Annotated in this window: 53 protein-coding genes; 12 read left to right on the top strand and 41 right to left on the bottom strand. The window is 54.2% G+C overall.

From position 1 onward, the window contains the following. On the bottom strand, positions 1-162 hold a 162-nt coding region (locus ABWP27_RS02040; RefSeq protein ID WP_353152905.1), incomplete at its 3' end, for an SDR family NAD(P)-dependent oxidoreductase. 31 nt (positions 163-193) lie between these two features. Then, positions 194-640, bottom strand: coding sequence for a PaaI family thioesterase (locus ABWP27_RS02035; RefSeq protein WP_353152891.1), 447 nt, complete (start codon positions 638-640; stop codon positions 194-196). Positions 641-913: 273 nt separating this feature from the next. On the opposite strand from ABWP27_RS02035, the gene ABWP27_RS02030 reads away from it, so the two are divergent. The 3 genes from ABWP27_RS02030 to ABWP27_RS02020 all read left to right on the top strand — a co-directional run bounded on the left by ABWP27_RS02030 (position 914) and on the right by ABWP27_RS02020 (position 6,665). Continuing rightward, positions 914-2,578: an MFS transporter gene (locus ABWP27_RS02030; protein WP_353152889.1), complete on the top strand. Its 1,665-nt coding sequence runs from the start codon at positions 914-916 to the stop codon at positions 2,576-2,578. Between the two features lie 221 nt (positions 2,579-2,799). Next, complete coding sequence (purT, locus tag ABWP27_RS02025; RefSeq protein ID WP_353152887.1) at positions 2,800-4,026, top strand: formate-dependent phosphoribosylglycinamide formyltransferase; 1,227 nt, start codon at positions 2,800-2,802, stop codon at positions 4,024-4,026. After that, the gene (locus ABWP27_RS02020; RefSeq protein WP_353152885.1) at positions 4,023-6,665 is read left to right on the top strand and encodes a sensor domain-containing protein; all 2,643 of its coding nucleotides are present in this window, start codon (positions 4,023-4,025) and stop codon (positions 6,663-6,665) included. Before purT ends, ABWP27_RS02020 begins: the two co-directional genes overlap by 4 nt. A 68-nt stretch (positions 6,666-6,733) precedes the next feature. Here the strand turns inward: ABWP27_RS02020 and ABWP27_RS02015 are convergent, their stop codons facing one another. After that, positions 6,734-8,053 carry a dicarboxylate/amino acid:cation symporter gene (locus ABWP27_RS02015; protein ID WP_353152883.1) on the bottom strand — a complete coding sequence of 440 codons (1,320 nt, stop codon included), beginning with the start codon at positions 8,051-8,053 and terminating at the stop codon, positions 6,734-6,736. A 289-nt stretch (positions 8,054-8,342) separates the two neighbouring features. Between ABWP27_RS02015 and nadB the strand changes: the two genes are divergently transcribed. After that, positions 8,343-9,947, top strand: coding sequence for an L-aspartate oxidase (gene nadB, locus ABWP27_RS02010; protein WP_353152881.1), 1,605 nt, complete (start codon positions 8,343-8,345; stop codon positions 9,945-9,947). Between the two features lie 108 nt (positions 9,948-10,055). On the opposite strand, the gene nadC is transcribed toward nadB, so the two are convergent. The 16 genes from nadC to cydD all read right to left on the bottom strand — a co-directional run bounded on the left by nadC (position 10,056) and on the right by cydD (position 28,607). Continuing rightward, the gene (nadC, locus tag ABWP27_RS02005) at positions 10,056-10,928 is read right to left on the bottom strand and encodes a carboxylating nicotinate-nucleotide diphosphorylase (protein ID WP_353152879.1); all 873 of its coding nucleotides are present in this window, start codon (positions 10,926-10,928) and stop codon (positions 10,056-10,058) included. Next, positions 10,925-12,064 carry a quinolinate synthase NadA gene (nadA, locus tag ABWP27_RS02000; RefSeq protein WP_353152877.1) on the bottom strand — a complete coding sequence of 380 codons (1,140 nt, stop codon included), beginning with the start codon at positions 12,062-12,064 and terminating at the stop codon, positions 10,925-10,927. Before nadA ends, nadC begins: the two co-directional genes overlap by 4 nt. Before the next feature lie 197 nt (positions 12,065-12,261). After that, a complete protein-coding gene (locus tag ABWP27_RS01995) occupies positions 12,262-13,863 on the bottom strand; it encodes an ABC-F family ATPase (RefSeq protein ID WP_353152875.1) in 1,602 nt (533 codons plus the stop codon). A 260-nt stretch (positions 13,864-14,123) separates the two neighbouring features. Beyond that, positions 14,124-15,458, bottom strand: coding sequence for a sensor domain-containing protein (locus ABWP27_RS01990; RefSeq protein WP_353152873.1), 1,335 nt, complete (start codon positions 15,456-15,458; stop codon positions 14,124-14,126). Between the two features lie 161 nt (positions 15,459-15,619). Next, the gene (gene ldcA / locus ABWP27_RS01985) at positions 15,620-16,597 is read right to left on the bottom strand and encodes a muramoyltetrapeptide carboxypeptidase (RefSeq protein ID WP_353152871.1); all 978 of its coding nucleotides are present in this window, start codon (positions 16,595-16,597) and stop codon (positions 15,620-15,622) included. A 13-nt stretch (positions 16,598-16,610) separates the two neighbouring features. Beyond that, positions 16,611-17,525, bottom strand: coding sequence for an alpha/beta fold hydrolase (locus ABWP27_RS01980; RefSeq protein WP_353152869.1), 915 nt, complete (start codon positions 17,523-17,525; stop codon positions 16,611-16,613). 28 nt (positions 17,526-17,553) lie between these two features. Continuing rightward, entirely contained in the window at positions 17,554-18,354 is an 801-nt protein-coding gene (locus tag ABWP27_RS01975) for an esterase/lipase family protein (protein WP_353152867.1), read from the bottom strand. Positions 18,355-18,510: 156 nt separating this feature from the next. Further along, a complete protein-coding gene (gene tadA, locus ABWP27_RS01970; protein ID WP_353152865.1) occupies positions 18,511-19,023 on the bottom strand; it encodes a tRNA adenosine(34) deaminase TadA in 513 nt (170 codons plus the stop codon). 8 nt (positions 19,024-19,031) lie between these two features. After that, on the bottom strand, positions 19,032-19,481 hold the full coding sequence (gene queD, locus ABWP27_RS01965) for a 6-carboxytetrahydropterin synthase QueD (protein WP_353152863.1): 450 nt from the start codon (positions 19,479-19,481) through the stop codon (positions 19,032-19,034). A gap of 30 nt (positions 19,482-19,511) precedes the next feature. Then, entirely contained in the window at positions 19,512-20,147 is a 636-nt protein-coding gene (gene queE / locus ABWP27_RS01960) for a 7-carboxy-7-deazaguanine synthase (RefSeq protein WP_353152861.1), read from the bottom strand. A 283-nt stretch (positions 20,148-20,430) separates the two neighbouring features. Next, entirely contained in the window at positions 20,431-22,077 is a 1,647-nt protein-coding gene (locus tag ABWP27_RS01955; RefSeq protein ID WP_353152859.1) for a Na+/H+ antiporter, read from the bottom strand. Positions 22,078-22,201: 124 nt separating this feature from the next. Continuing rightward, positions 22,202-22,324 carry a cytochrome bd-I oxidase subunit CydX gene (gene cydX, locus ABWP27_RS01950; RefSeq protein ID WP_011870882.1) on the bottom strand — a complete coding sequence of 41 codons (123 nt, stop codon included), beginning with the start codon at positions 22,322-22,324 and terminating at the stop codon, positions 22,202-22,204. 64 nt (positions 22,325-22,388) lie between these two features. Continuing rightward, the gene (gene cydB / locus ABWP27_RS01945; protein ID WP_353152857.1) at positions 22,389-23,543 is read right to left on the bottom strand and encodes a cytochrome d ubiquinol oxidase subunit II; all 1,155 of its coding nucleotides are present in this window, start codon (positions 23,541-23,543) and stop codon (positions 22,389-22,391) included. Then, a complete protein-coding gene (locus ABWP27_RS01940; protein ID WP_353152855.1) occupies positions 23,540-25,141 on the bottom strand; it encodes a cytochrome ubiquinol oxidase subunit I in 1,602 nt (533 codons plus the stop codon). The genes cydB and ABWP27_RS01940 overlap by 4 nt, the downstream gene beginning before the upstream one ends. Before the next feature lie 47 nt (positions 25,142-25,188). Continuing rightward, a complete protein-coding gene (locus ABWP27_RS01935; RefSeq protein WP_353152853.1) occupies positions 25,189-26,892 on the bottom strand; it encodes an amino acid ABC transporter ATP-binding/permease protein in 1,704 nt (567 codons plus the stop codon). Then, positions 26,889-28,607 (bottom strand): thiol reductant ABC exporter subunit CydD, encoded by a 1,719-nt coding sequence (gene cydD / locus ABWP27_RS01930; protein WP_353152851.1) that lies wholly within the window; start codon positions 28,605-28,607, stop codon positions 26,889-26,891. The genes ABWP27_RS01935 and cydD overlap by 4 nt, the downstream gene beginning before the upstream one ends. 283 nt (positions 28,608-28,890) lie before the next feature. Here cydD and ABWP27_RS01925 point away from each other — a divergent pair, with 283 nt between their 5' ends. Together ABWP27_RS01925 and ABWP27_RS01920 are read left to right on the top strand one after the other, a co-directional pair. Next, positions 28,891-29,454: a hypothetical protein gene (locus ABWP27_RS01925; RefSeq protein ID WP_353152849.1), complete on the top strand. Its 564-nt coding sequence runs from the start codon at positions 28,891-28,893 to the stop codon at positions 29,452-29,454. Positions 29,455-29,588: 134 nt separating this feature from the next. After that, positions 29,589-30,086 carry a cytochrome C gene (locus ABWP27_RS01920; protein WP_353152847.1) on the top strand — a complete coding sequence of 166 codons (498 nt, stop codon included), beginning with the start codon at positions 29,589-29,591 and terminating at the stop codon, positions 30,084-30,086. Between the two features lie 59 nt (positions 30,087-30,145). Here ABWP27_RS01920 and ABWP27_RS01915 read toward each other — a convergent pair whose 3' ends face one another. Continuing rightward, positions 30,146-30,886: an SDR family oxidoreductase gene (locus tag ABWP27_RS01915; protein WP_353152845.1), complete on the bottom strand. Its 741-nt coding sequence runs from the start codon at positions 30,884-30,886 to the stop codon at positions 30,146-30,148. Between the two features lie 121 nt (positions 30,887-31,007). Here ABWP27_RS01915 and ABWP27_RS01910 point away from each other — a divergent pair, with 121 nt between their 5' ends. Continuing rightward, entirely contained in the window at positions 31,008-31,892 is an 885-nt protein-coding gene (locus tag ABWP27_RS01910; protein WP_353152843.1) for a LysR family transcriptional regulator, read from the top strand. A 158-nt stretch (positions 31,893-32,050) separates the two neighbouring features. Beyond that, on the top strand, positions 32,051-32,455 hold the full coding sequence (locus ABWP27_RS01905) for a group III truncated hemoglobin (protein WP_353152841.1): 405 nt from the start codon (positions 32,051-32,053) through the stop codon (positions 32,453-32,455). Between the two features lie 25 nt (positions 32,456-32,480). Here ABWP27_RS01905 and ABWP27_RS01900 read toward each other — a convergent pair whose 3' ends face one another. The 5 genes from ABWP27_RS01900 to ytfE form a co-directional block, all read right to left on the bottom strand. Beyond that, a complete protein-coding gene (locus ABWP27_RS01900; RefSeq protein ID WP_353152839.1) occupies positions 32,481-33,803 on the bottom strand; it encodes a PepSY-associated TM helix domain-containing protein in 1,323 nt (440 codons plus the stop codon). 104 nt (positions 33,804-33,907) lie between these two features. Next, positions 33,908-36,067 carry a TonB-dependent siderophore receptor gene (locus ABWP27_RS01895; RefSeq protein WP_353152903.1) on the bottom strand — a complete coding sequence of 720 codons (2,160 nt, stop codon included), beginning with the start codon at positions 36,065-36,067 and terminating at the stop codon, positions 33,908-33,910. A 393-nt stretch (positions 36,068-36,460) separates the two neighbouring features. Continuing rightward, complete coding sequence (gene azu, locus ABWP27_RS01890; RefSeq protein WP_353152901.1) at positions 36,461-36,883, bottom strand: azurin; 423 nt, start codon at positions 36,881-36,883, stop codon at positions 36,461-36,463. A gap of 70 nt (positions 36,884-36,953) precedes the next feature. Further along, positions 36,954-37,364, bottom strand: coding sequence for a hemerythrin domain-containing protein (locus ABWP27_RS01885; protein WP_353152837.1), 411 nt, complete (start codon positions 37,362-37,364; stop codon positions 36,954-36,956). 26 nt (positions 37,365-37,390) lie between these two features. Then, positions 37,391-38,065 carry an iron-sulfur cluster repair protein YtfE gene (gene ytfE / locus ABWP27_RS01880; protein WP_353152835.1) on the bottom strand — a complete coding sequence of 225 codons (675 nt, stop codon included), beginning with the start codon at positions 38,063-38,065 and terminating at the stop codon, positions 37,391-37,393. Between the two features lie 153 nt (positions 38,066-38,218). Between ytfE and norR the strand changes: the two genes are divergently transcribed. Next, complete coding sequence (norR, locus tag ABWP27_RS01875) at positions 38,219-39,742, top strand: nitric oxide reductase transcriptional regulator NorR (protein ID WP_353152899.1); 1,524 nt, start codon at positions 38,219-38,221, stop codon at positions 39,740-39,742. Positions 39,743-39,858: 116 nt separating this feature from the next. Here norR and guaA read toward each other — a convergent pair whose 3' ends face one another. Genes guaA through guaB form a run of 3 tightly spaced genes read right to left on the bottom strand, consistent with a single transcriptional unit; the run spans position 39,859 to position 43,463 of the window. Then, positions 39,859-41,478, bottom strand: coding sequence for a glutamine-hydrolyzing GMP synthase (gene guaA, locus ABWP27_RS01870; RefSeq protein ID WP_353152833.1), 1,620 nt, complete (start codon positions 41,476-41,478; stop codon positions 39,859-39,861). Between the two features lie 46 nt (positions 41,479-41,524). Further along, positions 41,525-41,977, bottom strand: coding sequence for a GAF domain-containing protein (locus ABWP27_RS01865; protein WP_353152831.1), 453 nt, complete (start codon positions 41,975-41,977; stop codon positions 41,525-41,527). Between the two features lie 25 nt (positions 41,978-42,002). Next, positions 42,003-43,463, bottom strand: coding sequence for an IMP dehydrogenase (gene guaB / locus ABWP27_RS01860; RefSeq protein WP_353152829.1), 1,461 nt, complete (start codon positions 43,461-43,463; stop codon positions 42,003-42,005). Between the two features lie 164 nt (positions 43,464-43,627). On the opposite strand from guaB, the gene ABWP27_RS01855 reads away from it, so the two are divergent. Continuing rightward, positions 43,628-44,134 (top strand): DUF4124 domain-containing protein, encoded by a 507-nt coding sequence (locus ABWP27_RS01855; RefSeq protein WP_353152827.1) that lies wholly within the window; start codon positions 43,628-43,630, stop codon positions 44,132-44,134. A gap of 45 nt (positions 44,135-44,179) precedes the next feature. On the opposite strand, the gene ABWP27_RS01850 is transcribed toward ABWP27_RS01855, so the two are convergent. Together ABWP27_RS01850 and ABWP27_RS01845 are read right to left on the bottom strand one after the other, a co-directional pair. After that, positions 44,180-44,503 (bottom strand): RnfH family protein, encoded by a 324-nt coding sequence (locus tag ABWP27_RS01850; RefSeq protein WP_502905307.1) that lies wholly within the window; start codon positions 44,501-44,503, stop codon positions 44,180-44,182. After that, positions 44,487-44,918 (bottom strand): type II toxin-antitoxin system RatA family toxin, encoded by a 432-nt coding sequence (locus tag ABWP27_RS01845; RefSeq protein WP_353152823.1) that lies wholly within the window; start codon positions 44,916-44,918, stop codon positions 44,487-44,489. Before ABWP27_RS01845 ends, ABWP27_RS01850 begins: the two co-directional genes overlap by 17 nt. 63 nt (positions 44,919-44,981) lie before the next feature. Between ABWP27_RS01845 and smpB the strand changes: the two genes are divergently transcribed. Further along, positions 44,982-45,431: an SsrA-binding protein SmpB gene (gene smpB, locus ABWP27_RS01840; RefSeq protein ID WP_353152821.1), complete on the top strand. Its 450-nt coding sequence runs from the start codon at positions 44,982-44,984 to the stop codon at positions 45,429-45,431. A gap of 64 nt (positions 45,432-45,495) precedes the next feature. Here the strand turns inward: smpB and ABWP27_RS01835 are convergent, their stop codons facing one another. The 3 genes from ABWP27_RS01835 to ppsA all read right to left on the bottom strand — a co-directional run bounded on the left by ABWP27_RS01835 (position 45,496) and on the right by ppsA (position 49,575). Further along, complete coding sequence (locus tag ABWP27_RS01835) at positions 45,496-46,431, bottom strand: SPFH domain-containing protein (protein ID WP_353152819.1); 936 nt, start codon at positions 46,429-46,431, stop codon at positions 45,496-45,498. A gap of 60 nt (positions 46,432-46,491) precedes the next feature. Further along, entirely contained in the window at positions 46,492-46,944 is a 453-nt protein-coding gene (locus tag ABWP27_RS01830) for an NfeD family protein (protein ID WP_353152817.1), read from the bottom strand. Positions 46,945-47,136: 192 nt separating this feature from the next. Beyond that, positions 47,137-49,575, bottom strand: coding sequence for a phosphoenolpyruvate synthase (gene ppsA / locus ABWP27_RS01825; RefSeq protein ID WP_353152815.1), 2,439 nt, complete (start codon positions 49,573-49,575; stop codon positions 47,137-47,139). Positions 49,576-49,757: 182 nt separating this feature from the next. Between ppsA and ppsR the strand changes: the two genes are divergently transcribed. Continuing rightward, on the top strand, positions 49,758-50,603 hold the full coding sequence (gene ppsR, locus ABWP27_RS01820; protein ID WP_353152813.1) for a posphoenolpyruvate synthetase regulatory kinase/phosphorylase PpsR: 846 nt from the start codon (positions 49,758-49,760) through the stop codon (positions 50,601-50,603). A 5-nt stretch (positions 50,604-50,608) separates the two neighbouring features. On the opposite strand, the gene ABWP27_RS01815 is transcribed toward ppsR, so the two are convergent. From ABWP27_RS01815 to bamA, 8 genes are all read right to left on the bottom strand, one after another. After that, positions 50,609-51,406, bottom strand: a complete 798-nt coding sequence (locus ABWP27_RS01815; RefSeq protein ID WP_353152811.1) for a TrmH family RNA methyltransferase — start codon at positions 51,404-51,406, stop codon at positions 50,609-50,611. 6 nt (positions 51,407-51,412) lie between these two features. Next, positions 51,413-52,048 (bottom strand): ribonuclease HII, encoded by a 636-nt coding sequence (gene rnhB, locus ABWP27_RS01810; RefSeq protein ID WP_353152809.1) that lies wholly within the window; start codon positions 52,046-52,048, stop codon positions 51,413-51,415. Between the two features lie 39 nt (positions 52,049-52,087). Beyond that, positions 52,088-53,227: a lipid-A-disaccharide synthase gene (lpxB, locus tag ABWP27_RS01805; protein ID WP_353152897.1), complete on the bottom strand. Its 1,140-nt coding sequence runs from the start codon at positions 53,225-53,227 to the stop codon at positions 52,088-52,090. Positions 53,228-53,252: 25 nt separating this feature from the next. Beyond that, entirely contained in the window at positions 53,253-54,041 is a 789-nt protein-coding gene (gene lpxA, locus ABWP27_RS01800) for an acyl-ACP--UDP-N-acetylglucosamine O-acyltransferase (RefSeq protein WP_353152807.1), read from the bottom strand. A gap of 2 nt (positions 54,042-54,043) precedes the next feature. Then, positions 54,044-54,514 (bottom strand): 3-hydroxyacyl-ACP dehydratase FabZ, encoded by a 471-nt coding sequence (gene fabZ / locus ABWP27_RS01795; protein WP_353152895.1) that lies wholly within the window; start codon positions 54,512-54,514, stop codon positions 54,044-54,046. Positions 54,515-54,565: 51 nt separating this feature from the next. Further along, complete coding sequence (lpxD, locus tag ABWP27_RS01790; protein ID WP_353152805.1) at positions 54,566-55,618, bottom strand: UDP-3-O-(3-hydroxymyristoyl)glucosamine N-acyltransferase; 1,053 nt, start codon at positions 55,616-55,618, stop codon at positions 54,566-54,568. A 15-nt stretch (positions 55,619-55,633) separates the two neighbouring features. After that, positions 55,634-56,059, bottom strand: a complete 426-nt coding sequence (locus ABWP27_RS01785) for an OmpH/Skp family outer membrane protein (protein WP_353152893.1) — start codon at positions 56,057-56,059, stop codon at positions 55,634-55,636. Positions 56,060-56,207: 148 nt separating this feature from the next. Next, a partial coding sequence (gene bamA / locus ABWP27_RS01780; protein WP_353152803.1) for an outer membrane protein assembly factor BamA occupies positions 56,208-57,421 on the bottom strand: 1,214 nt, incomplete at its 5' end.

Genomic DNA, 57,421 nt, shown 5'->3' with positions numbered 1-57,421 from the left:
ACCTTGTGCCGTCAATTCGGCCGCGACTATCTCCAGTGCATCCTGCTGCACATCGGCCAGCACCAGTTTCATGCCCAGTCGCGCGCCGACATGCGCAAATTCACGGCCGAAGCCGCTGGCGGCACCCGTAATGACAGCGACTTTTCCGTGAAAATCCTTCATGCCTGCCTTTGCCTGAAATACGAATGGGTAATCACGCTGGCGTCATTTTTTTCGCAACGTCGGTACGACGAATGAATTTGAAGGTGCCACTGGCCTTGGCCACCAGCTTGTCGCCATTCCACAATTCGCCTTCGCAAAAATAAATGCTGGTCGAGGCATGCACGACCTTGCCTTTTGCCAGCAGGCGGCAACCTTCTGTTCCACCCGGTTGCATGAAGCTGGTCTTCATTTCTATCGTTACACCGCCGCGGATATTCGGTTCCATCGAACGTCCGGCCAGCGACATCACGTTATCCAGCATGGTCATGATCACTCCGCCATGCGCAACCTGCCAGCCATTCAGATGACGCGCCTGCAGGATCAGCTCTACTTGCGCCTGGCCGCCACCGGATTCGACCACATGGATGCCGAGCTCCTGCAAAAAGGGAATCGAGGATGAGGCTGCGTTGGCAGCAGGACTATGGGATGGCTTCGTCATTGGTATTTTTCAGTTGCAAAATGGCGTCATTTTAGAGCCATCCGTGTCGCGTACCAAACTTAGGCAGAAATTTTGCGCCCGCTCACCCTATGAAAACGCTGCCAGAACAGGAGTTTCAGCCTGGATGAATAGCGTTTTTACTCATTTGCATATGTAAGCATTACGTAAGTTTAATGCAAGTATCCCGTAAGGTTTTAGTCGCACACTCGACTCGCTTACCCAATACAAGGAATGTGCACACGCATTCCATTAATAATTATTAAGGAGACGAGCATGGTCACAGTAGCGACAGCCGGACGCAACGGCATCACCCCGGAGGAACGCAAAGTTATTTTTGCCTCCTCCCTGGGTACTGTATTTGAATGGTATGACTTTTATCTATATGGTTCACTGGCCGGCATTATTGCCAAGCAGTTTTTTGCCGGCACCGATCCCAACACGGCGTTCATCTTTGCGCTACTGGCATTCGCGGCCGGTTTTATCGTGCGACCGTTCGGCGCTATTGTATTCGGCCGCCTGGGCGACATGATCGGCCGCAAATACACCTTCCTCGTCACGATCGTGATCATGGGTGGCTCAACCTTCATCGTCGGCTTGCTGCCTAACTATGCATCGATTGGTATCGCCGCTCCTATCATTCTGATCATTCTGCGTATCTTGCAAGGCCTGGCTCTGGGCGGAGAGTACGGCGGCGCAGCTACTTATGTGGCTGAGCATGCACCGCATGACAAGCGCGGCGCATTCACGTCGTGGATCCAAACCACTGCGACCATGGGCTTGTTCATGTCGCTGCTGGTGATTCTGGGAACACGTACTGCAATCGGCGAAGCAGCGTTTGCCGATTGGGGCTGGCGCATTCCGTTCCTGGTTTCGGTTTTCCTGCTGGGGATCTCGGTCTGGATCCGTCTGTCGATGGCTGAATCGCCAGCGTTTGCAAAAATGAAAGCGGAAGGCAAAACGTCCAAGGCACCATTGACCGAAGCCTTCGCAAAATGGGGCAACCTGAAAATCGTTATCCTGGCACTGATCGGTCTGACCGCAGGTCAAGCCGTGGTCTGGTATACCGGCCAGTTTTACGCCCTGTTCTTCCTGACGCAAACGCTCAAGGTCGACCTGTCCACCGCCAACATCCTGATCGCGGCCTCGCTGCTGCTGGCAACGCCGTTCTTCATCATTTTCGGTACGCTGTCCGATAAAATCGGCCGCAAACCGATCATCATGGCCGGTTGCCTGATTGCTGCGCTGACCTACTTCCCTATCTTCAGCGGCTTGACACACTATGCCAATCCCGCGCTGGAAGCTGCATTGAAAGATGCACCAGTGGTGGTTACTGCCGATCCGGCAACCTGCCAATTCCAGTTCAACCCGACCGGCACCAAGAAATTCACGTCGTCATGCGACATCGTGAAAGGGAAACTCGCTGCTGCTTCGGTTGCCTACTCGAATGAGGACGCAGCACCAGGTACAGTGGCAACGGTCAAGGTTGGCGATAGCCTGCTGACGTCTTACGACGCCAAAGGTTTGTCGAAAGAAGATGCGGCTGCCAAGGACAAGGCTTTCTCGAAAGAGCTGAGCGATGCCATCAAGGCGCACGGTTATCCAACCAAGGCAGATCCGGCACAAATCAACTACGGCATGACGTTATTGCTGTTGTTCATCCTCGTGATTTACGTGACGATGGTGTACGGCCCGATTGCAGCCATGCTGGTTGAAATGTTCCCGACCCGTATCCGCTACACGTCGATGTCGCTGCCGTATCACATCGGTAACGGCTGGTTCGGCGGCTTGCTGCCAACCACGGCATTTGCGCTGGTCGCGTTCAAGGGCGATATTTATTATGGCCTCTGGTATCCGATCATCATTGCGTTGATGACCTTCGTCGTCGGCATGATCTTCGTTCGTGAAACCAAGGACAATGATATCTACGCCAACGATTAAACGTCATTAGTCTTTCATTCGAGCAAGCTTCGAATAAAAACTGCCAGAATATTTCTGGCAGTTTTTTTTTGCTTTATAAGATTCAAATTTTTTCTGATAAAAAACATGTGACGGCAGTAATTTGCGCTGTCCAAATCGATCAGGATTTGTTATTGTCGGGATGCCAATAAAATCTTCTTGCAGACAATACGGGTACTCGCATATCCACAGAATTTCCCGCCATGAATAAAAGCAACACCATCTCCCGTATCGGTACTCCCCTGACTCATAGCGCCACCAAAATCATGCTGCTGGGCTCCGGCGAATTGGGCAAGGAAGTCATCATTTCACTACAGCGTCTGGGCGTTGAAGTGATTGCAGTGGATCGCTACGCCAACGCGCCTGGTCATCAAGTTGCCCATCGCGCCTATGTGATCGACATGACCGACGGCGTGGCGCTGGCGGCATTGATCAATCAGGAAAAACCGGATCTGGTGGTACCCGAAATTGAAGCCATCGCCACTGCGACCCTGCTCGACATGGAAAATGCCGGTAGCGTGCGCGTGATTCCCACCGCACGCGCAGCATGGCTGACAATGGATAGGGAAGGCATACGCCGGCTGGCAGCGGAAGAATTGGGCGTCGCCACGTCACCTTATCGTTTTGCCGACAGCCTGAAGGAACTCAAGGCTGGTTGCGCCGAAATCGGTTATCCCTGTGTGGTCAAACCGGTCATGTCTTCATCCGGCAAAGGCCAGTCGAAATTGAACGGTGCCGGCGATATTGAAGCCGCATGGGATTGCGCTGCCGCCGGCGGACGCGTCGATGCCGGCCGTGTAATCGTCGAAGGCTTTATCGATTTCGATTACGAAATCACCTTGCTGACCGTACGCGCCATAGGCGCCGATGGCGAAACGCACACGCATTTCTGCGAACCTATCGGTCATCTGCAAGTCAACGGCGACTATGTGGAATCGTGGCAGCCGCAAGCCATGCATCCCGGTGCGCTGCAGAAAGCGCACGACATCGCAAAAAAAGTGACCGACAACCTTGGCGGTCTCGGACTGTTTGGCGTAGAACTGTTCGTCAAGCACGATATGGTCTGGTTCTCCGAAGTCAGCCCGCGTCCGCACGATACCGGCATGGTGACCATCGCCAGCCAGGAACAAAGCGAATTTGAATTGCATGCCAAAGCCATACTCGGCCTGCCAGTCAATGTGGCGATGAAAACTCCGGCTGCTTCAGCCGTCATTTATGGCCAGCACGATGGCGAAGTCATCGCCTTTGAGGGAGTGGCCGATGCATTGCAAGTCGCCGGCACCGATGTGCGCCTGTTTGGCAAACCGGAATCGTTCGCTCGGCGTCGCATGGGAGTCGCACTGGCTGTTGCTGTCGATGTCGACACCGCACGCAACAATGCCAAGGCCGCAGCGACAAAGATCAAACCGGTGGTGGTGCATAACAGATGAACGAAACACGCCTTCGTGCCGTAGGTGTTCTGGCAGGAAGCGATATCTTCCGCACCGCTTCGCTATTGCTCTATGCGACGTTGCTGTTCCACATCATGCTGCTGGTGTATGCAAAACATCTGAGCCTGACGCCCATCAGCATGAGCATCGTGGTGCTTCTGCTCACCCTGCTGGCGATTGCCTTCATACGCTACTTCTGGCTGCGCACAGCGATTCTGCTCAGTGAAAAATTTCTACTGGCAGAAGTATCGGTCGCTTCATTCTCCATCGCCGTACTGGCTGCGCAAAACACCATGCCGGCATTGCCGATGCCGTGGCTGATTGCCATTGCCGGTGTATTTCCACTGGTGCTGCGTCACCGCATTGCGATACTGTGCATCGCGGCACTGGCGCTGATCGGTTACCGTCTCAATGTATATCTGGGCGCCACCGCCAGCGACTGGTTGCCCGATTTATTTGCCACCATTTGCATCGGCTGGCTATCGCTGCTGCTGGCAAAAACACTCAACATCAATCGCATTGCACTCAGCCAGGCACGCACCAACGAACGCCGCTTCAATGCCATTGCGCGGGTGACGCGTCACATCTTCATCATTACCGATGCCGACTATCACATCAAATTTGCCAATCCTGCATTACAGGAAGTCATCGGTTACAGCTATGAAGAAATCCTGCGCAATGCAATCAAGCCCATTCTGCATCCGGACGACGAAGAAGAACACAAGGGGAAATTACGTCATTTGCGCGATACGCCGCACAGCACGATATTTTCGCGCCATCGCACCCGGCACAGGGATGGCCACTGGGTGTGGCTGGAAACGCGCGGCTACAACATGCTGCACGACTCGGCCATCAACGGCCTCGTATTCAGCATAGAGGACGTTACGCTGCGCAAGGATGTCGAGCTGAAACTGCAGGAGGAAACGGCACTGCTGCGCGCCGTGCTCGATCTCAATCCCTCGATGATCTATGTCAAGGACAGCGAAGGACGCTTCACCGTCAGCAATCAGGTTTTCCAGCGGCGCTTCGGTTATTCCAGCGAAGACGAATTGCGCGGCAAAACCGTCTACGACATCTGTCTGAAGATGGCGAATGAAAACGATGAATTCAGCGCACGCAAAATCGCCGATGAAATCCAGCAGCAGGATCAGCAAGTCATGCAAACCGGCATTCCGCTGCAGGATATGGAAGCACCGGGATTCTGGCGCAGCGACATGCATCTGTGGTTCCACACCAGCAAATATCCATTGCGCGATGCAAGGAATAACATCATCGGCATACTCGGTGTCACACGTGACATTACCAAACGCAAGACGACCGAAATACAAATCGAGTATCAGGCCATGCACGACATGCTGACCGATTTGCCGAATCGCCGTTATCTGGTCAACACGCTGGCCACTGCGATGGAAACCAGCCGGCAGCGTCAATCCAGCCTGACCATGCTGTTCTGCGATCTGGATTTTTTCAAGAGTATCAACGATACGCACGGCCACGACTTCGGCGATCAATGCCTGCTTGAAATCAGCAAACGCATCGTTGCGGTCTTGCCGGAAAGCGACTTCGTTGCGCGTTTTGGCGGCAATGAATTCGTGATCCTGACCAACTCTTCACTGGCGGAAAGCAGCGTCAAGGCCAAGGCCATTGCACGCGCCGTATCCGAACGTCTGATCTTCGACAATGTCGCCGTCAAGATTCAAATCAGCATCGGTATTGCGCAATTGAGTCCGGATCATCAGGTGCCTGCCGATTTGATCCGCGAAGCCGATGCCGCCATGTACCAGGCCAAGGAGCGCGGCCGCAATCGTGTGGAAATCTACGATGCCGCGCTGCAGAGCAAATCGACCAAGCATGCGCGCATGGATGTGGCATTGCGTTTTGCACTCGAGCGCAATGAACTGTCGGTGGCCTATCAGCCTAAAGTCTCGCTGGTCGATGGCAGCGTCAGGGGATTTGAATTGCTGTTGCGCTGGAACAGCCCGGAATACGGCGTGATCTCGCCCAACGAATTCATCCCTATCGCCGAAACCTCAGGCATGGTGGTGCCGATCGGCATGTGGGCAATGGAACAGGCCTGCCGGCAACTCGCGGCATGGCAAGCCAGCTACCCGGCAATGGGCGACATCACGGTCGCCGTCAATGTCTCGATGCGACAGTTGCTGCATACCTCGTTCTTTACTCAGGTGCGCGAGATACTCGATAGTAGCGGCGTAGTGCCGCATACGATAGAACTGGAGCTGACTGAAACGTCTGCGATGGCCAATCCGCTGCAGACAATAGAAAATCTGGCCTTGCTGAAGAAACTCGGCTTGCGCCTGGCGCTGGACGATTTCGGCACCGGTTATTCATCTCTCGCCTATCTGCAAAAACTGCCGATCGACATACTTAAAATCGACAAGACTTTTGTGCACGGCCTGGACACCAAGCAAAGCGACAGGGAAATCATTCGTTTGATGATGGCGCTGGCGCAAACCTTGAATCTGCAGACCGTGGCCGAAGGTGTCGAAACAAAAGCCCACATTCATGAGTTGCAGAAAATGGGCTGCGATCTGGGACAGGGCTTCATCTTCTCGCCGCCGCTGTCAGCCGAAGAGGCGGAAACGCTGATCTGCTCCAGCCATCAATTTTCGCTCGGCTAACTTCTGCCACCATGACGTATTAAAAGTCCTGTTGCTGGCTTGAGCCGATTCGTCCACCACCGCAGAGATCACACGTCCAGTTTGGTATTGACCATATCCAGTATTTTTTCCGGCTCATTGGCAGCCATGAGCGTTTCATTATTCAGTTGCGCATGCAAGGTCTGCATATCCAGATCATTGCCCCAGCGCGCCACGACCAGCGTGGCAACGCCGTTACCGATGGTATTGGTCAGCGCGCGTGCTTCCGACATGAAACGATCAATGCCCAGAATCAGCGCCAGCCCCGCCACCGGCACATGACCGACCGCAGACAAGGTTGCCGCCAGCACGATAAAGCCGCTGCCGGTAATCCCTGCCGCGCCTTTTGATGTCAGCAACAGCACTGCCAGCAAGGTAATTTGCTGCATCAAAGTCATCGGGGTATTGGTCGCCTGTGCAATAAACACCGCAGCCATTGTCAGATAGATTGCAGTGCCGTCCAGGTTGAATGAATAACCGGTTGGAATAACCAGGCCGACCACCGATTTTTTCGCACCCAGATTTTCCATCTTGGCGATCATGCGCGGCAATACGGATTCCGACGACGACGTTCCCAGCACGATCAGTAATTCTTCCTTGATGTACTTGACGAACTTCCAGATGCTGAAACCGTGCAGGCGCGTCACGGTGCCCAGCACGACGAAAATGAAGAGCAGACAGGTCAGATAGAAGGTGCCCATCAATTTTCCCAGCGACAGCAAGGAAGCGATGCCGTATTTTCCTATCGTGAATGCCATCGCGCCGAACGCGCCGATCGGTGCGGCTTTCATGATGATGCCGACAATGGAAAACAGCACATGGGAAATTTTCTCAATGAAATCGAATACCAGCGTGCCGCGCCCACCCAGTTTATGCAGGGCGAAGCCAAACAGCACCGACACCAATAACACTTGCAACACGTCGCCTTTGGCAAATGCATCGATCATGCTGGATGGGATGATGTGCAACAGAAAATCTGTCACGGTTTCCAGCTTGCCGGGCGCTGTGTAACTTGCGATGCTGGCAATATCCAGCGAGTTGACGTCGATATTCATGCCGGCGCCTGGCTGCAGCAGATTGACGACAAGCAGACCGACTATCAGTGCCAGCGTACTCATCACTTCAAAGTAAAGCAGTGCCATGCCACCGGTCTTGCCTACTTTCTTCATGTCCTCCATGCCGGCAATCCCGATCACAACCGTGCAGAAAATCACAGGAGCAATGATCATTTTGATCAGCTTGATGAAGGCATCGCCGAAAGGCTTCATCGCAGTACCGGTTTCCGGCGCAAAATGCCCCAGCAGGACTCCAATCACGATGGCAAAAATAACCTGTACGTACAAGGATTTATAGAGCGGCGGCTTGGACATTTTTCTTTTTCCTAGATGAAACATGAGCTATTTGACTCCATGTTTCTTGTTTGGCAGACAGCTTCGTACGCGGCCCAGTTACATGCCTAAAGTGTTCATCATCGTATGCCTGTTTTTCAATCGCTACTATGAAAATAAATCATGCATTGCCAGCATTAAATCGACTGTTCTTAACGTTTTTCTCATGTCTCATGCTGTACGAAAAGGCACATTTTCGATATGCAAATTACACGGCAAGCCGCTAAATCGAATATAGTCATGGACAAACTTTTTCTTAATATAAATATTTATGAAATTTGATGTCGCAATTGTCGGTAGCGGACTGGCTGGCCTTACCGTTGCCCTCCACCTGGCGGAAACCCGCAAAGTCGCTGTTATTTCCAAACGTACCCTGCTCGATGGCGCCAGCAGCTGGGCGCAAGGCGGGATTGCTGCGGTGCTCGATTCCAAGGACAGCGTGGATGAACATGTGGCCGATACGCTGGTCGCCGGCGGCGGCTTGTGCGATGAGCCTGCTACCCGCTTCATCCTCGAACACGGGCGCGAAGCGATTGAATGGCTGATCGAGCAAGGCGTGCCCTTCACGCCCGATACCAGTGCCGAACTCGGCTTCCATCTGACGCGCGAAGGCGGCCACGGCCAGCGCCGCATCATCCATGCTGCCGATGCCACCGGGCACGCGGTGCAGGTGACGCTGGAACAAAAAGTACGCGCGCATCCGAACATCACGTTGATGGAACACCATTACGCGATCGACGTCATCACGTCCGATATCCTGGAGAAAAAAAAGGGCGTCCCGCGCTGTCTCGGTCTGTATGTACAGGATGTCAAAACCGGCAAGGTCATCACGATCTCCGCCGAACACACGGTACTGGCTACCGGTGGCGCCGGCAAAGTGTATCTGTACACCACCAATCCCGACACGGCTACCGGCGACGGCATTGCGATGGCCTGGCGCGCCGGCTGCCGCATTGCGAACATGGAATTTATCCAGTTTCACCCGACCTGCCTGTACCACCCATACGCAAAATCCTTCCTGATTACGGAAGCGGTGCGCGGCGAAGGCGGCGTTCTGAAATTACCGGTAACTGCCGGCAAAAATCGTGGCAAGCGTTTCATGCCCTCGCACGATGAGCGCGCCGAACTGGCGCCGCGCGATATCGTGGCGCGCGCCATCGATGCCGAAATGAAAAAACGTGGTATCGATTATGTCGATCTCGATATCAGCGACAAACCGCCGGAATTCCTGAAGGAACACTTTCCTACCATCATGGCACGCTGCCTGGAACTCGGCATCGACATGACCAAGGGACCTATTCCTGTCGTGCCGGCTGCGCATTACACTTGCGGCGGCGTGATTACCGATCTGTCCGGCCGCACCGACCTGCCCGGCCTGTATGCAGTCGGCGAAGCCACTTGCACCGGCCTGCACGGCGCCAATCGTCTGGCAAGCAATTCCCTGCTCGAATGTCTGGTGCTGGGACGCTCCGCAGCCCAATACATCGATGCGCAACCCAAGCAAAAAAATGTCAGCCTGCCAGCCTGGGATGAAAGCCGCGTCACCGATGCCGATGAAGAAGTCATCATCGCCAATAACTGGGAAGAACTGCGCCGCTTCATGTGGAATTACGTCGGCATTGTGCGCACCACCAAACGACTGGAACGTGCACAGCATCGGATCCGCTTGCTGAAGGAAGAAATTGACGAGTACTACGCCAACTTCCGCATCACGCCGGATTTGCTGGAATTGCGTAATCTGGTTGAAGTGGCCTCGTTGATCGTCAACAGCGCATTGTCGCGCCGTGAAAGCCGCGGCCTGCATTACAGCCGGGATTATCCGGATACACTGCCTAAGGCCTTGCCTAGCGTCTTGTCGCCTGATCGCAAGCATTGAGATAGGGTATTTGGTGAAAATGCCGTTCAGTTTTTGACTGAACGGCATTTTTTTATGGCCACCAATAAAAAAAGCCGCATAAAGCGGCTTCCTTCATAAAAACAAATCCTATTTCGTCCCAACAATCCGCAATGAATAATCAGTAGCCCGTACATCCTTGGTCAATGCACCAATCGAAATCCGATCGACTCCAGTCTCCGCAATCGCCCGCACCGACTCCCGGCTCACACCACCTGACGCCTCCAGCAACGCACGACCAGCCGTCAAGGCAACCGCCTCTCGCATATCCGCCAGCGAAAAATTATCCAGCAACACCGATTGCGCACCTGCCGCCAATGCATCCTTCAACTCAAGCAGGTTCTCGACTTCTATCTGTATCGTGACACCGGCATTCAGCGCCAGGGCTGCTTTCATCGCTGCACTTACACCGCCGGCTGCTGCAATATGATTTTCCTTGATCAGAATGCCGTCATACAGCGCCAGGCGCTGATTTTTTCCACCACCGACACGTACCGCATACTTCTGTGCCAAACGCAGTCCCGGCAGCGTTTTACGCGTATCCAGAATCGCTGCCCTGGTACCGGCCACAATGCCGACGTATTCACGCGTAGCCGTGGCAACACCGGACAGCAATTGCAGGAAATTCAAGGCAGCGCGTTCAGCCGTCAGCAAGGCACGTGCGGGCGCTTCGATGGCGCAGACTTCGCTATCGGCCTGCATCAGATCGCCTTCCGCATAACGCCACTCGACGCGTATGTGCGCGTCCACCTGTTTCATTACCGCTTCAAACCACGGTGCGCCACACAATACGGCCGCTTCACGCACGATCACACGGGCTTGCACGATTTCTTGTTCCGGCACCAGCTTGCCGGTGACGTCACCGCTACCGACATCTTCAGCCAGCGCCGCCACAATATTGGCTTCAAACGCTACTGTCAGCGCAGCATCGAAAGGGGCAAACGGATTGCGCAGCAAACTCATGCCGGACCTATTCCTGAAAACAGTTTCTCTTCTTTCGCCAGATCGCTGGATGGACGTACATTGGCTTTTTGCGCGGCAGCAAAGTCGAGCATGCGATCGATGCAAACGGTTGCCTTGCGACCGATTTCAGGATCGACGTGAATTTCATTACGGCCTGACTCCAGCACATCAGCCAGATTCTGCAAGCCGTTCATCGCCATCCACGGACAATGCGCGCAGCTCTTGCAGGTCGCACTATTACCGGCAGTCGGCGCATCGATGAAAATTTTTCCCGGCGCGGCCATTTTCATCTTGTGCAAAATACCGTTGTCGGTAGCGACGATGAATTCCGGTGCGTCCATGGTTTGCGCGGCGTGTATCAGTTGCGAAGTCGAGCCGATCGCATCGGCCAGCGCCACGACGGCAGCGGGCGATTCCGGATGCACCAGCACCTTGGCCAGTGGATGTTCCTTCTTCAGCAGTTCCAGTTCCACTGCCTTGAATTCATCATGCACCAGACAGGAGCCCTGCCACAGCAGCATGTCGGCACCAGTCTGTTTTTGAATATAGCCGCCCAGATGCTTGTCCGGCGCCCACAGGATTTTCTTGCCTTGCGCATGCAGATGCTCGACGATCTTCAAACCGATGGATGAAGTCACCATCCAGTCGGCACGCGCCTTCACTGCCGCGCTGGTATTGGCGTACACGACCACGACGCGATCCGGGTGCGCATCGCAGAAGGCATTGAACTCATCGACAGGACAACCGAGATCCAGCGAACAGGTCGCATCCAGATCAGGCATGAGGATAGTTTTTTCAGGGCTCAGAATTTTTGCCGTTTCACCCATGAACTTGACGCCGGCAACCACCAGCGTTTTGGCCGGATGATCGCGACCGAAGCGCGCCATCTCCAGCGAATCGGAGACGCAGCCGCCGGTTTCTTCCGCCAGATCCTGCAGATCGGCATCGACGTAGTAATGCGCAACCAGTACGGCTTCGCGTTCTTTCAACAAGCGCTTGATGCGCTCCTTCAGGGCGATTTTTTCCTCCCGCGATGGCGTGGCTGGCGTGCGTGCCCACGCGTGGGCGACGCAACTGGTGCCGCTTTCCATCGCGGGACGTTCAAATTCAACGGTTTTGATAGATTGGGTCTGCATGGCTGCTCAATGTCGGTATTGAATACGCATAAAAGTATGCGATGAATTTAAGCTGTGAATTCGTAATTACGGTTCAGGCAAATTGTAGCGTCATTTGTCTCTGAGGGCAGAGTCATGCACGCTCAGAGGAAAGTCGGATTTCAAGCGTAAAAAAGCGCGACGGGGATATTCCACGTCGCGCTCTTTATTTGCAGCAATTACTCGATACCCTGGCTGGACAAGTATTCCTCGTATGTACCCTGGAAATCGATGATTTCGCCGTCTTTCACTTCCAGCACACGCGTTGCCAGTGAGGAAACAAATTCACGGTCATGCGAAACGAAAATCAGCGTACCGGCGTATTTTTCCAGCGCAATATTCAGCGATTCGATGGATTCCATATCCATGTGATTGGTCGGCTCATCCATCAGCAGCACATTGTGGCGGCCCAGCATCAGCTTGCCGTAGGTCATGCGTCCTTTTTCACCGCCGGACAATACCTTGACCGATTTCTTCACATCGTCGCCGCCGAACAGCAAGCGACCGAGTATCGAACGTACTGCCTGATCATCGTCGCCTTCCTGCGTCCACTGCCCCATCCAGTCGGTCAGATTCTTGTCGCTGGCAAAATCCTCGGTCGGATCTTGCGGCATGTAGCCGACGTTGGCGTTCTCTGCCCATTTGACGCGCCCCTGATCGGCGGCCAGTCCGGTGATTTCCTCGCCGCCTATGCAACGCAGCAAGGTGGTTTTACCGGCACCGTTGGCGCCAATGATCGCGATACGTTCGCCGGCTTCAACCATGATGCTGAAGTTCTTGAACAGCTGGCGGTCGAATGCTTTTGAAATGGTTTCCGCTTCCACTGCCAGGCGATGCAGTTTTTTCTCGCCGTCGAAACGTACAAACGGATAAGCGCGTGACGATGGCTTGATGTCGTCGACCTTGATCTTCTCGATCTGCTTGGCGCGCGATGTCGCCTGACGCGCCTTGGATTTGTTCGCAGCAAAGCGACGAACGAACTCCTGCAGCTCGGCAACCTTGTCTTTTGCTTTCGCGTTGTTCGCCAGTTGCTGATTGCGCGCCTGCGTCGAAGCAAACATGTAGTCGTCGTAGTTGCCCGGATAAATCTTCAGCGTGCCGTAATCCATATCGGCGACGTGCGTACACACCTGATTCAGGAAGTGGCGATCATGTGAAATGATGATCATGGTCGAGTTGCGCTCGTTAAGCACATCTTCCAGCCAGCGGATCGTGTTGATGTCCAGATTGTTGGTCGGTTCGTCAAGCAGCAGAATGTCCGGGTTCGAGAACAGTGCCTGTGCCAGCAATACGCGCAGCTTCCAGCCTGGCGAGACATTGCTCATCGGCCCCTGATGCAGGTCGATCGCAACACCGGCACCCAGCAACAGCTCGCCGGCACGCGATTCAGCGGTATAGCCATCGTACTCGGCAAACTTCGCTTCGAGGTCGGCAGCCTTCATGTAATCGTCGTCGGTTGCTTCAGGGTTCGCGTAAATCGCATCGCGTTCCGACAGCGCCGCCCACATTTCCGTATGCCCCATCATCACGACATCCAGCACGCGCATTTCTTCAAACGCAAATTGATCCTGGCGCAATTTACCCAGACGCTCGTTCGGATCGAGCATGACAGTGCCCGCCGACGGGTCCAGATCGCCGCCGAGGATTTTCATGAAGGTGGATTTGCCACAACCGTTGGCGCCAATCAGGCCGTAACGGTTACCGTCGCCAAACTTGACGGAGATATTTTCAAACAACGGCTTGGGGCCGAATTGCATCGTGATATTTGCTGTCGATAACACTGATAATGCCTTTGCAGATATGAATTTGGGTAACTGGGCATTCTACCATTTTGGGGGCCGGTCTGGCTGCGTTTGGGAGTTCGCTTGCTCGACTACCCTGCTCGTGCCGGCCCCGCTTCCCCTGTTCGACGCACAGGGAGCTCCAGCAAAGCGCTTCAGAAGCCGTATGGGCAAGTCAGTTTGTAAGATGACTTGTCAAACAACAAGCGAGTGTTCATTGCCAAAGTGTTACTGGGCATCAGGCGACATTTGAATCATATTCATCGCCCTTGATGATTGTGGCTTTTATCGTGATACATGGACTGATCGGCATGCTTGAGAAGCTGATGTTCGTCATCACCATGTTCCGGATAGAGCGCAATCCCGATACTCGGCATAACGTTCAAGATATGGCCATCTATATTGAATGGCTGATTGAAAGAACTGCGAATTTTCTCTACCACTAATGCCGCCTGCTCCAGCGATGGAATCCCTTGAAGCAGAACGACAAACTCATCACCACCGACGCGCGCTACGGTATCCGATTCGCGCATGCAATTCTTCAAGCGCTTGGCAAATTCCTGTAACAACAAGTCTCCGATATCATGTCCCAGCGTATCGTTGACCTGCTTGAATTTATTCAGATCAAGATAAAGCAAGGCAAACCGTAAATGCTCACGCCGTGCTGTTAATAGAGCGACTTTCAGTCTGTCGTACAAAAAGCCGCGATTAGGAAGACCCGTCAGTTGGTCGTACTGCGCCATCTGCTGTAGCCGAATTTGCGCTTGCTGCCGCTCGATCGCGTTGGCAATCTGGGTTGAAACAAACTGCAGCAACTGCTGGTCTCTTTCGCTATAGCACACGCCACCCAGATAGCTCTTGAGCATGAGAACACCGATCATTCCCTTGTGGGACTTGAGCGGTACGCCTAGCCAGCAAAGCAAATTACTGTCGACAGCGATACCCAAGGTTTGCAGGCGGTCGTTCATCGTCTCTGGCGTCAACAGCAAGGGCTGCCCGGTACGGATAATCTCTGCGCAGAGCGTCCCCCTGGCAGGTTTGGAGACTTCCGAAGTATCGTATTCATCCACACGATAAGGAAAACTCAGCTGGTCTTTTTCCTCATCGTATAAGGTAACGGAAAAATTATTGGCAGGCAGTACGGTGCTGATGATCTGGTGAATGCGTTGAAACAGCACAATCAAATCGTCAGTGGCATATGTCGCTTCGGAAATTGAATAAAGCAAAGCCTGCATTGATTCGGCTTGCTTGTGTTCTGTAATGTCACGCGCGACTCCGATCCGTAACTGGTCGGCAGGCGACCAGCGGGCAGACCACATGATGTGTACTATTTTTCCATCCTTGCGGATATAGCGATTCTCAAAATTCAGTTGTGGATGTCCGGCCATGACTTCGCGCGCGGACTGCGCAGTTCGATCCCGGTCTTCCGGCACCATCATATCGAACATGATCTTGCCGATCATTTCCTGCTGGGTGTAACCAAAAATTCGCTCACACGAAGCACTGACGAAAATGACGCGTCCATCGGCATCGACCGCGAAGACAGCATCCATCATGAGGTCCATGAAGCTGGCAACTGGTTCTTGATATATCATTTTTACAGAGGATTATGGTGCATTAAAAAATGATGCAAGCATGACTTGAATGTACCGCAATCACACCCACCACACGTCATCACCACTAGCAAATGATAGAGAAAACTCAGCAGTCGTATCTGCTCTTGCTTGCACCGAGTTTGATTTTAAAAGACAGTACACTAATCCAGAGAAATTTTTCTGTCGATTAGTGAGCGATATCCAGACATCGTCAGCGAAAACGAAACTGAATCCGCAACCAGCTCAGCCCGAGAACCAAGCACCAGCGTCGCCTTGTCCCGCCCATGTCCAAACGGCAGCCCTGTCAACACCGGCACCGGCAAATGCGCCCGCAAATATTCCACCATAGGCGCAAAGTCGTAACCGTTATCGTAATCAGTCAGGCGATAACCTGAGAAATCGCCCAGCAATACCGCCTGCTGTCCATTCAGCACGCCGGCATGCAATAACTGCAGCATCATGCGTTCGACGCGATACGGATGTTCGTTGATGTCTTCAACACACAGAATGCCGCCCTCTATTTTCGGCAGCCATGGCGAACCGACCAAATGCGTCAGCATTGCCAGATTGCCGCCCCATAGCGTGCCTTTGACCTGCAACCGGGGATTGCCTTCTGTTTGCGCCGTGATCGTGTGCACAGGTTGCGTCAGGCATTGCCAGAAATTGTTCAGCGTATAACTGCTCAACTCATCGTGGGCAAAATCGTTGCACAGCATCGGGCCGGAAAAACTCATGGCGCCGGTCTGCGCCAGCAAGCCCATCTGCAAGGCGGTGAAATCGCTGTGACCGACAAACAGCTTGCCGCTTGCGGCCAGTTGCGAAAAATCCAGCTCAGGCAACAGACGCGTCAAACCGTAACCGCCGCGCAATGCCAGCACGATATCGACTTCCGGATCTTGCGTAGCGGCATACAGTTGCGCGATACGTGCATCGTCACTGGCACCGAAGCGCTGAAATCTGGTGGCAGAATCCGTGAAGTTACGCACACGACAGCCCTGCGCTTGCAAGATCGCGATTCCGCGTTCGACAGCACCCGGCAACGGTGCGTAACCGCTAGGCGCAACGATCGCGACTAGCGGGCCTTCTGGTTTGTTTGCAAGCAATGCTTGTCGTATATCCTGATTCAATTGATTGCTCATTCTTTTATTCTGCCTATACCGGCGCGACGACTTTTACTTCATCTGCAGCATGGCAATGCACAGCAATTTTTGCTGTGATTTCCTCTGCGAGCTGATCCGGCAAATCATGCCCCATGCCGGCGATTTCCAACATCACGGCATTCGGTATCAAACTTGCCGTTTCACGACCGCCAGCTATCGGTACCAGCGGATCTTCAATGCCGTGAATGACTAAAGTAGGTACTGCAATGCTTTTCAAAAGATCAACGCGATCACCGGATGCGCCGATTGCCAGTAGTTGCCGTGTTGTGGCTACCGGCTCCAGACTGCGTTTGATTGTGTAGTCGACCCGTCCCTGTAAAACTTCCTTCGGCGTCGGATAAGCCGGACTGCCTATCACTTGCATCATATTGACGAAGTGTTCCGTCAAAGCGGCGTGATTTTTCGGATCTGGCGCCGCAGAGAAAAGTACTTTGCGCGCCGCGCGTGTCGGCCCCGGCAAGCCGCGACGACCGCTGGTTGACATGATGGAAGTCAAGCTGAGTACGCGTTCCGGATAACGAGCTGCAACGATCTGCGCAATCATGCCGCCCATCGAGGCACCGACAATGTGCGCCTTCGGAATATCGAGCGCATCCAGCAGGCCAATCGCATCCGCCGCCATATCATCGAGTTTGTAACCGGCAGCGAGCTTCATGCGCAACGCCATTTTCATCACGGCCAGCAGCGTATTTGGCTTGCCAAGATGATGCAGCTTGGTCGATAGGCCGTTGTCGCGATTGTCGAAGCGGATCAGATAAAAACCACGCTCCACCAAGCCCTTGCAAAACGACTCCGGCCAGGATACCGATTGCATTCCCAAGCCAACAATCAGCAAAAGCGGTGGATTGCCTGGATCGCCTTGCGTGTCGTACCAGATATCGAGATCATTTACTTTAGCGATAGGCAAACTGAAACTTTCAAAAAATAGTTAAAACTTATGCGCGCTTTGGATCGCGATAAATGCATTTTTTTATACCTTGATGACCATCCCTGTCGAAGCGCCGCCATTTTCCATCGGCTTGCGCAAGTCGATCGGCAATCGCATGCAAAACCGCCGGATTGACGACCATACCGGTATGGCTGCCATGGACTTCGATATTTTCTGCCTGTTCACCGTCTTCCTGGACGCAACATTGCCATGACACAATACCATCGCTACGACTGAAAATCGAGGTGCTTGGCACTGGCGGCGGTTTCCGGATTTCGGCAATCTGAACATTGTCGATTGCGGTTTTACCGCTGACTGCCTCATACAGTCGCCACACATTATTCGCCTTCGGATGGCCGGTAAACGGCGAACCCAATGTAATCACCAAACGCACATCATTCGGTAATGCCTTGGCAATTTCACGCGCAAAAATCCCACCCAGGCTCCAGCCTATAAGGCTGACTTTTTGCCCATGCTTTTCGCGCAACTCCCTGACACGCGCGATACATGCGTCGAGCACGCCCTCGCGCGGCCCAAGATTCCAGCCTTGTTCCCACGTGTAGGCCGTATAGCCGCTGCCCTGCAGGAATTTGCGCAAGAACAAAGTTAGGACATCGCCTGCCATCAAGCCCGGCAACACCATCACCGGATGACCGTCACCGCGCGGACCATTTTTCAGCAAGGGAAACGCCAGCAAGGATGCGCCAAATTCCCACGGCGCACGCGCTTCCAGTGCCAGCAGCAACAGGCTGGGCGGCTTCAGTGTTTGATCCTGAACAGAGGCTTCGGCGGAACGCGGTGCATCCATGAGGACTTTCTCCCTGGCGAAACAATGGCAAACCAGCCATGATTACTCGATTGGAGTGCGCAGACAGCGCGTGGTTCAACGATGAGGATCAGGGATCAGGAAACGGAAGATGTCTGGGTAAAGCGCTACGCACCATGGGCACTGGCAGAGTGACCGTCAGCCAGGATTGGAGTCATCCAGTTTTGCTGCTTGCGCTGCCTTGCGACGTTCGGCAAAAAAATCTTTCAACAATGTTCCGCATTCCGTCGCCAGCACGCCGCCTGTCAGTTGCGTGTGATGATTGAGCTGATTCTGCTCGAACAGATTGACGATAGAGCCGCAGGCGCCGGTCTTTGGATCCGATGCACCGAACACCACACGCGCAAGCCGCGCATGCATCATCGCACCCGAACACATCACGCAGGGTTCGAGCGTGACATACAGTTCGCAACCGGGAAGACGATAGTTGCCGAGTATGGTTGCCGCAGCGCGCAAGGCCATGATTTCTGCATGTGCGGTCGGATCGTGCGTGCCTATCGGTTGATTGAAGCCGGTGGCAATGACTTGCCCATCCTTGACGACCACGGCGCCCACCGGAACTTCACCCAGCGCCCAGGCGTTGTGTGCCTGATCCAGCGCCTGCCGCATCCAGATCTCGTCCTGCGTCACATCCTGACTTGCATCCGCCATGAGAGCGATCAGCCTTCTGCAGTGATTTCAGCCCAGCAGTTCGGCGTTTCGTGCAGCACCAGTTTGTGCAGACGCAAGCCGGTGCCGTAATGATCCTTGTATGCCGCATTCAGGATATTGAACGCGGTTTGCGCCAGATTTTCCACTGTCGGAATACGATCGATGATCACGGTTTTGTGGCCGGGTATGCTTTCAAGAAATTCACGCACCTTGGCGTCTTTTTCATAGACGAGAAAAGAATGGTCCCAGACATCGACCAGATGCTGTTTCGCCAGCGACTTGATATCGGAAAAATCCATGATCATGCCGTTATCGGAACTACCTTCTTCGTCAATCACATTGCCGACCAGTGTGATTTCGAGCGTATAGCGATGGCCGTGCAGATTGCGGCACTGGCTTTTGTGGTCGGGAATACGGTGACCGGCATCGAATTCAAGTTTGCGGGTAATTGTCAGCATGGTTTTATCGGTAAAGCTATCAGTAAAGCGTCAGGGTATCTGTAAAAGTTTATGCGTCTGTATGCTCAGCTTCCATTTCGGATTGCGTTTGCAGACATCGATGGCAAGCTTGGTGTTTTGTTCTGCCAATGGGCCATCCATAGGCTGCACGAAGAAGTGTTCGAAATCCAGATCTTCGTAGGCAGCCAGCGATTGCTCCAGTTGCGGAATCACGACCTTCAACTCGCTGCCTTTGCGCACCACCAGTTGCGAACCCATCTTCGGGCTGACGCAAATCCAGTCAACGCCGGCCGGCACCGGCAAGGTGCCGTTGGTTTCAATCGCAATTTCAAAACCGACCGCGTGCATCGCATCGATCAGTTCCGTATCCAGTTGCAGCAAGGGTTCGCCGCCGGTAAAAACCACGTATTTGCTGGCCGCGTAGGACTCCGGCCACAAAGCATTGATCGTGTTTGCCAGCTTCTCCGCATCGGCAAACTTGCCGCCGCCTTCACCATCGGTGCCGACAAAATCGGTATCGCAAAACTGGCACACGGCGGTGGCGCGATCGCTTTCACGGCCGGTCCACAGATTGCAGCCGGAAAAACGACAAAACACGGCGGGACGCCCGGCATGTGCGCCCTCGCCCTGCAATGTGTAGAAAATCTCTTTTACGCTGTAAGTCAAAATGATGGCCGGATGAAGGTTTATGCAAGGCCGCGGGCAAATGGCAGGTCGCAAATGGATGCGGAACGACGCTGTTTTGCTTGTGTATCGCGGGCCGTCATTATAGACCAGAGCGGGCTTTCCCTCATGGCAGGATGAGATACATGAGCACTATGCATCTCTTCTGCCATCAAGATGTAATCTTGATAATGAAAATCCTGAATCCTATGATTCCCCTACCCAAAATTGGACCAATCAAGGAAGCATTAAATAGCAGCATCAATAGGCGATGTGGATTAAGCAACTAATGCGGCACATGCCGCGTCAACGCCCCCTCAATCAAATCCAGTTCACGCAACAAGCGCTGATGCAAGGTATCGTCCAGCTTGTTGTGCAACCACATCTGAAATAACTCGTCGCGTTCTGCGCGTATCGCGGACAAGCGTAGTTCACGTTCCTTCTCTGCCAGCAGTTGTATGCGAACGGCTTCTTCACCTTCACTTAAACCGTAATCCAGTCGTCGCCGATAGAGTTCGGTGACACGCATGGCTGCTTCTGTTTGACCGTTATTTTCTGCATCTGCCGGCGCAGCATCGCATATCGATTTGATGTGACGGATGGCAGCTTCTGCTGCTGCGACGCGCGCATGTCCTTCATCCATGCCCAGCACCGGTTCGGGTGCAAATTTCATCTCCTTGCTCAATAAAGGCAAGGCTACGCTTGCGCTCAATAGCGAAAGCAGGATCACGCCTTTTGCCAGAAAAATCAGCAAGTCGCGCGCCGGGAATGCTGAGCCATCCGGCATCAACAAAGGCAAAGTCAAAATACCGGCCAGCGTAATTGCGCCGCGCACGCCTGAACATGCAGTCAGCATGAGTATGCGCAAGGAAGGTTTGGTATCGCTCGTCTGGTCACGGCGTTTTTTAAACAGGGTGACACGGAGCGTACTCCACACCCATAAAAATCGCAGACAGGTTAGCGCAACACCGATCGCAATCACATAGAGCGATAACCACCATGCGCTGCTCAATCCCATACTGCTTGCCACCATCGGCAAGCCATCCACCGTAGTACGTATTTGCGCACCGAGAATCACAAAAATCACGCCGTTGAGCGCCATCTGTATCGTGTCCCACACAGCGCGGCGTTGCATGCGCGTCGTTGCCAGCCGACGGCCCACCATATCCGTGTAATGAGTGGTGATACCTGCCGCCGCAGCGGCGAGAATGCCGGAAACCTGCAGATGTTCTGCCAGCAGATAAGCGGCAAATGGCAGCAACAGGCTGATCAGAATCTGGCTGCCCGGATCTTCGCCGACAGCGACCACCAGCCATTTATTCGCGACACCAATCAGCCATGCAACGAGCGCACCCACCAGCAAACCGCCGCCTGCCGTCAGCAGAAATTCCATTGACGCATCCAGCAAGGAGAATGTACCGGTAATCACCGCCGCCAATGCGAAGCGAAAACAGACCAGACCGGATGCATCATTGAGTAATGCCTCGCCCTCGAGTATGTGCATCAGGCGTGGCGGAATCGGGCTTTGCGAAGCGATGGCAGAGACGGCAACCGGATCAGTCGGCGACAGAATTGCGGCCAGTGCAAATGCGGCGGCCAGCGGTACGGATGGAATCATCCAGTGTATGAAGTAGCCCATTCCAAGGACGGTAAAGAGCACCAGACCAATTGCCAGCGTGGTGATCGGACGCACGTCGCGAAAGAAGGCACTTTTGGGAATCCGCCAGCCATCCAGAAACAGCAAAGGCGGAATGAAGAAGAGGAAGAAAAATTCAGGATCGAGCGGGACGCTGATGCCAAAGCCGTAAGCCAGCCCTGCTCCCACTGCAATCTGCACCAGAGGCAAGGGTACCTTGATCGGTAATAGTCGTGCAAAAAATCCGCTGGCCAACACGGCCAGCAATAAAATCAGAGCGATCGTAACGGTATGCATCTAGGCTTGAATCTCATTGGGTGCTGATCTGATGTTCTAAAACTTGTTGCGATCCAAGTTTTAATTCGAGCCCCATTTTATCGAAACGATCCTCTGCGCGCACACCACTGAAAAACGCATGCAATTATGAGTTGCCGAGTTTTTCCTTGCGTATTGCTTCATCGTCCATCAGTTCGTACCACATCGCATTCAGCACGGCGAAAGCAGCTGCAAGAGGCAGACCCAGCATCCAGGCGAAATACCACATGATTTGTCCTTGTCTTTAATTGATGACTGTTACATCGCGACAACGCAAGACCTACATTTGCCCGTCAATATGCATGTCCGGTTTCATCGCGTATCGCTTTTTCATCCACCTTGCCCCACAACACGTGATACACCCAGGTCGTGTAAGCGACGATGAGCGGAATAAAAATCGCGCTTACTACCAGCATGATGAACAGGGTCAGGTGGCTGGATGAAGAATCCCATACCGTCAGGCTGGCAGCCGGATGAATCGACGATGGCAGGATGAAGGGGAACATGGATGCACCCACACTCAGCACGATGCCGCTGATGCTGACTGCGCTGCACAGCAATGTGAATATTTCGCGCCGCATGCGCAAACCCAGCCATGCACCGATTGCTCCGAGCAGGCCCAGAACCGGCGCCGCCATCGTCCATGGTTGCGCAGCGTAATTGACGAACCACGCACCCGCATGTCCTTCGACTGCTTTCAGCAAGGGATTGGAGGGACCCACTGGATCAATCATGCTGGTAATGCGATAGCCATCCACGTATTTCCACAACAGCAGACCGGCGCAGGCATACAGCACCACCGTCGCCAGCGCTGCCATGCTACCGTAGCGTCGCACCCGCTCCGCTACAAGGCCTTCTGTTTTCAACTGCAGCCATGCACTGCCGTGCATGACCAGCATGGCGACCGAAACCAGTCCGCACAACAAGGCAAACGGGTTCAGCAAGCCGAAAAAGCTGCCCTCGTAAAAAATATGCATCTGCGAATCAAGCCGGAACGGTACGCCCTGCAACACATTGCCCAGCGCCACACCAAAGATCAGCGTCGGCACGAAACCCGAAAAAAACAGGACGCCATCCCAACGTGCGCGCCAGCCCGGATCTTCGCGTTTGCTGCGAAACTTGAATGCGACCGGACGCAAGATAAGCGCAACCAGAATCGCAAACATGGCAAGATAAAAACCGGAAAACGCCACGGCATAAAGCTGCGGCCACGCGGCAAAAATTGCACCGCCTCCCAGAATCAGCCACACCTGATTGCCTTCCCATACCGGGCCTACGCTATTGATGACGACGCGTCTTTCGATATCGTTGCGCGCGACAAAAGGCAGCAATATGCCGGTGCCCAGATCGAAGCCGTCCGTCACCGCAAACGCCAGCAGCAACACGCCGATCAAAGCCCACCAGATCAGGCGCAGGGTATCGTAGTCGATGAGTGTGTGCAGTGTCATGATTGCTCCCGTGTGGCGGCAGGAGTGGCGGTAAGAACGGGCTTCGCGTCACTACTTTTTTGAGCTGAGTGTTCTGCACCGGGCCCGGCATGAATCACCTTGAAAATCAGTTTCATCTCGATGATGAAGAGCACGGTATAAATCAGGATGAAACCGCACAGCGTAATGAGCAGTGTCTTGATGCCGAGGCTGGATACCGCCACCGCCGTCGGCAGCACGCCTTCTATCACCCACGGCTGACGACCGAATTCAGCCACCACCCAGCCAGCTTCAATGGCGATCCATGGCAAGGGCACCGCACACACCGCCAGCTTCAACAGCCAGCGATGTTTGGCAAGTTGCCGGCGCGCCGACAGGAAAAAGAAAGTGCCCGTCAGCAGGATCAGAAACATGCCTATCCCGACCATGATGCGGAACAGCCAGAACAGAGGAGCGACCTGCGGTACGGTATCAAGCGCCGCCTGGGAAATTTGAGCCGGCGTAGCCTGGCGCGGATCATCTACATAGCGCTTGAGCAGCAAGGCATAGCCGAGATCGCTGCCGGTTTCTTCAAATGCGAAGCGCATTTCCGGCGTGATTTTTTCACCCTGACCGAGAGCGCGAATTTTTTGCAAGGCATCGTAAGCCTGTATGCCATTCGCAATACGCAATTCAGCATGCTGTACCAGTTCGTTAATGCCGGGAATAACGGTATCCAGCGAACGTGTGCCGATCAAACCCATCACCCAAGGTATATGAATCGCATAGTGCGTCTCGCGTGCTTCCTGATTCGGGAAACCGATCAGGGTAAAACTGGCTGGTGCAGGCTGGGTTTCCCACATACCTTCAATCGCCGCCAGTTTCATTTTTTGATGCTCGGTTGACAGATAACCGCTTTCATCACCCAGCACCACTACCGACAGTGCCGCTGCCAGGCCGAAAGACGCCGCCACCGTCATCGAGCGCTTGGCCAATGCAAGATGACGTCCTTTCAGCACATACCATGCTGAAATGCCCAGCACGAAAACCGCCGCCGTCACATAACCGGCCGATACCGTGTGCACGAATTTGGCTTGCGCAACCGGATTGGTCAGGACTGCCGCAAAGTCGGTGACTTCCATGCGCATGGTTTCCGGATTAAGCGCGGCGCCAACCGGATTCTGCATCCAACCGTTGGCGATCAGAATCCACAATGCAGAGAAATTGGAGCCGATGGCCACCGCCCAGGTGGTGATCAAGTGCCCCACTTTTGAGAGTTTGTCCCAGCCGAAGAAAAACAGGCCGACGAAGGTTGCTTCGAGAAAGAAGGCCATCAAGCCTTCTATCGCCAGCGGCGCACCGAAAATATCACCGACGTAGTGGCTGTAGTAACTCCAGTTCATGCCGAACTGGAATTCCATGACCACCCCGGTAGCCACACCCATCGCAAAATTGATGCCGAACAGCGTGCCCCAGAATTTGGTCATGTCGCGCCAGATGACGCGGTCGGTCATTACGTAGACCGTCTCCATGATGGCAAGCAGGATCGCCAGTCCTATCGTCAGGGGAACAAACAGAAAGTGATACAGCGCCGTGATGGCGAACTGCAGGCGGGACAAGGAAACAATATCGAGTTCCATAGACGTCCTTTGTATCTGATTTGAATTTGTTGCGCTGACAAGCCCGATCAATCCGGCCGTAGCGTATTCAATACCATTTCAAAATCCGTATCACCACGCGTAACGTCCCTAACGATACGCCCATATTGCAGACAAACCAAGCGGTTCGCCAACTTCGCCTCACGTCGCACATGCGTTGCCAGCAGTATTCCCCGTCCCTGCGCCAGCGTATCCAGCCTTTGCAGCACATCGCGTGCAGTGGCCGGATCGAGTCCTTCAGTCGGTTCGTCGAGCAACCACAGCGGCACCTGCCGCAACAACAAGCGTGCCAATGCCAGCCGGCGCAACTGCCCGCCGGACAAACCCATGCCGCCTTCACCCAGCCGCGTGTCCAGCCCGGCCGGCATCCTTGTCACATCGTCGGCCAGGCCGGCTGTCTGCAACACCTGCCACAGATGCGCATCGTCGGCCTGCGGATCGGCCAGACGCAGATTGTCGCGCAGACTATCCTGGAACAGCTCGGTACGCTGTGTCAGCAGGCAGTGTGGCGCTACTTGCAGCAAGCCGGATTGCGCGCTCAACTCTCCGGCGACGACTGCCATCAAGGTCGATTTACCCGCCCCACTCGCCCCTATCAATGCCACACGCTCGCTGGCCTGCATGGAAAATGTAATGTTATGCAAGACAGGAGCGCCTGACGCCTCCGGGCCTGCAGGGTGCGCTGTCATATTCACCAGATTGAGGATCAGATTGCCGACTGGAGATTGTGCTCCTGTACTTGCCGCTTCCGTCTGCTGCAGGCGCGGTGCCAGCCGGCGTGCAGCCAGCACCGTACGTCCCAATTCCAGCGCGCCACGACGCAGTCCGGCAAACGGTTCCAGCGCCGTCAGCACCAATAGCAAGGCCAGTGCAGCCAGCGGCGCGCCTATCTCTCCCGCTTCAACCAGCCCGGCGACCGTCAGCAAGGTAACCGCCAGCGTCAAACTGCCGATTGCGGTGTAGCTTGCGCCTGCCTGCACTTCCAGCCGGTTCAAGGCATCGTCTGCACGCGCCAGGTAACGATCGGCCGCAGCCAGCGATGCTATCTGCGCATCCAGACGGCCGGTCATAATCAATTCTGTCTGCCCGGCCAGCAGATCGATGCTGCGCGCACGCAAGGCTTCGAGCGCATAACTGCGGCGACGCGCCGCCGCACGCGCAGCTTGCGCAGTGAGCAAGGCTATCCCCACACCGGCCGCGATCAGCCAGACGGCCATCCCCACGCCCAGCCTGATGTCGAGAAAACCCAGCGCAAGACCGGTTGCCAAAGCCACTGCAATCGCCGCAGCAAAAGGCACCAGGATGCGCAGGTAGAGCGTATCCAGCGCATCTATATCGCCGGTCAGCCGGAACAATAATTGCGCCGGTCGGGCCAGCAAACGCCGTGCAGCTTCCGCTTGCGCCCAGCCGCGAAACAGACGTTCGCGCAAGGCCGCCAACACGGCCAGCGTTGCATCATGCGTCACCAGTCTTTCGCCGTAACGGGAAAAAGTACGGCCCAGCGCCAGCAAACGGATGCCAGCCGACGGCATGAATACATCGAAAGTAAACGCCAGCGAGGTATTCAAACCGGCAATCGCGGTCGCCGTAATGAACCAGCCGGACAAACCCAGCAAGGCCATGCCGGACAATGCAGTCACGACGGCCAGCAATGCACCCAGCAGCAAGGTATTGTTGCGCCGGGCCGCGATAAACATGGCCAGCACCGGATACAGATCGCGCCACAGCTTCATGCCGGCACCTGCGCATCGGTACTTGTATCAGTGCTGGCATCGGCATCCAGCACAATCACCCGATCCATGCGCGCCGCCAGTACCGGATCATGCGTGGCGATGATCATGGTTTTTCCCTGCGCCAGTTGCAGCAGGGCCTCGGTGATCTGATGCGCCGTCACGCTGTCCAGATGTGCAGTCGGTTCATCCACCAGCAGCAAGTCGACGTGCCGGTCGACCGCGGCACGCGCCAGTGCCAGCCGCACCGCCTCGCCACCCGACAAACCGCCGCCACCTTCACCCAGACCAACGCCGGGCTGTGCTTGCGGTACCTTGTCCAGTGCTGCAAAACGCAATGCCGATGTCACATCCTGCGCATCGATACCTGGCCTGCCCAAGGCGACATTGGCGCGCACCGAACCGGCGAAAATATGTGGTTTCTGCCCTATCCATGCCATGCGCGTGCGCAAGGCATGGGCGGTGTTTTCCGCCAAAGGTACGCCGCCTATTCTGATCTCGCCGCCTTGCGCCGACACCAAACCCGCAAGCAGGGCCAGCAAGGTCGATTTGCCGCCACCGCTGGGGGCCACGATCGCGATACGCTCACCAGCTTTTACATGCAGCGCATAAGCGTCAAACACCGAAGCGGCGGCTCCTGCATGCGAAAAATGCAAATCGTGAATATCGACTGCCGGCGCCGTTTTATCTGCGTAAAGAAAATCAGTCTGCGGCAGGATGGACTTGCCGCTTGCGCCCGGCAACAACATCCCCTCTCCGCTCAGGCGCTCCATCGCCTCCAGCGCCGCCTCGCCGGCTGCCCTGTCATGCCAGACGCTGGACAGATCGCGCAGCGGTTCGAAAAAAGCTGGAGCCAGCAGCAGGATGAACAAACCCTCTCCCAATGTCAGGCGTCTGCCCCAAGCGCCAAATTCAAGCTGGCCGAGTAAATGAAAGCCTGTATAAACCGCCACCATCGCCACGCCCAGAGCGGCAAACAGTTCGAGTACGGCAGAAGATAAAAACGCAATGCGCAAGACCGCCATCGTGCGTTGACGCAATGCTTCTGCCGCGTCACGCAAACGCAATGCCGTGATATCCACGGCACCCAGGGTGCGCAAGGTCGCCAATCCACGCAGGCGATCCAGCAGAAAGGCATTCATGCCGCCCATCTCGATCATCTGCGCTTCACTTGCCGCTTTCGCACGCCAGCCGACCAGCGCCATGAAAAGCGGAATCAAGGGTGCCGCCACCAGCAGAATCAGCGCAGCGATCCACGAGAAAGGGAAAACGATGACGAGAATGACGAAGGGGACAATCGTTGAGCGCAGGCGCGCAGGACGATAACGCGTCAGATAAGGGATGATTGCTTCCGCCTGTTCCGCCACGACACTCGCGGCAAGGCCCGATGCCGGACGCCGCACATCCAGCGGCGAACGCGCTGCCAGCGATGCAGCAACTTGTTCGCGCAATACAGACAGGTGCAAGCGTGCTTTTTTGAATACCAGTCGTATTCCGCATGCATCGCAGGCAGCACGCAGCAAGCCGACAATCAGCAAAAGCAAGGCAGGAATTTTAACGACATCCAGCCCACCGCCATCTGCCACACCTTGCACGGCATAAGCCAGCAAAGCAGCTTGCGGCAACCACAGCAAAGCTGCCAGCGTTTGCAGGACAGCGCCCATATCGAGCCTTTGACCGGATTGCAAGCGACGGGAAGATTCTGAGCTTGGGTGCATAGTGCTATGCATTATGGCTGATCGTCACTGTTAATTCTGCATCCGATCAAATGAACATCCATTTTATGCCCTCGCTGATAAATTGAATTTCGCTGGCTGCAAGCAAAGGACAAAGCGAGCTTCATAGCTGAATTACTGGATGCTTCCAGAAAAGATGTGTAGCTAAAACGAATTGCATTAAATTTACATTTGAATAATATATTTCGTTTATGCTGGCAAGCAGAAACCGCTCAAAAAACTTGCTACGACCAAGTAATTCTCATTCATATCACGCCAAGCAATCATGTCTACACATTGGATATTCCCGCAGAGACTCGTTCATAAACTGGCGAAAAAGCAGATCTCAAACAGAGAGGTCGCTTATTTCATTCTCGCGAGTTTTCTTTTTTCCTGGGTCATGTATTACGGAGCGTTCACCTGGAGCAATCCCGCATGGACTGTATTGTCCTGGGCAGAAGGCCTGCTTGTCGTTTGCGTGACTATTCTCGGCATGAGCAAGTGTTTTGATGCTGCAGGCGGAGATGCAAACGATCGCTTTGCAGCTGATTTTTCCTGTCTGTCGTTTCCCATCTGGCTTTGGACAACAATTGGCGTCTGGTCTGTTTATTGGTTGGTGTTTTATCTTTTCCAATTTAGCGTGATAAAAATATCCGCAGATAATTTTCAATTTTCAAGAAACCTCATCAATATCGGGGGCAGTTTCTTCTGGCTGTGGACAGTCACCGCAATCATCGCATTGCAGATAATTTATTTCGCATGGCTGGCGAAATCCTTGCGTTCACTTGCCCAGCAAAGAGCACTTGATGTTCAAGCATATGAGGCCGAAACGAAACATCAATCGGCATAGAAATTAATGGAGGGCATATTGATTGATTTCCCCGCACCATCCTGCATTACCTTATTCAAAACCTGACATCACACAACCAGGACTGCCTCTGCTCGATCTGCGATTGCAAGCGTTAGTCCGTACAGGAGAACGACATGTCTCTATGTTTCAAAGTACTCAATGCAAGCGTACTGATCGCAACTGCGGCAGCGACACACTATTCTCTGGCTGCAGCCGGCGATACCTCACATGAAAAAACCGTCGAACGCGGACGCTATCTGGTAAAAATAAGCGGCTGCAACGATTGCCATACGCCGGGCTATGCACAGGCGGGCGGCAATATCCCTGAAAAACAATGGCTAACCGGCAGTCCCCTCGGCTGGCGCGGTCCGTGGGGAACCACCTACGCCACCAATCTGCGGCTTTATATGCAAAGTGTCAGTGAAGAACAATGGCTGAAGACTGCCCACAGCACACAGTATCGCCCGCCAATGCCGTGGTTTACCCTGCGCGATATGAGCACGCAAGATCTGCAGGCTATCTATCGCTTCACCCGCCACCTGGGACCGGCTGGTGCGGTTGCTCCAGCTTATGTACCGCCAAATCAAACTCCCAATGGGCCGTTTGTATCATTTCCCCAGCCGCCTAAATAACGATCGCCGGTATCGAAAGGCTTGCATCAGATATACGCGCTCTTCGCCACCTCGCCATATCAGGCAAGCCCGCCATTCGCACGCAATACCTGCCCGTTGATCCAGCCACCCTCCGCGCCGACCAGGAAGGCAACCACTGACGCAATATCGCCGGGCTGACCGAGGCGTTGCAACGGCGGCATGCTGGCAAACTGCTGGATCTGCGCTTCCGTTTTTCCGTTGAAGAACAGCTCGGTTGCAATCGGTCCTGGCGCGACCGCATTGACGGTAATGTTACGACCGCGCATTTCCTTTGCGAAGATGGGCGTCAGCGTTTCCACTGCCGCTTTACTGGCGCTGTAAATTCCATAGCCGGGCAAATTCAGCGCCACCGTGGTGCTGGAAAAATTCACGATGCGGCCGCCATCATTGAGTCGCAATGCTGCTTCACGCAAGGTATTGAAGGTGCCGCGCACATTGATATTGAAGGTTCGCTCAAACATTTCATCACTGCTTTCCGCCAGCGATGCATTCTGCAGGATGCCTGCATTGTTGATCAGGACATCCACCTTGCCTAGCAGGCGCTCGGCTTCATCGAACAGGCGACGCACATCATCCGCCTGCGCCACATCAGCCCTGATCGCATACGCTTCGTGGCTGGCGTCCTGCAGTCTGGCAACCAGCACATCTGCCTCGCCTGAACTGCTGGCGTAATTGACGATGACGGCAAAACCATCGTACGCCAGACGTTCTGCAATAACGGCACCGATGCCGCGCGATGCGCCTGTAATGATGGCTACTTTTTTAGCTTGATTGCTCATGATGTTCTTCCTAGGAGTATTGGGACGAACGGATTCTGCGACAAATCACTAAAAAGATAATCAGGCTAAAATCGACTTCATTATTCGATATTTAATAACAAAATACTGAAAAGCATTCGCTATGGATAGATTTCAGGAAATGCAGATTTTCGTACGCATCACCGAGCGCCGCAGTTTTACCAAGGCAGCCGAAGACTTGCAATTGCCGCGCGCCACGGTGACCAATGCCATCACGCGCCTGGAAGAACGCATAGGCGCGCGCTTGCTGAACCGCACCACGCGTCAGGTCACGCCTACGCTGGATGGCGATGCCTATTACGCACGTTGCGTGCGCCTGCTGGCCGATGTCGAGGAAGCCGATGGCGCGTTTCGCAATACGGCGCCGAAAGGCCTGTTGCGCGTGAGCCTGCAAGGAACGCTGGCACGTCATTTCGTCATCCCCGCCCTGCCGGCTTTTTTGCAGCGTTATCCGGAGCTTGAACTGCGCATCGATGAAGGCGACCGCTTCGTCGATCTGGTGCGCGAAGGCGTTGATTGCGTACTGCGTGCCGGCAATTTGCAGGATTCCTCGCTGATCGGACGGCGCGTTGCGCTGCTTGAGCAAGTCACCTGCGCCAGTGCCGCTTACGTGGCGCGACACGGCTTGCCTGGCAATCTGGCCGAATTGGCCGGCCATAAAGCCGTCAATTATGTTTCCAGTGCCACCGGCAAACTCTATCCGCTGGAATTCACCGTCAATGGCTCTGTCCAGTTCGTCACGCTGCCTGGCGATGTCTGCGTAAGCGGAGCTGATATGTACGCTGAATGCGCGCGTGCCGGACTCGGCCTGATTCAGGTGCCGCGCTATCGCTTGCAAGGCGAGATCGAATCCGGTGCGCTGCGCGAAATCCTGCCCGATTTTCCTCCGCCAACCATGCCAGTTACCGTGCTTTATCCGCAGAACCGGCAACTATCTGCGCGGGTACGCGTGTTTGCCGAATGGCTGAAGGACTTGTTTGCGCAATAAGTTTACGCAAACAAATCACTGCTTGTCGCGACATGCCATTGGCGCATGAGTGCTGACAGGACATACGGGAACGGCACGAAGCGCTTATCATTGCAGTGATGCGATGTCAGTGATGCATTTCACACTCACCCGCGGATTTTAAATTTATGGAGAATCAAGTGCCCGCAAGCGATCTTTGCAGCGACGAAGAAGTCACACAACTGGTGCATGCTTTTTATGCGAAGGTAAGGCGTGACGACATGCTCGGCCCCATCTTCAATAGCGAAGTCGAAGACTGGGATCATCATCTGGAAAAACTGGTGGATTTCTGGTCGTCCATCCTGCGTGGCACCGGCCGTTATACCGGCACGCCGATGCAAAAACACACTGCATTGAGTCATCTGGACCCGGCGCTTTTCCAGCGCTGGCTGGCGCTGTTTGATGAAACCATCAAACAGCAGGCCAATGAGGCAATGGGTGAACGCGCCTATGCCGCTGCCCAGCGGATTGCACAAAGCCTTTGGTACGGGTATCAGATGAATCGCAATCCGGATGCCCTGCCTACGGATTTGCCGCAAGGCTGAGTACGCGCACCAAGACAGCTTCCGTTCATTTCAGGTTACGCCGTTGTGCAGTTGTGGCACGGGATACGCGCTTGCGCCACCAGATCACGACACCCGTCACGCTTAACATTGCAACGACGATGCCCATGAATGAAATCAGTATGCGCCCCGGCAATCCGAGAATGCGGCCTGAGTGCAATGGGAATTGCGCCTGTACAAAGATATCGGCAGCAGTGCCCTTCCATGGTTGGCGATTCCCCAGCAGCCGACCATCCAGACCGTCGTAATACAGCACTGCAGGGCCTACGCCACCAGCACCATGATCATCGCCGGCTTTGAAAAAACTGACGCCATAGATGCCGAATTCCTGCGAATAAAAAATACTGCCCGCAGGCTCAAGCCACTTTCGTTGTTGCGCGTCACTGCTTGCGCGCTGAACAATATCGGCATAGGCAACGCGCGGCTCGATCGGATGATGCTTATCGGCAGGTGCACGCGTATCGAACGGTGATGGCGTTACCTGCGAAACCGTTTTCATCACCGGATAAAAAATCTCGTTATATAGATTCAGCGAAAAAGCAGTAAACGCGAGAATGAACAGCAGCACCCATGTCCACAAACTGAACGCACGATGCAAGTCAAAGTTGAGTTTGTTGCTGCCACCGTTCCAGCGTACTTTCCACGCCGGTTGCCAGCGCTGCCACCATGACTTGCCAACGGGAACCGGCCTGTCATCGGCAATATCGTCGGACGCTAGCACTGCATTGCGGCGTCGCACCGGCAGGGTCAGGTAAAAGCCGACAAAGCTGTCGAGCGTCCAGATCATCGCAATGGCGCCCATCAGCCACAGGCCCCAGCGATCGATGCCCCACATTTCCGGAATGTGCAAGGTGTAATGCAAGCGATATAGAAAGGAAACGAAGGTTTCCTTGGTAATCGGCCACACTGCTCCCCATTCGCGCTTACCCAGTTCTGCACCACTGACAGGATCGATAAAAACTTGATTGAAACCGGGCTCGAACAGTTTTTTGGTGGCCGGATCAACCCGCGCATCAATACCGAACGATAGCGACTCACCCTCCTCCGCATGAAGCGGAACAAACGACACGCGTACCTGCGGATAACGCGCCTCGATCTGCTGCGCCAGCGCCAGTGAGGATTGCGCAGTGCCGGTACTTTTCACCTCCATCAAATGCGGATTGAGCAAATCGTCCAGCTCGTGATCCCACGAAATGATCGCGCCGGTCACACCGCTGAGAAACAAGAATCCGGCAATGATCAAGCCGGCATAACGATGAACAAGGGTCCAGAAAGCGCGCAAGATAACCTCAAATACAGGGATAAACGAATGCGCGGTAGCTACATCCATATTCGTAAATATCAGGATCTGCAAGAAGACAAAATACTCTTACCTTCAAACAGACAGACATCGCTATATATGCTGCCGCGCCTTATTGCAAAAACACTGATTCTTTAAAATTTATAAGTTGCGGTTAGAACGACGTTTCTACGCGCCCCATACCAGCAGTCACCACGAGAAAGACAAGTCGCGTTATAAACTTTATCCGTGAGGTTGTTCACGTTAAGTGCGTAACGCCAATTCATGGTGTCCCATGACAGCAAAGCGTCAAGCAAGGTGACAGAAGGCGTGGTCGGCGCAACGCCGTCACGGAACGAGCTCATGTAGCGGGCGCCAGCGCCCAGCGCAAAACCACTCACACCACCGATTGAGAAACGCCACTTTCCCCATGCTGCAGCCTGGTGACGCGGCACTTCATCAAGCTGTTTGTCCAGATCCGTAAAGTTGTAATGCGCCAGGACGTCAATTGTCGGAGTGATGGCAGCTTTCCATTCCAGTTCGACACCGCGATTTTTTGTCTGGCCAACCTGGATTTGATTGAGTGGATTGCTTGGATCGGTTGTACTTTTATTTTTTTCATCGATCTTCCAGATAGCTGCCGTAAATTGACTATTACCGTTTACAGGCATGTATTTAACGCCACCTTCAATCTGTTCACCACGCACAGGTTTGAAGCGCTGATCATAGGCGTTGGTTCCCGCGACTGGTGTAAAGGACTCGCTGTAACTCACGTATGGAGACCAGCCATTTTCCAGCAGATACATGACACCAACTCGCTTGGTCGTCGCCCGGCTCTCTTCATCGTCACTGCCAGCCAATGCATTGTTTACGCGGTCATGGCGCAATCCCGCCGAAACGATCCAGTTCTTTCCAATCTTGATTTGGTCTTGCAGATATAAACCAATTTGACGCTGTACAGACTGTGGATCGTCGGCAAGAGTCGCGACGACACCATTCCCGTATACCGGCGCATAGACATCAATCGTGTCCATGGCAAAACCCGATTGTCTGTCGCGTTGATAACGCGTGTAATCCAGGCCAACTAATAGATCGTGCTGCAAGGGTCCAGTCTGCAATTTCGCCTGCAAATGCTGATCGATCGTGGCGATCTTTACTTTGGTAATACTGTCATCCGCATAACGTCCGATGAGACGCTGATTCACAGGGTCAATCGCCCAACCGCCAGGGTTGGTAAACGAATCCGCATAATGCGTAAAGTAATCGACCTCATTAACTGCATAACGGAAATTTTGACGGAAGGTCCAGTTGTCATTGAGCTGATGTTCAAACAGATACCCCAGTGATTGTCGATCCGTATCATAGCGATCACTTGGCTCACCAATAAAGCGACTGGTTGGAATCATGCCGTTGACATTGGGAGTCACCATACCTGCCCACGGCAGGAACTGTGAAGTCGATCCAGTTCTATCCCGCTGATAAAGCCCTTGCAAGGTTAATGAAGTAACCCCGTTCGGTTTCCATGTCAGCGAAGGTGCAATCAGGGTACGGTCGTCTTTTACGTAGTCAACTTGCGTATCTGAATTACGCGCTATTGCAACCAGACGATAGAGCCACTGCTTATCTTCCGTCAAAGGTCCCGTCACATCGGTCTGCAATTGTTTGCGTCCAAAACTACCGAGCTGTACGCCAACCTCGCCTTGAAACTCTTCTTGAGGCCGTTTGGAAACCAGATTCAGCACACCGCCGGTGCTGCCTTGTCCATAAGACATGGCAGCGGGCCCACGTAATACTTCAATGCGTTCCAGGGTGAATGGATCGGGACGTGCAGCGCTCGTATAGTAATCATTTGCCTGTCGCAGGCCGTCAATGTAAACGTCTGGTGAAGCGCCGCGTACCAATACCGAGTCAGTACGGGAATCAAGGCCGTATGCGTCAGAGCGAACGCCTGCAGCATAGGTCAATGCATCCTGCAAATTGGTCGCGCCCTGGTCCACAATCTGGTCACGCGTCACGACCGTGACTGCCTGCAGTGTTTCCGCCAATGAAGTATCTGTCTTGGTCGCAGTCGAGGAACGCGTAGCGCGATATCCAATCACGGGGCCGGTTGCCGTTTCCTGCACGCCACTTACATTCACCGCTGGCAAAGTCGTGACTGCCGGTACATTGCTCTCGTTTTGGGATGCAGGAATAGCCTGCGATGAAGAACCACCGTTCGGTTCAGTAACTTGAGAATGAGCAGCCACGGGGATAGCAAGCGCCATCAATACCGCAAACCGATTGAACTTGTAACGCCGCTGGATGCGCGCTTGCATAACCATCTGTCCCCCAATTAATAATAAAAATAATTGGCTGGCATTTCGCCGACTCACCCCAATTGGTGAGTGACGAACAGTTGGCTAGCTACCTAACAAGAAGATGGAATGATAACCATTCCTATTTAAAAGTCAATGAAAATGAGCAAACTGCATGAACTCGCTCGCCGGAAAACGAGAGCACAAACATTTAAAGGGTATTTTCAAAGAGGAGATTTTTTCTCCATTTCAAGTGAAGCTGAGTCTTAAAATGAAAAAGTCATCCGGTTTAACCCGAATGACCTCAAGAACCAATAAATAATAAAAGCGGCGAAGTCTGCTTTTGCGGTTTACTGGCGGCTGCGATGCTTTCTCCTCGTCAGGTACAGGCAACGCTGCCATCGACCTGCACAATTACTTCGTCAACTGCAAGCTCCCCTTCATGATTCCCGAATGGCCGGGGAAGGAGCAAAAGTAAGTGTAGCTTTCACCTGCTTTGAGTTTGCCGGTCTGAAATGTCACCGCATCGCTTTCGCCACCGCCTACTACTTTGGTATGCGCAATCACCCGCGCATCACCGTCTTTCACATAATTTTTAGCCGCACCGGCAGCCATGCCGTCAGTGGCGATACCTTGCACGTCAGCGGTTTTGCTGAGTACCCAGTTATGACCCATTGCCGTTTTCGGCAGCTTGCCGCTGTGCTTGAGTTTGACGGTAAATTGTTTGCAGCTTTGCGGCACGCTAATACTGGCCTTGTTGAATTGCATTGCATCGTTGCCATCTATCTCGGTCGAACAATCTGCTGCCAGCACCGAACTGCTCAACCCTGCCAGCATCAGCAAGGCTGCGGTTTTCCATATCTTCACTTTTTTCTCCTTTAGGCAAACAACAATAAAATCAACTAACTTACAAAGCTTCTATGCGCGGATAAAAATCGCGGTTTTCACGTTGCATGCGTTCATGCAGCGTACGCAAAACAATATTGGCATCGGCACGGAAACCATCTTCATTTTGTTGCAAACTGTGCGCAGTATTCCAGCGCTGCGCAAACCCTTCATAAGTACGCGCGATCACACTCATTTCCTCCTGAAACTGCCTGCCCATGCGCGCCATGCCGGCATCATGGCCATTCTGCAAGGCCGGGTACAAAACCTTGTCTTCGACCGCCAGATGCAGTTTGATGGTTGAACTCATAGCCACGACCAGCCTGGCGATATCTGACGCGTTCTGCGCCACGCCAGCCTGTGTCAATTTACGCAGGGTTGAAATGTTGCCGAGGATATCGACATGCTGCTGTTTGAATTTATCAATATTCATCTACCGTTCCACTTTAAATAAAATCTTTACGCATGCACTGAACTGAGCAGCGCAGCATTTTCAAACAGGATGTTGTTTTCCAGATGGATGTGCTCCATCAGGTCTTCGCGAAATACACGTAGCGCAAAGTACAACGCCCGCCAGGTGCTGCACACTGCTTGCGGCAGGTTCATATCGTTCGTCAGCGCCAGCAGATGCTGCAAGGCGTCGCCATGCTGTTCGTGTTCCATGCGCATGATGGTGATAGGACCACCTATCAGTGCCGCCTGCCCGCACAACAGCAAGGGGAACAGTATCTGCTCCTCTTTTTTCATGTGGCTTTCCAGTTCCTGCTGCATTTCGCTCAAATGATCAGCGAGACCGACCGGACAGTCATTGCGATCACCGTGCGTCTGTTCGACTTTGCGTGCCAGCCTTATCAATTCCGGCAATTGCTGGCGATGACGTTCATGAAAGCGCAGCAGAATATGGTCAATCAGAGTTTCCGACGACTCGGCACTCCAATCGGTTTCATCCGTGGCGCCTTGCAGGTTTGCCAGACGCTGGACGATTTCCTCCGCATCGATACCTTTTCTTTGTGCGGCGTCACGCAGGCTATATTTGCCGCCACAGCAAAAATCGAGCTGGTAATCATTAAAAACCCTAGTGGCGCCAACAACGCTACGGGCCAGTTGTCCCAAAGATTGATCAAGCATGTCCATCGCGATTCCTTTTTCACTAGCATGTGTAAAGAACACTATGCGAATCGCGTGCCAGAAAAAAGTAAAACAAAATCAATATATTGCAAGTGCAATGGTATTATTTACCCTAAATAAAAAAGGTAAATTAAACCGCTTAAGGTTATTTAAACCATGATGACAAATTTCTTCCTCGCCGATCTGGTGGCCAATCTTGCGCCAGCGATCCGCATGCAGCGACTGGTCAGCACCCTGCGTACGCATTTCCGTTGCGGTGCCGTAGCGTTGCTGCAATTGGAAGGAGAACATTTGCGGCCGATTGCCGTAGACGGTCTGGTGCGCGATGCGCTGGGCCGTCGTTTCGCAATCAGCCAGCATCCGCGTCTGGCTGCCATCCTGACGCGACGCGACGTTACCCGCTTTCATCACGACAGCACGTTACCTGACCCTTACGATGGATTGATTGACGAACACATAGGCGAACCTTTGCCAGTCCACGATTGCATGGGCATCAGCCTGCATGTCGAGGGACAGCCCTGGGGCGTACTGACGCTGGATGCGCTGCAGATCGGCACCTTCGACGACATTGCGCAAACGGAACTGCAGCAACTCACCACGATCATCGAGGCCGCTATCCGCATTACTCGCCTGGAAGCCGAAATTCGTGCGCTACGCCTGACGCGTGGCGATGCACCTGTGGACAGCAGCAAGCAGGAAAGCGAAATCATCGGCCAGAGCGAAGCAATCGGCCAGCTATTGCATGAAATGCGTGTGGTCGCCGATTCGGAATTGCCGGTACTGCTGCTGGGCGAAACCGGCGTCGGCAAGGAATTATTTGCGCACCGCCTGCATCGTCAGTCGCGCCGTCATGCGCAACCGCTGGTGCACGTCAACTGCGCGGCATTGCCTGAATCGCTGGCAGAAAGCGAATTGTTCGGCCATGCCAAAGGCGCATTCTCGGGCGCCATCAGCGACAGGCCCGGCCGTTTTGAAGCGGCCGAAGGCGGCACGCTGTTTCTCGATGAAGTAGGTGAACTGCCACTGGCGGTACAAGCCAAACTGCTGCGTACTTTGCAGAACGGCGAGATTCAGCGCCTGGGTGCAGACCGGCCGCGACGCGTCAATGTACGCGTGATCGCCGCCACCAACCGCAACTTGCGCGACCTGGTGCGGGACGGCGCATTCCGCGCCGACCTGTATCACCGCCTGTCGGTCTACCCCTTGCCGATCCCACCGCTGCGCGAACGCGGCAACGATGTACTGCTGCTGGCTGGACGTTTTCTGGAACTCAATCGCGCACGGCTCGGCTTGCGCAGCCTGCGCTTATCGACCGATGCGCAAGCTGCCCTGCGTCGCTATCGCTGGCCCGGCAATGTGCGCGAACTGGAGCATGTGATCAGCCGCGCTGCGCTCAAGACCCTCAGTCGCGGCGTCAATCGCAATGACATCATCACACTGGAAGCAGACCTGCTTGATCTGGACGCAGTGGAATTGCCGCCAGCGCTTGCGCCTCAGGTAGCGACGCCAGGCATCCCCCTCGCCATATCGTCCCTGCGCGATGCAGTGGCAACATGTGAGCGTCACACTATTCAACAGGCACTGGATGCCCATGGCGGCAGCTGGGCACAGGCAGCACGGCAACTGGATGTGGATGCAAGCAACCTGCACAAGCTGGCACGGCGACTCGGGCTCAAGGATTGATTGCCTTGTCATTACCGGTAAACATTGCCGGTAAACGCAAACGCCATCCGATGAGGATGGCGTCAGGAACTACATGCTGATTTTATCCGCGCCGTGTCTGCGCAGAATGAAACCGTTTACTCCCACTCGATCGTGGCCGGCGGCTTGCCGGAAATATCGTACACAACGCGGTTGATGCCGCGTACTTCATTGATGATGCGGTTGGAAACCTTGCCAAGCAGATCATATGGCAAATGCGCCCAGTGCGCGGTCATGAAATCCTGCGTCTGCACTGCACGCAAGGCCACCACATATTCATAAGTGCGGCCATCGCCCATCACACCGACCGACTTGACCGGCAGGAAGACAGCAAAAGCCTGGCTGGTGGCGTCGTACCAGTTGCGGTGCGGAATTCCATTATCGGTTGCTTCCGATGCGCCGGGAGTCGCCACAAATGGCGTGTTGCGCAGTTCTTCGATAAAAATTGCATCGGCGCGACGCAGCAGGTCGGCGAATTCTTTTTTCACTTCACCCAGGATACGTACGCCCAGACCAGGACCAGGGAATGGATGGCGATACACCATATCGTGCGGCAGGCCGAGCGCTACGCCCAGTTGACGTACTTCATCCTTGAACAATTCGCGCAGCGGTTCCAGCAATTGCAGGTTCAATGTCTCAGGCAAGCCACCGACATTGTGGTGGCTCTTGATCGTATGGCCCTTCTTGCCCTTGCCTGCGCTTTCAATCACGTCCGGATAAATCGTACCCTGCGCAAGCCACTTCGCGTTCTTGCGTTTGCCGGCTTCAACCTGGAACACTTCAACGAATTCACGGCCGATGATCTTGCGCTTGGCTTCCGGATCGGTCACGCCGGCCAGATGCCCCATGAACTGATCGACTGCATCGATACGAATCACGTTGACGCCCAGATTGTCGGCGAACATGTCCATCACCATCTTGCCTTCGTCGAGACGCAGCAAACCGTGGTCGACAAATACGCAAGTCAGCTGGTCGCCGATGGCGCGATGTATCAGTGCCGCCGCGACACTGCTGTCCACGCCGCCGGACAAGCCGAGAATGACTTCATCTGTACCGACCTGCTGGCGAATTTTTTCCACCGCTTCAGCGATGTAATCGGGCATGTTCCAGTCCGATTTGCAGCCGCAGATATCGTGCACGAAACGCGCGATGATCGCCTTGCCCTGTACCGTATGCGTGACTTCCGGGTGAAACTGGAATGCATACATGCGACGTGCTTCATCGGCCATGCCGGCGATCGGGCAATTCGGCGTCGATGCCATCAGCTTGAAGCCGGGTGGCATTTCATTGACCTTGTCGCCATGGCTCATCCAGACCTTCAGCATGCCATGGCCTTCAGCGGTCGTGAAATCACTGATGTCTTTCAGCAGTGCCGTGTGACCATGTGCACGCACTTCGGCGTAACCGAATTCGCGAACGTGGCCATTTTCAACCTTGCCGCCGAGTTGCTCGGCCATCGCCTGCATGCCGTAACAGATTCCCAGTACCGGCACGCCCAGTTCAAATACGGCTTGCGGTACGCGCGGCGACTCGTCGCCCTCGATCACCGAGTTCGGCCCGCCCGACAAAATCACGCCGGCTGCGCCGTAATTGCGTACGAATTCATCGCTGACGTCATACGGATAGACTTCGGAAAAAACACCGGAATCGCGCACGCGACGTGCGATCAGCTGGGTGACCTGGGAACCGAAATCAAGAATGAGAATTTTCGAATGCATGAGATAAATGGCTTAGCGTTTCAATATGGAACAATTAATTTTCAGATCAAGACCCGGCGCGAGCTGTCTCAACGACCAATCCCGAGAAGTGCAATTCCCGCTCGATCAGCGCCGCCAGATCCGCCATCCAGTGTCCATCGCCGGATGTGAAAGCGCGCGTGCGCTCATGCAGCAACCCTACTCTGCCGACGATATTGCCGGCGCGATCGCGCAAAGGCTGCAAGGCACAAAACCGCACCTCGAAATTATCAACCTTGCCCAACGCAGGACTGAAGGGCGACGATGCTTTCTCCGGTATCAATTGCAAGGTCTCGCCTAAAGGCAAGTCGGCGCAGAAGCGATGCGCTGGCGAAGCAAAAACCGTTTCGGCAAGCGCCTCGTCTGCAGCATGCAGGTGCACAACACAGGCCGTGACGCCGAACAGGCCTTTACCCAGCCGCTCGATACGCGCAATCACCTGTGCAAGATCCTCGTGATCCACCCTGCCTGCTACAGTCATTTCATTTGCCAGCTGCGACACGATCTCAGTCAGCGCGGTAGTTAGGCGCTTCCTTGGTGATCTGCACGTCGTGCACATGCGATTCGCTCATGCCCGCCGAAGTGATTTCCACGAACTCTGCCGTGTCACGGAACTGGTCTATCGTCGAGCAACCGCAGTAACCCATGGTTGAACGGACACCGCCCACCAGTTGATACAGAATCGTGACCATGCTGCCTTTGTAGGCAACGCGACCTTCGATACCTTCCGGTACGAACTTGTCGACGTTATTCGCCGGGTCCTGGAAGTAGCGATCAGCCGAACCATCTGCCATCGCGCCCAGACTGCCCATGCCGCGGTAAGCCTTGTAGCTGCGACCCTGGAACAGAATCACTTCGCCCGGCGCTTCATCGGTACCGGCAAACATGCTGCCCATCATCACGGTCGATGCACCAGCTGCCAGCGCCTTGGAAATATCGCCGGAAAAACGAATGCCGCCATCAGCGATACACGGCACGCCGGTACCTTTGAGTGCTTCGGCCACATTGGAAATGGCAGTAATTTGCGGCACACCGACGCCGGCGACGATACGGGTCGTACAAATCGAGCCTGGGCCGATACCGACCTTGACACCATCCGCACCATGCTCAACCAGCGCCAGCGCAGCAGCAGCAGTCGCGATATTGCCGCCGATGACGTCCACATCCTTGTAGTTATCCTTGATCCAGCGCACCCGATCCAGCACGCCTTTGGAATGACCGTGTGCGGTATCGACCACGATCACGTCCACACCGGCCTTGACCAGCAGATCGACGCGTTCGTCGTTATCGGCACCAACACCGACTGCGGCACCGACGCGCAACTTACCCTGGCTGTCTTTGGATGCCAGCGGATGTTCGGTCGCCTTTTGAATATCCTTCGCAGTAATCAATCCACGTAACTCAAACGCGTCATTGACAACAAGAACACGCTCCAGCCTGTGCTTGTTCATCAGGCGCTTGGCTTCCGCCAGATCGGCACCTTCCTGCACGCAAACCAGTTTGTCTTTCGGCGTCATCTTGCTGCTGACCGGCGCATCCAGTTCGTTTTCAAAACGCAGATCGCGGTTCGTGATGATGCCGACGACGTTCTTGCCTTCCACGACTGGGAAGCCGCTGATGCCATGTTGCTGCGACAGGGCCATCACATCGCGGATCTTGGTGTTGGGAGGAATCGTGATCGGATCACGCACCACGCCGGACTCAAAACGCTTGACCTTGGCGACTTCGCGCGCCTGCTCGGCGGCAGTCAGATTCTTGTGGATAATGCCAATCCCGCCTTCCTGAGCCATTGCAATGGCAAGGCGCGCTTCGGTCACGGTATCCATCGCTGCGGACAGCAAGGGAATATTCAACGTGATGTTGCGCGTCAGGCGCGTAACAAGAGAAGTATCTTTGGGAAGGATGTCTGAGTAAGCCGGAACCAGCAGCACGTCATCGAATGTGAGTGCTTTTTGTAATAAACGCATAGTGTTTTCCTATTGGCGCAAAACCGAATTATACAGAAATCCGTTTGCCGCGTCCCGCCCTTGCGACAAGATTTCCGCCAAAACCCGCCTATGCATTGACAGATGAGGGGAAGCATGGCGAAATCGCACAAGTATTTATTCTTGCCTTCCTTTAAGGACACACCATGCACGCACCCGGTTTGAAACGCCTTGCTGTCGCCATTTTGCTCGCCGGATGCACCAGCGCAGCCATGGCCCAATACGTCTGGTTGAATGACAAAGGTGTCAAACAGTATTCCGACACGCCGCCGCCCGCATCAGTGCCAAACAGCAAAATTCTCAAATCGCCAAAGGGTATGACGCCGGCCAGCACGCCAGCCAAACCGGTCGAAGAATCTGAAAAAGATGGCGAAGCGGCAAAAAAAGGCCCACAAACCATCGCTGAAAAGAACGCAGACTTCCAGAAGCGCCGTGCCGAGCAAGCAGAAAAAGACAAGGAAACAGAGGCAAAAAAACAGGCCGCCGCAGACAAGAAGAAAAACTGCGAACAGGCAAGCAATTACAAGCGCGTGCTGGATTCGGGCGAGCGCATCAGCCGCATGGATAAATCCGGCGAACGTGCCTATCTGAGCGATGAAGAACGTGCACAGGAAATGCGTGAAAACAAACGCGCGATGGAAGAATGCAAATAAGATTTGAAATCTTGACCAAAACAGGTCGCTGAACCGGCAGATCTGTCAGGCCTTCTTTTTGACGTCCCGATTTTCGGCGCGCTTGCGCCGGGAATCTTTCGGATCTGCGATCAGGGGCCTATAAATTTCCACCCTGTCATGTTCGCGCAGCACGGTATCCAGCGTTTTCAACTTGCCGTAAATACCGACGCGCCAGACGCTCACATCGATTTCCGGCGCCAGCCGGATAATTCCACTGCCTTCAATCGCCTGCTGTATCGTCGTGCCAGCCGGCACAGTCTGATCCAGCAGAAACTGCTTATCCTCTCTGGCGTAGCAGATCTGGATATGAATGACGGCAGGAGCAATTATTTCAGCCATAGACTTCATCCGCCCGCTTGCTGAATGAATCGACGAAGCTGGTCGCAATCATGTTGAACACCGGCCCGATAATGGATTCGATCAGGCGACTGGAAAACTCATACTGCAAATCGAATTCAATCTTGCAGGCATCTTCACGCAAGGGCTTGAAAGTCCAGGTGCCATGCAATTCCTTGAATGGTCCCTCCAGCAAACGCATGGTCATCGAGGCCGGCCGTACCGTCGTGTTCTCGGTGGTGAAACTTTGCTTGATGCCATGATAATTGATCATGATGCTAGCCACCAGCCTGCCTTCTTCACGCTGTTTGATGTCAATTCCCCCGCACCATGGCAGGAATTGAGGATAATCCTCGACCCGATCAACCAGCGTGAACATCTGTTCGGCGCTGTAACCCAGCAAAACTGTTTTGTGCACTACTGCCATCGAATAGGAACCGTTTGATAGAATCGCAGAGTTGCCATTTTAACCGACCATACGCCGAAACTCATGAGCATTGTTGATAACAGAAAAGCATTCCACGATTATTTTATCGAGGAGCGCTTCGAGGCCGGCATCGTATTGCAAGGTTGGGAAGTCAAGGCCATACGCGCCGGACGCTCGCAATTGAAAGAGGCATACGTGATCGTGCGCAACGAAGAAATTTTCCTCTTCGGTGCGCATATCAGCCCGCTGACCTCCGCCTCCACACACGTCACGCCCGATCCGGTACGCACCCGCAAGCTGCTGCTGAAGGCCGATGAAATCAAAAAACTGTCGATCAAGGTTGAACGTGCCGGCTACACGCTGGTGCCGCTCAACCTGCACTACCAGAAAGGCTATATCAAGTGCGAGATCGGACTGGCGAAAGGCAAGAAACAGCACGACAAGCGCGATAGCGAGAAACAGCGCGACACCCAGCGCGAAATCCAGGCGGTAATGAAACAGAACCGACGATAAAAAAACGGCGCCCTTGAGCGCCGTTTTTTATTTAGCCGAGATTCTTCCGGTTTGCCGGGCAGGCTCAGGACTTGATCTGCGCCCCCTGCGATTTCACTACCTGCATGGCAGTCGCAATCAGTCCGCTCATATCGCCCAGATTGGCTGGGATGATGATGGAATTATTGGTCTTCGCCAGCTTGCCGAATGCTTCGACATACTGTTCGGCCACTTTCAGATTCACAGCATCCGAGCCACCCGGCTCCCGTATCGCCGATGCGGTTTTACGGATTGCCTCGGCAGTCGCCTCTGCAATCGACAGAATGGCCGATGCTTCACCTTGCGCACGATTGATCGCCGCCTGCTTCTCGCCTTCCGAACGGGCAATCGATGCCTCGCGTTCGCCGGTAGCGATATTGATCTGTTCCTGCTTGCGGCCTTCCGACGCTGCGATCAGTGCGCGCTTCTCACGTTCGGCAGTGATCTGCGATTGCATTGCATGCAGAATTTCACGCGGCGGTGTCAAATCCTTGATTTCATAACGCAAGACTTTCACACCCCAGTTCGCCGCCGATTCATCTACTGCGCCAACCACGCTGTGATTGATCAGGTCGCGCTCTTCAAAGGTCTTGTCCAGCTCCATGCGCCCAATGACTGAGCGCAACGTTGTTTGCGCCAGTTGCGAAATCGCCGAAATATAATTCGATGATCCATACGATGCACGCATGGGATCGGTCACCTGAAAATACAGAATGCCATCGACTTCAAGCTGCGTATTGTCCTTGGTGATACAGACCTGCATAGGCACGTCGAGCGGAATTTCTTTCAGCGAATGCTTGTAGGCGATGCGATCGATGAAAGGCAGCACGATCTTCAGGCCAGGGCCCAGCGTTGCATGATATTTACCCAGACGTTCCACTACCCACGCATGCTGTTGCGGTACGACGTTGATCGTCTTGACGACAAAAACAATGACGACGAAGAGCAAAAAAATGATGGTAGTGCTTGTAGTACCAAACATGTGAACTCCTTGGTATGTTGCGATTAGGTCGTAATGTAACTGATCTGCAAAACGGCAGGTTTAATTACCAGCCGCATTGTTATTGATGACAATCAGCCGGTTGCCCTGCACTTCCTGAATCCGGAACTGGCCTGCTACTGCTGTGCCGCCGCTGGCCAGCTCGACATCCCACAAGGCGCCGCGATACATGACACGTGCTGTACTGGCGGCACCCGCAACATTGCGCCACTCTGCAACTTCCAGCGTTTGTCCGATATCAAGATTCACACCGGGATCGCGCGATGCGTCCAGATTTTCCGACTTACCAAAACGACTGCGCCGCAAGGCAAAGGTACTGATCGCAGCCAGTACTGCCGCCACGATGCACTGCCATGTGCCGCTCGCGCCGCTCAGTGCAGCAATGCCGCCTGCCGCAGTACCGATGGCTATCATCAATAGATAAAAGGTGCCGGTTGCCATTTCCAGTATGATCAACACGCATGCCACTGCAAACCAAATCATCCAGTCCGTCATCAGTATTCCTTTACGTATTCCTTTGGTTATTAAGCAAAAAACCCTCGCAGTCCGGAGAGCAACGAGGGTCAAGAAACCACGATAAGGCTTGTTCAGTGTTATCCGGTCGGGTGTCCACAGTCTAGTCTAAAAAACTGTGATCGGAAAAAATATAAGCACCCGACCGTTTCACTTACTTATTCAGCGACTTTATTACAGACGTTTAGCCAGACTCTGCCATGTTTCGATCACTGAATCAGGATTGAGTGAAAGTGAAGTAATGCCTTCCTTCATCAGCCACTCTGCAAAATCCGGATGATCCGATGGGCCCTGACCGCAGATGCCGACGTACTTGCCCTGCTTGCGGCATGCAGCAATCGCACGCGAGAACAAGGCCAGTACCGCAGGATCACGCTCGTCAAAATCGGCAGCCAGAATTTCCATGCCGGAGTCGCGATCCAGGCCCAGCGTCAGCTGCGTCAAATCGTTGGAACCGATAGAGAAACCATCGAAGTAATTCAGGAATTCTTCCGCCAGAATTGCATTCGATGGCACTTCGCACATCATGACGATGCGCAAGCCGTTTTCACCACGCTTCAAGCCATTCTTCGCCAGCAGGTTAATGACTTTCTCAGCCTGGCCCAGGGTACGAACAAACGGCACCATGATCTCGACGTTGGTCAGACCCATCTCGTCACGCACGCGCTTCATCGCCTTGCATTCCATCTCGAACGATTCGGCAAAATCAGGTGCGAGATAACGCGCTACACCGCGGAAACCCAGCATCGGATTTTCTTCATCCGGCTCGTAACGCGAACCGCCGATCAGCTTCTTGTACTCGTTCGATTTGAAATCCGACAGACGCACAATCACCGGCTTCGGCCAGAATGCAGCCCCGATGGTGGCAATGCCTTCCGCCAGTTTGTCGATATAAAACGCCTTCGGCGACGCATGACCGCGTGCGACCGATTCCACTGCCTTCTTCAAATCCGGATCGATGTTCGGATATTCCAGAATTGCTTTTGGATGGACGCCGATATTGTTGTTGATGATGAACTCCAGACGCGCCAGACCAACACCTGCATTTGGAATCGACTGGAAGTCAAACGCGAGCTGAGGATTGCCGACGTTAAGCGTGATCTTCAATGGCAGTTCAGGCAAATCGCCGCGTGCGATTTCTGTTACTTCAGACTCGAGCAAGCCGTCATAGACCTTGCCTTCATCGCCTTCAGCACAAGACACCGTGACCAGTGCGCCATCCTTCAACAACTCGGTCGCATCACCGCAGCCGACCACAGCCGGCACACCCAGTTCACGCGCAATAATCGCTGCATGACAGGTACGACCACCACGATTGGTAATGATGGCGGAAGCGCGCTTCATGACCGGTTCCCAGTTCGGATCGGTCATGTCGGCAACCAGTACATCGCCAGGCTGCACGCGTTCCATGTCTGCTGCATCCAGAATGACGCGAACCGGACCGGCACCGATCTTCTGGCCAATCGCACGACCTACGGTCAATACAGTGCCGCTGCCTTTCATCTTGAAACGCTGCTGCACGTCGGTCGTCTTTTGCTGCGACTTGACGGTTTCCGGACGCGCTTGCAGGATGTACAGCTTGCCATCCAGACCGTCCTTGCCCCATTCGATATCCATCGGACGACCGTAGTGCTTTTCAATGATGACGGCGTACTTTGCCAGTTGCACGATTTCTTCGTCGGTCAGCGAGTAGCGATTGCGCATGCCGATAGGCACATCCACGGTCTGCACCGAACGCCCTGCTTTCGCTTCGGCAGTGAATTCCATCTTGATCAGTTTGGAGCCGATGTTGCGGCGGATGATAGGCAGCTTGCCCTGTTCCAGCATCGGCTTGTGCACATAGAATTCGTCAGGATTGACGGCGCCCTGCACCACTGTTTCGCCCAGACCATAGCTGGAAGTGATGAAGACCACATCCGTGAAACCGGATTCGGTATCCAGCGTAAACATCACACCGGCGGAACCCAGATCGGAACGCACCATGCGCTGCACACCAGCTGACAATGCTACTTCAGCGTGGGTGAAACCCTTGTGTACGCGATACGAGATGGCGCGGTCGTTGTACAGCGAAGCGAACACGTGCTTGATGGCTTCCAGCACATTATCGATACCGACAACGTTGAGGAAAGTTTCCTGCTGACCGGCAAACGAGGCATCCGGCAAATCTTCAGCGGTAGCGGAAGAACGCACGGCAAACGACATTTCCTTGGATGAATCAGAGGAAAGAGCTTGATAATACTGGGTGATTTCATTCAGGAGTCGCGGCTGAAACGGTGTTTCCACGATCCATTGCCGAATCTCGGCGCCAGCCTGCGCGAGCGCACGGACGTCGTCGGTATTCAAATCGGCCAGCCGATCTGCAATGCGTTGCGCCAGACTCAGTCCACCGCCTTCGGAATGTTCAAGAAAATCCCGAAACGCCTGCGCCGTAGTGGCAAAGCCACCCGGCACCCGCACACCCGCTTCCGCGAGCTGACTGATCATTTCACCCAGTGAAGAGTTTTTACCTCCCACCGAGTCCACATCGGACATCCGGAGATGTTCGAAGGAAATGACGTAATTTCCTTCTGCTACCTGGTCATGCTTAATACCAGTGTTTACTACGTTCGACATAACAACCTCTGCTTTGATGACAAGAAATCTTCATGCGTGCCTTTCTGAGGCTACAGTTTTTGTTATTCTTCGAGAGCGGCCTTGGATAAAAACAGCTATTGGCCGCCATTTTACCGAATCCCGTCTCGATGCGCATCGCAGTGCAGCATTTTTTTAACTTACATCAGACTTACATTTTATTTATGTCCACTCCTGCAAATCGCTCCACGCCCAGCGCACGCACCGTTTTTTTCGTTTCCGACGGTACTGGCATTACTGCTGAAACCTTTGGTCATTCGGTATTGACGCAGTTCGATTTGCGTTTCAAACAGATCCGCCTTCCTTTCATCGATACGCTGGACAAGGCACATGATGCACTGCGCAAAATCAATGATGCATTTGCACTCGATGGTCAACGTCCGATTATTTTTTCGACGCTGGTCAAAGCCGAACTATCGAAAGTAGTGCGGCAATCCAAAGGCATGCACATGGATTTGATTCAGACTTTCGTTGAGCCGCTGGAGCAGGAACTGGGTGTGAAATCGACGCATACGATAGGCCGCAGCCATACCAGCACCGATTCGGAGGAATACAAAAACCGGATCGAAGCCATCAATTTTTCCCTGGCACACGACGATGGGCAGTCGAACAAGAATCTGGCGGAAGCGGATGTGATTCTGGTTGGCGTCTCGCGCTCCGGAAAAACGCCGACCAGCCTTTTTCTGGCGATGCAGTATGGCATCAAGGCGGCAAACTATCCTTTGATACCCGATGATTTTGCGCGGGAAAAATTGCCTGGCGATCTGCTGGAATACAAGAGCAAGATATTCGGCCTCTCGATCGCTGCCGACCGGCTGGCAGAAATCCGCAACGAACGCCTGCCCGGCAGCAAATATGCGGCGCTGGCAAACTGTCGTTACGAAATCAATGAAGCGGAAAAAATGATGCGCCGCGAAGGCATACGCTGGATGTCATCGACCACCAAGTCGATTGAAGAAATTTCCGCCACCATACTGCAGGAAATCAAATCCGAACAAAGAACGGATTAAACGGATCAGGAACGCGCGGTTTTTTGCCGTACCTGCTCGAAGAAGCACACTGCCGAACTGGCAGCCACGTTCAGTGACTCGATCGCACCCAGATGCGGAATCGTGACCTGGTGCGTAGCCAGCGCCAGTAAATGTTCTGCCACGCCCTGCCCTTCATGCCCGAACAGCCAGGCAACCGGCTGCGTCAGATCCAGATCGTAGAGCCGCTTCTCTGCATGCGAACTGGTGGCGATGACAGGAATATCGGCGCGCGCAATCAAGGCATCGAGATCGACGTTTTCAAAAATCTCCAGCAGAAAATGCGCGCCCATGCCGGCACGCATGACCTTGGGCGACCATGCAAAGGTGGTTCCGGCGCTGCAAAATATCTGCTTGATGCCGGCGGCGGCGGCGCTACGCACAATGGAGCCGAAGTTGCCCGGGTCCTGCACCTTGTCCAGCAGAACTGCAGACTGCAACAGTCGTTGCGGCTCGGCCAGTTCCGGTGTATCGATGACGAACAGAATATCGATGCCATGCTCAACCTGGCTTAATGCGTGGAACAAGGCATCCGGCAACACGATGCATTGCGTGTGGCTGTCGCTGCACTGCTGGACGATCACCGTCACTTCACCATTGAGCAAGGCTGTTTCACTCGCAATGCACAGTGGCGGCAGACCGACCTGCTGCAGATACGCTTCGCACAGATGTATACCGTCGAGCAAAGTGCGCCCAGCCTTGCGGCGCGCCTGCGAACTGGTAGCGAGATGCTTCAACTCCTTGTAGAGCGGATTGTCGCGCGATGAAATGGTTTTGGTCGTCATGATGGCTCAGCGTTTGTCATTCACAACTGCGCTACCCAGCAAGGCACGTACAGGCGCATACGATTTGCGATGTACGGGTGACACGCCATGTTCACGCAGGCGCTCCAGATGCAACGCCGTTGGATAACCCTTGTGCTGGTCAAACGCGTAATGTGGGTAAGCAATATGCAGCAATCCCAGCGCATGGTCGCGCGCTGTTTTCGCCAGTATCGATGCGGCCGAAATAGCCTGCACCTTGTCGTCGCCCTTGATGATCGCTTCCGCACGCACGGTCATCACCGGGCAGCGATTGCCATCTATCAGCGCCAGCGTCGGCTGTATGTGCAAACCTTCCACCGCACGGCGCATCGCCAGCATCGTCGCCTGCAGAATATTCAGACTGTCGATTTCTTCTTCCGAACATTGGGCAATCGACCAGGACAATGCATGCGCCTTGATATCGATCGCCAGCGCATCACGTCGCACTTCGCTTAATTTTTTTGAATCGCGCAAACCGTCTATCGGCCGCATGGGATCGAGAATGACCGCAGCTGCGAATACCGGGCCGGCCAAAGGTCCGCGCCCTGCCTCGTCGACACCACAGATGACGTCCTCATCCAGACTGCTGAACAAGGAAAGATTGGTATCGTTTTTTATTGCCATGACGGTCTTTTAAATTCTATTGCAGTAAATGCCAGGGCTTCAGGCGCGACGCGGCGATTGTGCAATCAATTCGAGTACCGCACGTGCGCTTTCGCCGGCGGTGTCGCGCAACAGCGTGTGGTGCATTTCAGTAAAGCGGCGCTGCAGGTAATCTCGATGCGCACCATCCTGCAATTGCTGCCACAAGGCATCTGCCAGCGCTTGCGGCGTAGCCGCATCCTGCAACAGCTCCGGCACCAGAAATTCCTGCGCCAGGATATTCGGCAAACCTATCCATGGTTGATACCCCATATGCCGCAGCACATGCCAGGATGCGCGCATCATTTTGTAGGCAATCACCATCGGTTTCTTGAACAAGGCTACCTCGAGCGAGGCAGTGCCAGATGCCACCATGACTGCATCTGCCGCCGCCAGTGCCCGATGCGATTGCCCGTCTATGACCTTGATCTGCACATCCTGCAAACCGGCCTGCGCAATCAGTTCATTGAAGTAGCGATGTTGCGCCTCGCCAGCCATGGGCGCGACAAACTGCAGCGACGGATCGCGTTGCAGCAATAGCTTGGCTGCCGCCACAAAAGCCACTGCATTGTATTTCAGCTCCGACATCCGGCTGCCCGGCAGCAGCGCCACGACAGGCGCATGTGTGGGCAAATTCAGTGCCACGCGTGCGGCGACCTGATCCGGCTCCATCGGTATTACCTGCGCCAGCGGATGACCGACGTAGGTTGCGGGAATCCCGGCCTGACGATAAATTTCTTCTTCAAACGGAAAAATCACCAACATGTGCGATACCGCACGCGCAATTTTCTTGATGCGTCCGCCGCGCCAGGCCCAGATCGATGGGCCAATGAAATGCATGGTAGGGATGCCGGCGCTCTTTAGTTGCGCTTCGAGTCCGAGATTGAAATCCGGTGCATCGACACCAATGAAAACCGCAGGCCGTTCGGCCAGCAACTGGTCGCGTAACGCAATTTGAATGCCCTTGATTTCACGATAATGTGCGAGCACTTCAAACAGCCCGCGCACCGACAGTTTTTCCATCGGAAAGTCGCTGACAAAACCGTGCTGCGCCATATTCGGACCACCTATGCCGTGCATCAGCGCATCCGGCAATTGCGGGCGCAAGCCGGACAGCAGGCGTCCCGCCAGCAAGTCGCCGGAGGTTTCACCGGCGACCATTGCTATCGCGGTCTTGCCGACAAGATCAGCGGATGATGCCACGGGGAGATGTTTCGATGAAGGTGCGCAATTGGCGCAGATAGAGCGCTGCGTCAGGCGATTTGCTTTCTTCCGCCAGCAAAGCCGCCTTGGCTTCTTCGAGCGGCAGATTGGCGCGATAGATGATTTTATAGCCGCGCTTGATCGCCATGATCTGCTCGCTGCTGAAACCGCGCCGTTTCAAGCCTTCACTATTGATGCCGGCCGGTACTGCGCGATTGCCGGCAGCGGTCACGAAGGGCGGAATATCCTGGCTGACGGCGGCAGTAAATGCCGTCATCGCATGCGCGCCTATACGGCAGAATTGATGGACCGAAGTAAAGCCACCGAGAAAAACCCAGTCTTCCAGGTGAACGTGACCGGCCAGCGTCGCATTGTTGGCAAGAATGATGTTGTCGCCAAGCTGGCAATCGTGCGCAATATGGACGTAGGCCATGATCCAGTTGTCACTGCCCAGACGCGTGATGTTGGCGTCCTGCGTCGTGCCCAGATTGATGGTGACGAATTCGCGTATGGTATTGCGATCGCCGATAGCAAGCTGCGTCGGCTCGCCTGCATATTTCTTGTCCTGCGGCGCCGCACCGATGGAGGCAAACTGGAAGATCGTATTGTCGCGGCCTATGGTGGTATGGCCTTCCACCACCACATGCGGACCGATCTTGCTGCCGGCGTCTATCTTGACATGCGGACCGATGACGGAATACGCGCCGACCTCAACTGAAGTATCGAGCTGCGCCTTCGGATCGACAATCGCAGTGGAATGGATCAGGCTCATTATTACTGCCCCGTAGTCGAACCCGCATCGTTAATGGTACGCATCGTGCACATCAACTCGGCTTCCAGCGCAATTTGTCCATCAACCGAACCGCTGGCCTTGTACTTCCAGATGCCGCGCGCATTGCGCAAGATTTCAACTTCCATTTTCAGCTGATCGCCCGGCTCGACCGGGCGCTTGAAGCGCGCGCCATCGATGCCGATAAAATACACCACGCTATTGTCGTCCGGCTTCTGCCCCATCGTCAGGAAGGACAGCAAGGCGGCAGTCTGCGCCAGCGCTTCTATCATCAGCACGCCCGGCATCACCGGCTTGTGCGGGAAATGGCCATTGAAGAACTCTTCATTTGCAGTGACATTCTTGATTGCAGTAATCGACTTGCCGGATTCCCACGTCAATACGCGATCGACCAGCAGCATCGGGTAACGATGCGGCAAATATTGTTTGATCTGGTTGATATCGAGTGTTTTCATTTCCGGCACTTTATTTTCCTGATTAGTCATTCTTGTTCTCGCTCTTGCATTTCACTCTTGTTCATCGCCTAGCGATTTGATTGTTTTTTCCATTTCGCGGATTTTCTCACGCATCGTCGCCAAATTGCGTACGATCACGGCAGATTTTTCCCATTCTGCATTTTTTGCCAATGGATAGAATCCCGTGTATTGCCCTGGTTCGTTGATCGAGCGTGACACCAGGCTGCCGGATGATATATGCACGCGATCGGCAATCGTCAAATGTCCCAGCACCATCGCTGCGCCACCAAATGTGCAATATTTTCCTATCACCGCACTGCCTGCCACACCGACACAACCGGCCATCGCCGTATGCGCGCCAATATGGCAGTTGTGGCCGATCTGAATCTGATTGTCGAGCTTGACGCCGTCTTCTATTACCGTATCGGCCAGTGCACCGCGATCGATCGAAGTATTCGCGCCGATTTCGACGTCATCGCCTATCCTGACAGCACCGGTTTGCGGAATCTTGATCCAGGTACCGCCTTCATTGGCAAAACCAAAACCATCCGCACCGATCACTGCACCGGGATGAACAATGCCGCGTTGACCGATACTGCAGCCGGCGAGAAAGGTCACGCGCGGATAAAAATGCGTAGCCGCGCCGATACGTACATCGCGACCGACGAAACAGCCGGCATCAATCACACAGGCATCATCAATGATGGCACCTGCTTCTACCGTCACATGCGGCCCGATGGATGCGCTTGCCGCGACCTTCGCCTGCGGATCAACGCTCGCGGTAGGATGTATCCCCGCTGGCGCTACATAAGCATGCAATGCCGCGAACAATTGTGCCGCACGCGCAAAATAGGCATACGGATTGTCGACGACAATGCGCGCACCCTGATAAGTCGCGGCGACGATTTCATCATCCGCAGCGGACAGAATCAGGGCAGCCGCACGCGTTTGTGCAGCCTGTCCTCTAAACTTGGGATTGGAAAGAAACGTGATGTGCGACGCATCTGCATCGCCTAACGGCGCGATGCCGACAACTTCAATGTCCGCATCGCCTATCAACCGGCCCCCCAAGCGTTCGACCAAATCTCCCAGCCGAGTGCTCATCGTTGCCTTTTTATTTTATTTGCTCAGTGCTTTGAGCACTTTGTCGGTAATGTCGACACGTGGGCTGATGTACACAGCTTCCTGCAACACCAGATCGTACTTCTCTGCTTCAGCAATCTGCTTGATGACGCGGTTCGTGCGATCGATGACATTTGCCATCTCTTCGTTACGACGCTGATTCAGATCTTCCTTGAATTCACGTTGCGTACGTTGAAAATCCTTGTCCGCTTCAACCAGCTCACGCTGACGTTTGTTACGGTCGGATTCCGACAGTACGGCGGCGTCCTTGTCCAGTTTGTCTGCCATATTTTTCACCTTGACAGCCATGGACTCTAGGTCCTTCTGACGCTTGGCAAATTCCTGTTCGATCTTGGTCTGTGCCGCCTTGTATGGCGCTGCCTCACGGAAAATACGCTCGGTATTGACTACGCCGACTTTCATATCTTGCGCCTGCACGCCAGAAACCACAAACAAACCCGCAACGAACAATGCCAGGCCTTTGGATACCACTGATAGTTTAGTAAACGACTTCAAAGTTATCTCCGTGTTTCAAATTTCGATTTCCAGCTGCTTATTATGCCTGAAGCGATCAGAAACCTGTACCCATCTGGAATTGGAACGCCTGGGTTCTATCCCGTTCATTGATCGGACCATCTGTATTCGCATTCAAGGCCTTGCCGAAACTCAACTTCAACGGGCCCAGAGGTGATACCCAGCTCAAGCCGATACCCACCGATGTTTTCATGCCGCCGCCACCGAATCCGTCTGCATACACATTACCTGCATCGAAGAAGGTGAACCAGCGCAGGGTGCGATCAGTACCGGAACCTGGGAATGGAAATTGCAATTCGGCATTGGCAATGATACGTGACGATCCGCCCAATGGGTCGCCATTGCTCTTCGCCTTCGGCCCGATCGACGAACCTTCATAACCACGCACGGAACCGATGCCACCGGCATAGAAATTCTTGAAAATAGGATAGTCTTTGCCACCCAGACCCTTGCCATAATTGACTTCGCCATTCAAGGCCAGCGTCGTACTGCCGCCAAACAAGGGTTTGAACCATTGATGCTGGTAAGTAGTACGGAAGTAATTCGCGTCACCGGCTGGCGAAATTTCAAAATTAGCACGTTGATAACGCCCTTTAGTCGGTACCAATGCACTATCCCGATTATCACGCTGCCAGGCTACTGTCAGGGGGATGCCTGTGGCACTGGCACTACGCTTTCCATCTGGATAACCACTAAAATCAGCTGGTTCAGGCAAGCCCAACATGCTATTCACGTAGCGCTGGTACACCTCCGGACTGTCCTCGTAAGACGGGCTAAGACCTTTGTAGACTTCAACTTCGGTACGCTCAACACCGGCACCGAAAAATACTGTATCGAACTCGGAAAACGGCACACCGAATTTGATATTGCCGCCGGTAGTACGAATCCGGTAATCGCCGTTATTAATAGTCGGCGGTCTAGTCGTACGAATAAATGCTTCGTAACTACGACTGATGCCGTCATCGGTAAAGTAAGGGTTCGTGCTCGATACTGCGATAGTACGATTCAGGCGGCTGGTATTGACATCAACACCTATCGTGTTACCGCTACCGAAAGCATTGGCCTGGTTGATTCCCGCACTAAGGGTTAGTTTCTCATTACTGGAAAAACCTGCGCCCAGCATGATGTTGCCGGTCGGTTTTTCAGTCACGCCTAGATTGATATCCACCTGATCGGTTTTACCCGGCACGTCCGGTGTTTCAAGCGTGACGTCGGTAAAGTAGTCGAGACGATCGACGCGATCGCGCGATA

It is taken from the genome of Herminiimonas fonticola (genome assembly GCF_040395855.1).
In the GTDB taxonomy this organism is placed as follows: Bacteria; Pseudomonadota; Gammaproteobacteria; order Burkholderiales; family Burkholderiaceae_D; genus Oxalicibacterium; species Oxalicibacterium fonticola_A.
Note: the sequence above shows the minus strand (reverse complement) of the source record. Positions and strands in the feature narration are given on the sequence as shown.

Coding starts and splice junctions, on each gene's coding strand:
- ABWP27_RS02035 (WP_353152891.1), bottom strand. CDS start 640: ATGACGAAGCCATCCCATAGTCCTGCTGCCAACGCAGCCTCATCCTCG.
- ABWP27_RS02030 (WP_353152889.1), top strand. CDS start 914: ATGGTCACAGTAGCGACAGCCGGACGCAACGGCATCACCCCGGAGGAA.
- purT (WP_353152887.1), top strand. CDS start 2,800: ATGAATAAAAGCAACACCATCTCCCGTATCGGTACTCCCCTGACTCAT.
- ABWP27_RS02020 (WP_353152885.1), top strand. CDS start 4,023: ATGAACGAAACACGCCTTCGTGCCGTAGGTGTTCTGGCAGGAAGCGAT.
- ABWP27_RS02015 (WP_353152883.1), bottom strand. CDS start 8,053: ATGTCCAAGCCGCCGCTCTATAAATCCTTGTACGTACAGGTTATTTTT.
- nadB (WP_353152881.1), top strand. CDS start 8,343: ATGAAATTTGATGTCGCAATTGTCGGTAGCGGACTGGCTGGCCTTACC.
- nadC (WP_353152879.1), bottom strand. CDS start 10,928: ATGAGTTTGCTGCGCAATCCGTTTGCCCCTTTCGATGCTGCGCTGACA.
- nadA (WP_353152877.1), bottom strand. CDS start 12,064: ATGCAGACCCAATCTATCAAAACCGTTGAATTTGAACGTCCCGCGATG.
- ABWP27_RS01990 (WP_353152873.1), bottom strand. CDS start 15,458: ATGATATATCAAGAACCAGTTGCCAGCTTCATGGACCTCATGATGGAT.
- ldcA (WP_353152871.1), bottom strand. CDS start 16,597: ATGAGCAATCAATTGAATCAGGATATACGACAAGCATTGCTTGCAAAC.
- ABWP27_RS01975 (WP_353152867.1), bottom strand. CDS start 18,354: ATGGATGCACCGCGTTCCGCCGAAGCCTCTGTTCAGGATCAAACACTG.
- tadA (WP_353152865.1), bottom strand. CDS start 19,023: ATGGCGGATGCAAGTCAGGATGTGACGCAGGACGAGATCTGGATGCGG.
- queD (WP_353152863.1), bottom strand. CDS start 19,481: ATGCTGACAATTACCCGCAAACTTGAATTCGATGCCGGTCACCGTATT.
- ABWP27_RS01955 (WP_353152859.1), bottom strand. CDS start 22,077: ATGCATACCGTTACGATCGCTCTGATTTTATTGCTGGCCGTGTTGGCC.
- cydX (WP_011870882.1), bottom strand. CDS start 22,324: ATGTGGTATTTCGCCTGGATGCTGGGTCTGCCTCTTGCAGCTGCTTTC.
- cydB (WP_353152857.1), bottom strand. CDS start 23,543: ATGACACTGCACACACTCATCGACTACGATACCCTGCGCCTGATCTGG.
- ABWP27_RS01940 (WP_353152855.1), bottom strand. CDS start 25,141: ATGGAACTCGATATTGTTTCCTTGTCCCGCCTGCAGTTCGCCATCACG.
- ABWP27_RS01935 (WP_353152853.1), bottom strand. CDS start 26,892: ATGAAGCTGTGGCGCGATCTGTATCCGGTGCTGGCCATGTTTATCGCG.
- cydD (WP_353152851.1), bottom strand. CDS start 28,607: ATGCACCCAAGCTCAGAATCTTCCCGTCGCTTGCAATCCGGTCAAAGG.
- ABWP27_RS01925 (WP_353152849.1), top strand. CDS start 28,891: ATGTCTACACATTGGATATTCCCGCAGAGACTCGTTCATAAACTGGCG.
- ABWP27_RS01920 (WP_353152847.1), top strand. CDS start 29,589: ATGTCTCTATGTTTCAAAGTACTCAATGCAAGCGTACTGATCGCAACT.
- ABWP27_RS01915 (WP_353152845.1), bottom strand. CDS start 30,886: ATGAGCAATCAAGCTAAAAAAGTAGCCATCATTACAGGCGCATCGCGC.
- ABWP27_RS01910 (WP_353152843.1), top strand. CDS start 31,008: ATGGATAGATTTCAGGAAATGCAGATTTTCGTACGCATCACCGAGCGC.
- ABWP27_RS01900 (WP_353152839.1), bottom strand. CDS start 33,803: ATGGATGTAGCTACCGCGCATTCGTTTATCCCTGTATTTGAGGTTATC.
- ABWP27_RS01895 (WP_353152903.1), bottom strand. CDS start 36,067: ATGCAAGCGCGCATCCAGCGGCGTTACAAGTTCAATCGGTTTGCGGTA.
- azu (WP_353152901.1), bottom strand. CDS start 36,883: ATGCTGGCAGGGTTGAGCAGTTCGGTGCTGGCAGCAGATTGTTCGACC.
- ABWP27_RS01885 (WP_353152837.1), bottom strand. CDS start 37,364: ATGAATATTGATAAATTCAAACAGCAGCATGTCGATATCCTCGGCAAC.
- ytfE (WP_353152835.1), bottom strand. CDS start 38,065: ATGGACATGCTTGATCAATCTTTGGGACAACTGGCCCGTAGCGTTGTT.
- norR (WP_353152899.1), top strand. CDS start 38,219: ATGACAAATTTCTTCCTCGCCGATCTGGTGGCCAATCTTGCGCCAGCG.
- guaA (WP_353152833.1), bottom strand. CDS start 41,478: ATGCATTCGAAAATTCTCATTCTTGATTTCGGTTCCCAGGTCACCCAG.
- ABWP27_RS01865 (WP_353152831.1), bottom strand. CDS start 41,977: ATGACTGTAGCAGGCAGGGTGGATCACGAGGATCTTGCACAGGTGATT.
- guaB (WP_353152829.1), bottom strand. CDS start 43,463: ATGCGTTTATTACAAAAAGCACTCACATTCGATGACGTGCTGCTGGTT.
- ABWP27_RS01855 (WP_353152827.1), top strand. CDS start 43,628: ATGCACGCACCCGGTTTGAAACGCCTTGCTGTCGCCATTTTGCTCGCC.
- ABWP27_RS01850 (WP_502905307.1), bottom strand. CDS start 44,503: ATGAAGTCTATGGCTGAAATAATTGCTCCTGCCGTCATTCATATCCAG.
- ABWP27_RS01845 (WP_353152823.1), bottom strand. CDS start 44,918: ATGGCAGTAGTGCACAAAACAGTTTTGCTGGGTTACAGCGCCGAACAG.
- smpB (WP_353152821.1), top strand. CDS start 44,982: ATGAGCATTGTTGATAACAGAAAAGCATTCCACGATTATTTTATCGAG.
- ABWP27_RS01835 (WP_353152819.1), bottom strand. CDS start 46,431: ATGTTTGGTACTACAAGCACTACCATCATTTTTTTGCTCTTCGTCGTC.
- ABWP27_RS01830 (WP_353152817.1), bottom strand. CDS start 46,944: ATGACGGACTGGATGATTTGGTTTGCAGTGGCATGCGTGTTGATCATA.
- ppsA (WP_353152815.1), bottom strand. CDS start 49,575: ATGTCGAACGTAGTAAACACTGGTATTAAGCATGACCAGGTAGCAGAA.
- ppsR (WP_353152813.1), top strand. CDS start 49,758: ATGTCCACTCCTGCAAATCGCTCCACGCCCAGCGCACGCACCGTTTTT.
- ABWP27_RS01815 (WP_353152811.1), bottom strand. CDS start 51,406: ATGACGACCAAAACCATTTCATCGCGCGACAATCCGCTCTACAAGGAG.
- rnhB (WP_353152809.1), bottom strand. CDS start 52,048: ATGGCAATAAAAAACGATACCAATCTTTCCTTGTTCAGCAGTCTGGAT.
- lpxB (WP_353152897.1), bottom strand. CDS start 53,227: ATGGTCGCCGGTGAAACCTCCGGCGACTTGCTGGCGGGACGCCTGCTG.
- lpxA (WP_353152807.1), bottom strand. CDS start 54,041: ATGAGCCTGATCCATTCCACTGCGATTGTCGATCCGAAGGCGCAGCTC.
- fabZ (WP_353152895.1), bottom strand. CDS start 54,514: ATGAAAACACTCGATATCAACCAGATCAAACAATATTTGCCGCATCGT.
- lpxD (WP_353152805.1), bottom strand. CDS start 55,618: ATGAGCACTCGGCTGGGAGATTTGGTCGAACGCTTGGGGGGCCGGTTG.
- ABWP27_RS01785 (WP_353152893.1), bottom strand. CDS start 56,059: ATGAAAGTCGGCGTAGTCAATACCGAGCGTATTTTCCGTGAGGCAGCG.